Source organism: Allocoprobacillus halotolerans (genome assembly GCF_024399475.1).
In the GTDB taxonomy this organism is placed as follows: domain Bacteria; phylum Bacillota_I; class Bacilli_A; order Erysipelotrichales; family Coprobacillaceae; genus Allocoprobacillus; species Allocoprobacillus halotolerans.
In genome coordinates, this window is the sequence record NZ_CP101620.1 from 1152093 (window position 1) to 1208920 (window position 56828).

Here is a 56828-nt window from a genome sequence, read left to right on the forward strand (position 1 = left end):
TTTCCACTTTCATATAATTCATCAAAGGCTTCAGCAACTTCTTTTGGATCACATAAAGCATCAGGACGATGCAATAATAAAATATCAATATATTCAGTTTGTAATCTTTCTAATGAGTCATGTACACTTTGTAAGATATGTTCTTTAGAAAAATCATAACGTTTTCCTGACACTATACCACATTTTGTTTGAATAATCATCTTTTCACGATATTCAGGATGTTTCTTTAATACTTCACCAAATATGGTTTCTGATTTTCCACCACCATAAATATCAGCATGATCAAAAAATTAATGCCTGCATCTAATGCAGTTTGTACTAATTCTTCAACTTCTTCAGTACTTTTGTTGGCAATACGCATACATCCCAAAGCTAAACGAGATGCTTTTAAATTTGTTTTTGCTATTTGAAAATAATCCATAATTATAAACCTCCTATTGTTATTATATAAAATAATGATTATAATGTAAAAGAAAAAGAGGTGTTGGAATGGTTTATCATATTGTAAATATTGCTGTATATATTATTTCTATTGCTCTAGCAATGATTGGTTTAAGTTGTTTTCGTTTTGATCAGTATGTGAGAAAAGGTAAAGAAAGAGAATTTCATATTTTCTTTATTGTCACATCAATAGCTTTAGGATATTTATTTGCATCTTTTATATTAGATTTTGGAAGTTTAAGTTTTCAGTTCTAAAAAGAAGTTTTGACATATATATCAATGATGAGAAAAATATATGTAAAACTTCTTTTTATATGCTCACTTATATTTATTATAGGTTGTTTCCATTATCAGGATGCATTAACTTGGCTAGACTCTTATTATCATGTTCAACAACAAGAGAAAGAAGTACAAGTTCAAATGTCTGATAAGGTCGTTTCAATTCCACTTGAAGAATATCTTGTTGGCGTTATTGCTGGGGAAATGCCAGTTAGTTTTGAAAAGGAGGCACTTAAGGCACAGGCAGTCGCAAGTCGTACATTTGTTTTATCAAGACATTTAAAAGTGGATAATACAACCAATTCACAAGTGTATTTGGATGATCAACAAATGAAAAAGAATTGGGGAAAGCAATATGAACAAAATAAAAAGAAAGTAGAAGAAGCTATCCAAGAAACAAAAGGGGAAGTGATGACTTATCAGGGTGAATATATTTCAGCATTGTTTTTTTCAAGCTGTAATGGTAAGACTGTTAATAGTGAAGATTATTTTACAGGAGAAGTGGCTTATTTAAAAGCAGTAGATAGCCATTGGGATACAAGTGTTGATCCAAAAAATACCAGAAAAAAACTTTTACGAAGGAACAATTAGCTAGTATTTTCCAAACTGTTCCACAAAAATCCAAGTGACATCACATACATCAAGTGGCTATGTTGATAAAGTCACAATTAATCAAAAAACATATACAGGTAGAGAAGTGAGAGAAAAATTATCTTTACCATCTTCATGCTTTCAAATTCAATTTTCATCAAAAGGTTATACTTTTATAACACAAGGAAATGGTCATGGAGTAGGAATGAGTCAGTATGGTGCACAAGGTATGGCTTTAGAAAATAAGGATTATCAAGATATTTTACATCATTATTATCAAAATATTGAAATTGAAAGTATAGACTCTTAACTTTTGTTCATACTTAAGTTGAGGTGAAAACATGAAGAAAAGATCTTTTCATTATAAGAAAGTATTAGGAATCTCACTAGCTTTGGCTTTATTTTTAGGTGGTATTGGAGTTGTACAAAATATCTTAGATGAACGTACAAAGAATTTTGAAGATGAAACTGTTGTTAAAGTAGATGAAAACAAGAAACAAGAAACAAAAACAGAAGAAAAGAAAATTGAAACTTTAAAATCACCAGTAAAAGATGGTATTGGCATTGTGAGATATTTCTATGATAAAGATGATGATAGTTCAAAACAGGAACAATCTTTGATTTTGTTTGAAGAAGTTTATCGTCCTAATCAAGGTGTTGACTATGCCAATAAGAATGAAACTTTTGATGTGATGGCAGCAATTAGTGGAACAGTCACAAAGAAAACAAACGATCCAGTTTTAGGATGGGTTGTCACAATTACCAATAGTGATAAGATTTCTACAACTTATGAATCGTTATCAAAAGTTTCAGTAGAGCTTAATCAAGAAGTCAAGCAAGGAGATGTCATTGGTCAAAGTGGAGAGAATGTTTATGAAGCTGATTTGAAAAATCATTTACATTTTATTCTTCAAAAAGAAGATCAGTTATATAATCCAGAAAAGTTTATTGGACAGACATTAGATATGATTAAATAAAATTTAGGTTCTTAGGAATCTAAATTTTTTTAAAATATTCACATAAATTTCATACATTTATTATATTATCATATGCGAAAAGTTATAGATTGATAAAAGATAAAAATTATGTTGATATAGTAATAATTTTTTCTTGTAATTAATAGGAAAAATGATACAATAGAAATGCTTATAGGAGGAATGTTCAATGAAATTATCAAAGGAAATTGGTATTGACTTAGGAACAGCTAACATTCTTATTTATGTAAAAGGTGAAGGAATTGTTGTTAATGAACCTTCTGTTGTGACTATCAATACTGAAACAAATAAGCCTATCGCAGTTGGAGAAGAAGCAAGAGATATGCTTGGAAAAACACCAGGTAAATTTCAAGCTATTCGTCCTTTAAAAGATGGGGTTATCGCAGATTTTCAAATTACTGAAATATTATTAACTCACTTTATTAATAAATTAAATTTAAAAGGAGTTTTCTCAAGACCAACAATCTTAATTTGTTGTCCATCAAATATCACTTCAATTGAAAAAAGTGCTATTCAAGATGTGGCTTTAAGATGTGGGGCTAAACGTGTTTATATTGAAGAAGAACCAAAAGTAGCAGCTATTGGTGCTGGTTTAGATATTTCTAAACCGTCAGGAAATATGGTTGTTGATATTGGTGGGGGAACAACTGATATTGCTGTTCTTTCATTAGGAGATATTGTCACAAGTACATCTTTAAAAATTGCTGGTGATAAAATGGATGCTGAATTAATTAAATATGTTAAAGATAAATATAAATTATTAATTGGGGATCGTACAGCAGAAGAAATCAAGATGACAATTGGTAGTGCTTATGAAGCCGATCCAAAAGATGTTATGGATGTTAGAGGTAGAGACTTAGTGACTGGATTACCTCATACAATTCAATTAAATGCGAAAGAAACACAAGAAGCATTAGAAGAATGTTGTATGACAATTTTACGTTCTACAAAACAAGTTCTTGAACAAACACCACCAGAACTTTCAGCTGATATTGTTAATAAAGGTGTATTCTTAACAGGTGGAGGAGCATTACTTCATAACTTAGATAAATTCTTAGAAGAAGGTTTAGGTGTTCCTGTATTTGTTGCTGAAAACGCACTTGACTGTGTTGCTGAAGGATGCGGTGTGATGTTAGAAAACACACAGTATTTACAGTAGTAAAGTAAGTATCATCTTTTGAGGTGATACTTTTTCTTATCTTGTAAAAAAGATGGATTTTTGAATAATTTTGATAAAATAGGGGACGAGGTGAATAAAGATGGGTCAAAAAAAGTATTTTTTCTTTGATATTGATGGTACTTTAGCAGTAGGAACACCTGGAGATCAATACGTTCCAGAATCTGCCAAAAGAACAATTAAAGAACTTGAAGCAAAGGGACATTTTGTAGCTATTGCGACAGGAAGAAGTTATGCGATGGCGGTGAATCATATGAAGGAATTGGGATTTAAAAATATGGTGAGTGATGGAGGTAATGGTATCACTATCAACAATAAGTTAATAGAAATTAAACCGTTAGACTATGAAAAATGTTTAGCTTTAATAGATGAATGCCAACAAAAGGGTTTTATATGGGCAATTTCACCTGATAATGAAACAAGACGTTTAGCACCGGATCATCGTTTTTATGATTTTACACATGATATTTATATGGATACAGTTGTTGAAGAGGGATTGGATCCAAGAAACTATGATCAGATATACAAAGTTTATATTGCATGTTTTTCTCCAGAAGAAGAAAAACTTGAGACATTAAAGGAACTTCCTTGGTGTCGTTTCCATAAAGAATATCTCTTTGTTGAACCAGGAGATAAATCAGTTGGAATTAAAGCTATCGTAGATTATTTTGGTGGCAGTTATGAAGATGTTGTGGTATTTGGTGATGAAAAGAATGATTTAAGTATGTTTAGAGATGAATGGACTTCTATTGCAATGGGAAATGCGATTGAACCTTTAAAAGCAAAAGCAACTTATATAACAGATAATGCTGAAGATGATGGGATTTATAAAGCTTGTCAGCATTTTGGATGGGTGGATTAAATGGAAAAAAGATTATATTTTTTGATATAGATGGAACATTGTTTTGTCCTGAATTAGGTGGTATTACTCATGAAGTGAAAACAGCGATTAAAAATGTTCAACAACAAGGACATTTATGTTTTATTGCGAGTGGTAGACCTTATGGTTTTATTGCCCAAAATGTTAAAGATATTGGTTTTGATGGATATGTACTTGCTAATGGAGCCAACGTCAAATACCAAAATCAAGATTTAGAAGTCAGATATATGAATCCTCAAAAAGTCAAACAACTTTGTAAACAACTAAAAGCTAAAAATATTGAATATATTTTACAAACATCTTCGCTATGTTATATGAGTCAAACAAATGAGAATCTTTTAAACTTTTATTCTCATTGTAATATTGATTTTCATAATTTATGTTATGAATATGATGAAAATGAAGTAGCTCAAAGAACTGTAAAAATCGAGGCATGGACAAAGACTCAAGAAGAAATAGATTATCTTGTATCATGTTTATCAACATTTTCATATGAACTGCATCCAGATAATCATAGTTTAGAAATTTATGCCAGTGATGTATCTAAGGCAACTGGTATCATGGATGTTATCAATGAATTTCAATTAAGCGTGGATGATAGTTATTGTTTTGGGGATGGACCTAATGATATTGAAATGTTTGAAACCGTAGGACATCCTATAGCTATGGGTAACGCTATTGAGAATATAAAAAAGAGAGCAGAAATAATTTGTCCAAGTGTTATGGAAAATGGTGTCGCTGTGCAATTGAAGAAAATATTTTTGTAAAAGACTAGCTTATTAATAGGCTAGTTTTTCAATTATGAGAAAGTGAGGGTACCCCTCATTTTTTGTGAAGGTAAAGTAAAAAGAGTAGGATGAGCTACTCTTTTTGTCATTTACAACTTTATAAAATGAAAAGTTATGGTTCTAATAGTCTAATATACACATTAATAACATGATAAACATAAAAAGTAATGAGAAACTAGCAACAAGTAAAGCGAAGTTAAAACCAGTCTTGTTTTGAACTTCATTTTTAATGCCAAAGGCTAAAGAAAAGACAAAAATAAAAGGATAAATGAACCATGTTAAATAAAAGAAGGTTTGAAAAGCATCGTTATAAAATAATTCTGCAAGCATTATTATTCCTCCTTGTCTTGATTAAGATAATCATTGAGAATTTGATCAAGTTCAGGCAAATGTTTCTTTAAAATAATAGGTCTACCATCTTTGTTTAAAAAACAATGTAGACTTTTTCAATAGAAACAATTTCACCTTTGACTTTCATGATATATTCAATTTCTAATCTTGTACCTTTATAAGCAGATATTCTTGTTTCAATAGTAATAATATCTGGAAATGTTGTACTTTTTTATAATCACATTGAATGCTAATGACAGGAGAAGAAACATCAAGTTTTTCCATTTTATCATAGCCAAAACCAATTTGTTGTAAAAAGTTAACACGTGCTTCTTCCATAAAACGAATGTAATTGGAATGATGTGTAATTTGCATTTTATCTGTTTCATAATATTGAATTTGATGTATGTATAATGAACTCCTTTATATTCTTTTCGCTATTTCAGATGTGAGAAGATCAATATATATAAAGAAAATAATCTGATTTTCAAGATATTGATCTAAGCTTTGATTCGTAGAAGAAGGTAACCAAATATAATGATTACATAATTTTTTTATAGAAAGTTTATCATTCATTGTGACTAAGGCTAATTGAAAATCAATTTCTTGTTTTAAATCTTTTAACATTGATTTAAGTTGAATCAAACCACTTCCTTTATTTGTAAAGAAAATAAAAATATCATTTTTATGAATAATCTGTGATAATTCATGTAATTCATCATTTTGTAGAACTAATGATTTTTTATTTAATTTAAATAAATTATATTGAAGCATTTTGGCAGGTAAAGAACTTTTATGAAATCCTGAAATATAAATAGATTCAGCATGGATAATAGCTTCAGCAAGCTGTTCCATCTTTTCATAATCCATAGATTGTTTCATAATGTGAATTAAATGAATATACAAGTCTAAAGAATTGTTGTTTTGTAAACTAGAATCAGTTCCTTGTTTTTGATAGCGAAAGACATCAAACTTAAATTCATTAAAACCATCATAACCAAGTTTTTGACAAAAACGTGTAATTGTTGCTTGAGAAACATGATAGTTCTTAGATAAATCAGTAGCTGAACTTCTTAAAATAATTTCTAAATCATTATGTAAAAGATCATATATAATCATTTCTTTTTTTGTAAAGGTTTCTTTTTTTAATTCCATTTTCTCAAAAGGATTCATTTTATCATCTCCTAAGACTTATTATAATAAAAAAAGACTATTTCGCAAAATGAAATAGTCTACTTACATAATTCTTTTGCACATAAGATAGTATGGTCAATAAAATCATCAGCATTTCCTTTTTCCAAACGAGAAATATATGTTTCAAAGTATAAACCATAATCTTCTTCACAAACAAAATAATTTGAATAGTTTTCACAATATCCCATGATAATAACGATTTTATCTTGAAAAGCTTCTCTTATACGTTTTGCAAAAACAGCTGTAATATCACCTGGTAATGTAATAAACATAAGTCCACCTAAATCAATGATATGACTATATAATGATAAAGTCATAGGACTTTTTTCATGTTTAAATTTCAAATTATTTAATAATTGTTGTTTGTAAGGAATATCATTGTTTTCAGGATGAGATTGGACATATTGTTCAAGTTGTGGAATGGTTTGTGTTATAAAATCGTCTTTTCCAGTATAAACATAGTTGGCTTGATAAGATGAGAATTGTAAATTTGAAATAGATACATTGATGTCTTTGGCTTCTATGAGCTGGGAAAAAATGAGATCAGCGACACGATATAATTCTTCTTCACCGCTTTTTCTCTGTAAAAACGTGTTGATACATCTCCACAACATCCATTAACTATCATACAAGGTTGTTTATGAGTATCTTGATAACGTAAACGAATTTGTCCTAATAAATCAGCTGATAATTTTTGATTTGTCTGATTTAATAGGGTTGGATGACATGCTAGAGAAATCAAAGAAAATAGTAGCTCTTTTGAATGAGTATTCATAAATTCTAAAATATAAGCATTTTTATCTGACTGTCCATTCAATATATTTCTGTTTCCATAAATACCGTCAATAACCGTATGTTTGATAGATAATGATACTTCTACCATTGAATCTATTGCTTTTTGAATAGATTCAATAAATTGTGTAATGAGTTGTTCTTGGAGTTGCGTTTCTACCGTTGTCTTTTCAAAAAAAGGTTTAAAATACGCGGTGCTGAATGCGTATGAATACATCCAATAACAACTTGATCTTGTGAAATATTATAAAGCTCACAAATCTTATTTTTTACTGGTTCTATCACACTATTTTCAATAATAATAGAATCTAAAATTGAAATAATGAATAGCTTTTCTTGTGAACATAATGCCATGGTATTGATCTCAATAGGATCTAAAATACCAATAGATTGATAAGGACGATTATAACCTGCCATATAGACAGGATTTTTAGGCGTAATATCTAATTTATTATAACCTGCTTTCATAATTTCCACCTCCAAGAAGAGTATAACATAAATTTTTATAAAATGAAAGAGTATTCAAAAAATAAAATTTTATATTGCAAAACCATTCACTATGTGGTACGCTATATTTGTCAAATGAAACCGGTTAACAAAATGACATATTTAAAAGGAGGAAATCAATATTATGAATTCAACACAAAATGGATTTATGGCTAAGTTCCAAGCATTATTAGAAAAATATGTTGTTCCAGTAGCAACAAAGATTTCACAACAAAAACATCTTGCTGCTGTACGTGATGGTTTAACAGTATTAGTTCCAGTAACGATTATTGGAGGGTTTGCTATATTGCTAGCGCAACCTCCAGTTAGTGCAAGTATGCAACCAACAAATATATTATTTCAATTCTTATGTACATGGCGTGATTGGGCTGCTGCCAATATTGGTGTTTTGTTAACACCTTATAATCTTACAATAGGTGCAATTGCAGTGTATGTAACATTAGGAGTTGCTTATCAATTATGTAAAACATATAAGATGGATCCAATTTCAAACTTGATTTCTACATTACTTGTTTTTTTATGTGTTTCAGGTGTTCCTCAAGGATTTGTAAGTGGCGAAGCAACTGTTAATGCTATCCCTTTAACAAATTTAGGAGCAAGTGGAATGTTTACAGCAATATTAGTTGCTATTTCAGTTGTCGAAATTAATCATTTCTTTGTTAAAAAGAATATTGTTATTAAAATGCCAGCATCTGTACCACCAAATGTTGCTGCACCATTTCATTTATTAATTCCAGCAGTTGTTAATGTTGTCTTATTTATTGGCTTAAATATGCTTTCAAGTCAACTCTTTGGAGCAGATATTCCTGGTTTGATTTATGCTTTATTCCAACCATTAATTTCAGCAACAGGTTCACTTCCTTCAATTTTATTAATTAATGTTTTAATGACAACATTCTGGTTCTTTGGGGTTCATGGAGCTAACATGGTAGGAGTTGTTACAGGACCATTAACATTAGTTGGTTTAACAGCAAATGCTACAGCTTATGCTGCTGGAAAAGACTTACCATATATTTTTGCAGGAGCAGTTAACAGTGTTTATGGGGGATGGATTTCATATTTTGCTGTTGTAGTTGTAATCTTATTATTCTGTAAGTCATCACAAGCAAGATCAATTGCAAAAATTGCTTCAGTACCAGCATTCTTTAATATTAATGAACCATTAATTTTTGGTTTACCTACAGTGTTAAATCCATTTACATTAATAACTTTCTTAATTTGCAACAATCTTAACTTTACAATTGTTTACTTTTTAATGGAAAGTAACTTCTTAGGAAAATTCTTTGTATCTATGCCTTTTACAGTACCAGGACCATTACAAGCATGGTTATCTTCTATGGATCCAAAATCAATTCTTGTTTGGGCAGCTTTATTAGTATTGGATGTTATTATTGCACTACCATTTATTAAAGCATATGATAAACAATTATTAGCAACAGAAAATGTAGAAGAAATGAGTGCAGAATAATTTGCACTCTCTTTATTAAAAATGAAAGTTATTATTAATGCAGATGATTTTGGTTATACCAAGGGAGTAACTGAAGGGATTGTAGAAGGTCATAAAAAAGGGATTATTAGATCCACAACAGCTTTATGTAATATGGAATATGTAGAATATGGAAAAGAATTAATAAAGGATTTACCTAATTTAGCAGTTGGAGTACATTTAACACTTACATTGGGGAAGTCATTAACTCAAAATAAGACATTAACTGATGAGAAGGGTTGTTTTTACAAACCTGCACAGTTAATTGATCATACATTTGACATCGATGAAGTCTATCAAGAATTTAAAGCCCAAATAGAAAAATATATAGAAATATTTGGTCATTTACCAAGTCATCTTGATAGTCATCATGGGATGCATGATTTTAAAAATAATTATCTTGCTACAAAGAGATTATCAGAAGAATATGGTATACCAGTTAGAAGATATAGTCATTATCTCTTTGTCAGTGAATTTGTTAAGGACAACATTTCTATTGAAGGATTCATTCGTATTCTTGATAAATACAAAGGTCAAGATATTGAAATCATGACTCACCCAGGTTACTGTGATTTAGAACTTTATCAAAAAAGTTCATATTCATTAGAAAGAGTCAAAGAACTATATGTTTTTTGTCATCCAAAAATAAAAAAATATATTAAAGAAAATAATATAATTTTAACAAATTATATGGAGGTGGAAGAATGAAGACATTGAGAATAGGTTCAGGAGCTGGCTATGCAGGTGATCGTATTGAACCTGCTATTGATTTAATGCAAAGAGGAAATCTTGATTATATCATTTTTGAATGTCTTGCTGAAAGAACAATCTCTTTAGCACAGAAGGAAAAACAAAAAGATCCAACCAAAGGATATAATGATTTATTTGAATATCGTTTCGATAAAATTTTAGATTCTTTGAAATCTCATAAGGTGAAAGTTATTACAAATATGGGAGCGGCTAATCCTCGTTCAGGAGCTTATAAATGTCAAGAAATGGCTAAAGCTAAAGGCTTAACGAATTTAAAAATAGCTTATGTTGAAGGGGATGATATGACAGAAAAATTATCTCAATATATGGATTATCAGGTTATGGAAACAGGTAAAACCTTAAATGATATTGATGGTGAAATCCTATCAGCAAATGGTTATATTGGAATTGCGGGCATTGTAGAAGCGTTAAATCAACAGGCTGATATTGTCATTACTGGTAGAGTCGCTGATCCTTCTCTAGCGTTAGCTCCTTTGGTTTATGAATTTGGTTGGGCAATGGATGATTATGAAAAACTAGGAAAAGGAACATGGATTGGACATTTGCTTGAATGTGCCGGACAAGTGACAGGAGGGTACTATGCTGATCCAGGATATAAAGATGTGTCTGAATTATGGAATCTTGGTTTCCCTATCATTGAAGTCGAAGAAAGTGGCGATGCGATTGTCACAAAGCTTAATCATACGGGTGGTTTAGTCAGCGAACAAACTGTCAAGGAACAGACACTTTATGAAATTCAAGATCCACAAAATTATTTTACACCTGATGTCATTGCTGATTTTTCACATGTGAAAGTGGAACAGGTGGGTAAAGATCGAGTGAAAATTACTGGTGCAACTGGTCATGCGCCTAATGGCTTTTATAAGACAAGCGTTGGTTATCATGACTGTTATATTGGTGAAGGTCAAATCAGTTATGGTGGTTTCAATGCGTTAAATAAAGCAAAACTTGCAAAAGAAATATTGGAACATCGCTTTGAAATGATTGGCTTAAAATATGAAGAAATCAGATATGATTATATGGGTTATAATGCACTATATATGGATTCTATTTCACAAAAATTAAATCAAAATACAATGCATGAAATTCGTTTACGTGTTGCTGCTCGTGTTAAAGACAATGAAAATGCTCAAAAAGTTGGCAATGAAGTTGAAGCGCTATATACGAATGGACCATCAGGTGGTGGTGGAGCAACCAAAAATATTAAGGATATTATCAGTATTGCATCTATTTTAATTCCATCTCAACATTTTAAAATAACTGTAGGATATTTGGAGGTATAAGAAATGAAACTTAAAGAAATTGCTCATTCAAGAACAGGGGACAAAGGAAATATTTCGATTATTTCAGTCATTGCTTATAAACAAGAAGATTATCCGCTTTTAAAAGAAAAAATCACAGTTCAAAAACTTCAAGATTATTTTCAAGATATTGTTCATGGTAAAATCACTAGATATGAAATTGAAAGTATTGGTGCATTGAATTTTGTTATGGAAGATGCATTAGGTGGTGGCGTGACACGTTCACTAGCGATTGATATGCATGGCAAAACACTGGGAAGCGCCTTATTAGAAATGGAGGTGGAATAATGGACGTTCATCATATTGTCATTGCTGGAGCAGGAACAATGGGATATTCGATGGCTCAAATCTTTGTTCAATACAATTATCAAGTGACTATCTATGATTTAAAAGAAGAAGGTTTATTGCATGCTCAAAAACAAATAAAAGAAAATATACAAACTCTTGTTGAACAGCAGGAAATCACATTAAAGAAAGCTAACGACATGATACAATCTTTAACCTATACAACAGATAAAACTTATTTTAAGGATTGTGACTTAGTGATTGAAAGTATCATTGAAAATAAAGATATTAAACAATCTTTTTATCAAGAAATTTCTCATCTCGTCAAAGATGAAACAATACTAGCAACCAATACTTCAGGTATTTCTATCAATGCATTAGCTTCATCAGTCCATCTACCTGAAAGATTTATAGGGATGCACTGGTTTAATCCCTCTCATTTAATATTACTCATTGAAATTATTAAAGGTGATCATACAAGTGATGAAGTCGCACAAACAATTTATCAATTAAGCCTTGATATTCATAAAAAACCAGTAATTGTCCATAAAGATGTTTTAGGTTTTGCAGCCAATCGTATTCAATTTGCAGTATTAAGAGAAGCTTTATCTTTAGTTGAACAAGGTGTTGTTTCTAAAGAAGGGATAGATGATGTGATGAAATATGGACTTGGTTTTCGTTATGCTTGTTTAGGTCCTTTAGAAGTGGCAGATTTTGGTGGTTTAGATACTTTTTATCATATTAGTGAATACTTAATGCCTGATTTATGTGATAGTCATGATATTCCAACATTACTCCAACAACATTATCAAAATGGTGAATATGGTGTCAAAACGCAAGTAGGCTTCTATGATTATCATAATGGCAAAGATTTAACAGTTACAAAACAAAGAGATGATCATCTCTTAAAAATTTATAATGCTTTATATAAGAACTGATTTTCAGTTCTTTTTCTTTGTCTAAAAATTATAAAAGTTTAATATTAATGAACTTTTTATTAAAAATATAAAATTTATTATTGCATTGAAAAGAGAAATATGTATAATATAGTTGTTTGATTTTTTGAATTTTAAGTTTAGTATAGTGATATGGAGGAAATGCTATGGATATTGGAAAGAAACTTAAAGATTTGCGTATAAAAAATGATTTAACTTTGGAGGAATTAGCTTCCAGAAGTGAACTGACAAAAGGTTTTCTTTCACAGGTAGAAAGAAATTTAACCAGTCCAAGTATCTCTACACTAGAAGATTTATTAGAGGCACTAGGCACCAACCTTTCAGAGTTTTTTCAATCTGATCAGGAAGAAAAAATTGTTTTTCATACACAGGATTTTTTTGTTGATGAAAAAGATGAATATACGATTGAATGGGTGATTCCTAATGCTCAAAAAATGAAATGGAACCTATTTTATTAACCATTCATGGACATGAAAGAAGTAAGGAAATGGAATGTCATAATGGTGAAGAATTTGGTTATGTTTTAAAAGGAAACGTGACACTTGTTTGTGGCACTAAGAAATATCGTTTAAAAGCTAAAGAAACGTTTTATATGGATGGTAAAAAGAGTCATTATTTTGTAAATAATGGATCAAGTGATGCCAAAATATTATGGGTGACAACACCTCCAATGTTTTAAATGAAGGGAGTATGATTATGGATAAAAAGAAATTAATACAATTTCGTAATATTGTAAAAGATTTTGATGGACAAATTGTTTTAAAAGGTGTCAACCTTGATATTTATGAAAATGAATTTGTGACTTTATTAGGTCCAAGTGGTTGTGGGAAAACGACATTATTAAGAATTTTAGGTGGTTTCTTAGATGCAACTGAAGGAGAAGTTGTCTTTGATGGTGAAAACATTGAAAAAGTACCACCACATAAAAGAGAATTAAATACAGTTTTTCAAAAATATGCTTTATTTCCTCATATGAGTGTTTATCAAAATATTGCATTTGGTTTAAAAATCAAAAAAATGAGTAAAGACGTTATTGAACAAAAAGTTATGAAAATGTTGAAGTTAATAGGATTAGAAGGTTATGAAAATAAAAACGTAACACTTCTTTCTGGAGGACAACAACAACGTGTGGCTATTGCGAGAGCTTTAGTCAATGAACCAAAAGTTCTATTATTAGATGAACCATTAGGGGCATTGGATTTAAAACTAAGAAAAGAAATGCAATATGAATTAAAACGTATTCAACAAGAAGTTGGGATTACATTTATCTATGTCACTCATGACCAAGAAGAAGCATTAACAATGTCTGATAAGATTGTGGTTATGAAAGATGGGGAAATTCAACAAGTGGGAACACCTCAAGAAATTTATAATGAACCACAAAATAGATATATTGCCAATTTCATTGGAGAAAGTAATATTATCCCAGGGGTGATGTTAGAAGATTATAAAGTGAAATTTGATGATATTGTTTTTGATTGTGTTGATTTTGGTTTTAAAGAAAAACAACCTGTGGATATTGTCATTCGTCCTGAAGATATTGATATTGTCGATGTAGAAAAAGGGAAGATGACAGGGGAAGTGTTAAGTGTTTTATTTAAAGGTGTCCATTATGAAGTGATGGTAGAAACTGTTCCAGGAACAAGTGTGACAGTGAATATGCATGTCATTAGAAATCGTGATGTCACTTCAGAAAATGGTAAAGAAAAAATCAGTGCCAATGATTTCTATGTGGACATTGAAGATGTGAAGGCTTTAGATGATGCTGAAATTATTGCTCGTGCAGACGCTCAGGCATGGCATCCTGAAGCAGATGATTATATTTCAATTAGTAAAATTGAATATGATTTAAAAGAAGAAGTGGGAGAATATCCAGTGGTGTTCTCAACATCTTCAGGAACATCTGTAGAACGTAAGATTATTGTTGTTAATCAACCAGTTGTTAAAAATACGAAAGCGAATGAAGGGGTTATGGCATTTAACTTCTTTAAAACAGTGGATGAACTTGATGAATCAGTAGCTTTAGATACAGATTTAAAAACATGGGCTAATGCTCAAGGATGGAAATTAAATGATGAAGATGAATCTGTTGATATTTATGTTGATTATGATTTTGATCCTGAACATATTGAAGAAGGAACATATAAAGTAACTTTCTCAACTGAAGGTAGAGAATTAAAGATTCATACAACAGATTTTGTGGAAGAAGGTAAAGAGGTCGGTTTAACATTCTTCCCTGAAGATATTCATGTAATGGAGAAAATGGAATTCTAATGAAACGTTTTTCTCAACTTGCATGGCCATATATGATATGGGTTATCTTAATGATTTTATTACCAATGTTATTGATTCTTGTGTATTCACTCACAATACAAGGTAATGATATTGTTAATTTTACCTTTACATTGGCGCATTTTAAAAAATTCTTTACCGACCCAGATTTTTTATTAGTTTTATGGCGCTCACTCACAATTGCAATTAAAACAACAATTATCTGTGTGATTTTAGGTTATCCAGTTGCTTATTTTATCGCAAGAAGTAGTGATCGTGTACGTAATATTTTTGTTTTAGCAATCACTCTACCAATGTGGATTAACATGTTAGTGAGAACTTATGCATGGATTGGGATTCTTTCAGATGGAGGCATTGCGCAAACAATTTTAGGATTTTTGGTTTAAAAGATATGGAACTGCTTTATACAGAAGGTTCAGTGCTCCTTGGAATGGTTTATAACTTTATTCCATTTATGATTTTACAAATTAATACATCTTTATGTAAGATGGATAAATCTTTATTAGAAGCCAGTGCTGATTTAGGAGCAAACAAAGTGCAGACATTCTTACGTGTCACATTCCCATTATCTTTATCAGGAGTTGTTAGTGGGATTACACTTGTATTTTTACCAGCTGTGAGTTCTTTCTTTATTCCTAAGTTACTTGGTGGAGGACAATTCTTCCTCATTGGAAATGTTATTGAAAATCAATTTATTACAGTTGGAGAATGGAACTTTGGTAGTGCTATTTCTATGATTATGGCTGTGATTATGATGGTGTGTATGTACGCTATTAGAAAGATTGATGAACGTAATAGTGGAGGAGGAAGTCAAGAATCATGAAAAAGGATAAAAGAATTTTTGGTAAGATTTTAATGATTTTAACGATTTTGTTCTTCTATTTACCAATTGTATTTATGGTGATTTTCTCATTTAACGAAAGTAAATCATTAACACATTTTACTGGTTTTAGTTTCACATGGTATGAAAAACTCTTTCAAAATAGAGGTATGATGGAATCCTTGTATGTGACAATAACTGTGGCAGTGATTGCGACAGTTGTATCAACTCTAGTAGGAACAATCAGTGCCATTGGGTTATCAAAATCAAGTAAGATTGTTAGAAAAATAATGATGCAGTTAAATGATTTTCCAATTATGAATCCAGAAATTGTGACAGCTATTGGATTGATGTTGTTGTTTATTACTTTCCATCTTGAACGTGGTTTTATGACAATGTTATTGGCACATATTACCTTCTGTATTCCTTATGTGATATTGAGTGTTATGCCTAAGATTCGTTCGCTTGATCCTAATTTAGCTGATGCAGCGATGGATTTAGGAGCAACACCTTGGCAGGCACTTACAAAAGTCTTGGTTCCACAAATTATGCCAGGAATTATTTCAGGAGCTTTAATTGCCTTTACGATGTCATTTGATGATTTTATCATCTCATATTTTGTGACAGGAGGCGGAGTTAAAAACTTAAGTATCATGGTTTATACCATGAGTAAACGTGTGAACCCAACAATCAATGCAATATCTACTCTTGTAGTAGTATTGATAACGATAGTCCTTGTGATTATCAATGTAGTACCGTTAATTAAATCAAGAAGGGAGAAAAAGATGAAAAAGTTATTAACTAGTTTATTAGCAGTCGCTACAATGATGACATTAACTGCCTGTGGAGGAGGAAGTTCTAATGAGGACAAACCTTATGCAGGTCAAGAATTACATCTTTATAACTGGGGAGAATACATGGGAGACAACTTTATCTCTGGTTTTGAAGATTTAACAGGAGCTAAAGTGGTTGTAGATTATTTTGATTCAAATGAAGCCATGTATATTAAAGTGGCTAATGGGGAATCATTTGATGTTTTAGTTCCAAGTGATTACATGATTGAAAGATTAATTCAAGAAGATTTGATTCAAAAATTAGATCAAGATAAATTAGATTGTATGGATGAACTTGTTGATGCTGTAAAGGGTTTACCATATGATGCAAAGAATGAATATTCTATTCCTTATTTCTGGGGAACTGTAGGTATTGTTTATGACAAAACAAAAGTCAGTGAAGCAGATTTAGAAAAAGAAGGTTACAATATTTTCCTTGATACAAAATATAAAGGAGATATTTATTTATATGATTCTGAACGTGATTCATTTATGATGGCTTTAAAAGCTTTAGGTTATTCAATGAATACAAAAAATGATAAAGAATTAAAAGAAGCTTATGATTGGTTAGTTAAATGCGTTGAAACAATGGAACCTGAAATTGTAACTGATGAAATCATTGATAACATGGCTCAAGGAAGAAAAGCTTTAGGATTAATTTATTCAGGTGATGCCACTTATGTTATGGCTGAAAATGAAAACATGGGATTCTATATGCCTGAAACAGGAACAAACTTATGGAGTGACGCTATGGTTATTCCTAAGAACGCTAAAAATGTTGAATTAGCACATGAATTTATTAACTATGCTTGTACTTATGATGCAGCTATGGATAACTCTAGCTTTGTAGGTTATACTTCTGCAAATCAAGAAGTTGTGGATGAATTAGCAAGTGGTGATTTTGAAGGTATCAACGCTTATGTTCCAAGAACTGGAAATGATAATGATGAAGTCTTTGAATATGATGAAGTAACTCGTAAAATCATTTCTGATTACTTCAGTAAAGTCAAAATCGCAGCATCTAATGCTCAATAAAAGAGAGGGAAGATTGGTTTATAATCAATCTTCTTTTTTGTCTAAATGATAATAAAAAAAATGACGATAAGAATATGACATGATATAATCTGAATACATTGAGGTGGATGTATGCGAAAAGTAATTTTATTTATAGCGATGAGTTTGGATGGATATATTGTTGATAGCCAAGGAAAGATAGACTGGTTATCTGGGCAGGATGAAAATATAGAAACGAAAGATATTTATTCTACATTTGTTCAAAATATAGATACTGTGATTATGGGATGGAATACATATAATCAAATTGTGACAGAATTATCACCGGATGTGTGGCCTTATGATTCTTTTCAGAGTTATGTAGTCACACATCATCCAGAAGAATCAACAAACACTATTCAATTTGTTTCACATCAACCAGAAGATTTGATGAAAGAGTTAAAACAAAAAGAAGGAAAGGATATATGGATATGTGGTGGTGCTCAAATGATACAATCTTTAATGCAAACACAATGTATAGATGAGTATCATATTTCTATTATTCCAACCTTATTAGGTTCAGGTATTTTATTATTTAAAGATTGTTTTTCATCAATTCCTTTACAATTAATAAGTTGTCATGAAAATAATGGTATACTTGATACAATTTATAAACCAAGAAAGGTGAGTGATAGAAATGGATGAATTTGTTTCTTATGATTTTTGTAAACCTTATTTAATTCAAGATGAGTATATTTTATGGAGTGGAAAACCTGAAAAAGGACACTTGATGATGAGTAATGATATAGTAGTTTGTTTATTTGGAATTATATGGTTAGGTTTTTGTTTAACATTTATAAAAACACTTCTTTTATCACCATCTATTTTTATGATTATATGGATGATTCCATTTTTATGTGTTGGTTTTCATATGGCTTTTGGAAAGTTGATTCAAAAAGCTTATTTAAGAAATAAAACATTTTATGTCATTACAAATAAAAAGCTGATTATTAAAAGTGGTCGAAAAATAAAAATGTATAATGGTAAAGATTTACCACCTATGGAAATTAAAATTCATAAGAATGGCAATGGAACTATTGTATTTAGTGATACGATTTACAATGGGAGAAGACAATATCGTACATATATTATATTAGAAAACTTAAAGGATGTTGCTCAAGCACAAAATGCAATTGATATGATGGAAGATAGAAATAGATAGGAGCAGTTATGAAAAAGAAATATAAAAAAGAATATTAAAATTAGTTGTTGCATGTGTATTTGCGATTGGAGGCTATATTGGTGTTGAATATTATCAAACTGATATTCCTTATGCTAGTGATTTAGAAGATATTCCTGAATACAATGGACAACCTTATGTGATTGTCAATGATAATCAACCATATTTTGATGAATCAGATTTCACAACAAAATTATTTGAAACATATAGTCCTTTAGATGCTTTAGGTCGTTGTGGTGTAGCTTATGCGAATATTGGTGAGGATTTAATGCCAACAAAAGAACGTGGCAGTATTGGGATGATTAAACCATCAGGTTGGCAGACGGTTAAATATGATTTTGTAGATGGAAAATATTTATATAATCGTTGTCATTTGATTGGATATCAATTAAGTGGTGAAAATGCCAATGAAAGAAATTTAATAACGGGTACAAGATATATGAATACTGAGGGAATGTTACCTTTTGAAAATGAAGTTGCTAATTATGTTCAAGATACTGGCAATCATGTTTTATATCGTGTAACACCTATTTTTGATGGTAATAATTTGGTTGCTGATGGTGTGTTGATGGAAGCTATGTCTGTGGAAGATAGAGGTTTGGATATTGAGTTCAATGTTTTTGTTTATAATGTTCAGCCAAATGTTAAAATTGATTATCTGACAGGAAAAAGTTCAGTTGATAAAAATGTATGATATAATAATAACAAAGGAGGAACAGTTATGTTTACAATTTCTAATTTTACAAATAATAATGATGTGAAGATTATTAATGAAAAAGGGCCTTTTCAAGTCATTGAATATCAACGTGATTTAAGTGTGATGCCTCATCATGCACAAACAGCTTATTTTTGTAATGAGATGAATATTCGCAAAAGACAGATTATTTGTGACATCAGTAAAGCTAATGTAGTTGTACAGTCTGGAGCGATGCAATGGGTGGTTGGTAATGTTTATGCGACAACGGGATTAAAAGGCGTTGGAGATTTATTGTCAAAAGCAGTGAGAGGAAAAGTAACAGGAGAAACAGCCATTAAACCTGAATATACAGGTGATGGTGTCCTTGTTCTAGAACCAACGTATAAACATATTCTATTGCTTGATCTTGATGAATGGAATCATTCAATTGTTTTAGATGATGGTTTGTTTTTAGCGTGTGATGCATCGTTAAAACATAAAACAGTCATGCGTTCTAATTTATCTTCAGCTGCTGCTGGAAATGAAGGATTATTTAATTTGGGAATTGAAGGATCAGGTGTTGTTTGTTTAGAATCTGATTGTCCTCAAGAAGAACTCATTGAAGTGACATTGAAAGATGATGTTTTAAAGATTGATGGCAATATGGCAATTGCTTGGAGTGGCAGTCTTGAATTTAAAGTAGAGCGTTCAGGGAAAACGTTAGCTGGTTCAGCAGCCTCGGGTGAAGGACTTGTCAATGTTTATCGTGGTACAGGAAAAGTTTTGATTGCGCCAATAGAATCAAGAAAGTTACCTTAATCAAAAAGGATTGAAAAGTGAAAAACTTCTCAATCCTTATTTTCTATTTTAAAATTTTAAAATGTTGACCTGGTTTAATAAAATCCAATAACATGAGTTCTTCAGGTTTGACAGTAGCCACTAGGTTACGTTCACCATCATTTGGAATTTCTGTTAAGACGATTTCAAGTTCACCACGATAATGTGCTAAATTATCATTCACAATCAAAATATCTCCACGTGTAAAGACAGGTTTACCTGGATCTCTATATGGAATAGATTGTGATTCAACATTCATTGCAGTTGTTTGAGCAATTGAACCATCTTGAACGCTTTTCTTTTCTTTAAACCAAACTCTAGGCATTGAAGATCTTAACATAAAAGTAGAATGATCATAACGATCCCAATGAGGAGCATATTCATACATAATAGCTTTTTCGTTATCACTAATACCTTCAGCTTCATCAACTTTAATTTCAATAGCTTGTAAATTCACTTTAGATAAAGCCTCTAATTCTTCATCACTAGCAGGATAGTTTCCAATTAAAATATCATCCACATCACCAGTTGCTAGCATATAACGTGCCTGTAAATCAATTGGTAATCCACGCATAATTTCAACTGTTGGTAAACCACAAAATACTTGCCAAGGACCAATTGTATTGTCATTGTTGCTTGAAACAAAAGCAGCAGTTGTTAAGTTTAATTCTTTCCAATAACGGTTATAATCCATAAATAAATCAAAATCTAAACCTGTATAACGTTCTGGGAAGAAGTTGTGGCACATTGTCATTTGATCTTTGTTACCACCTCTATTAATCAATAATTCAACACCCATATCCATACTTGCATTAAATTCAATTTTAATATTATATGGATTACGTGTTAATTGAATATCTCCTTGTGTTCCAAAGTTACCATCCATTCTAATAATATCAAGTCCCAAATCAGCGAATGGTTTTAAGTTATCAGGTGTAGCTCCAATAATTTTAAAGACTTCAGGATTTGTATCAGCAGCAACCTCAAATCCAAGCTCATGAGCCTTTTTCATAAAATCTTTAAATTCTACTAAATAACTTTCTCTTTCTTCATCTGGAATAGATAAAAAACATGTAAAAATTCTACTAAAACCTAATTTTGCAGCCTTTTCCATGTATGCGTATACCTCTTCCATTGGTGTTTTGTCAGGGTATACAGAAATACCTAATTTGTGCATATTCATTTTCCTCCTTATAAAGCCATTATAACACTTTTGGCTATAGATTTTAAGCAAAAAGATAGAAGATCATTATTTTAATACAGACTACAAAATCTAAGCATAAAGAAGTCATGAATCAGCTATCAAATAAAAATATATGCTTGTAAGACTTCGCAAAATCATAGATTTATGATATAACAGAAGATAGAGAATATAAGAAAGGAGCCAAGAATCATGAGTTTAGAGATATGTTTATCATTTGTTGTGACTTTCATATTGAGTTTAATTCTTGTTCCAACGGTAGGAAAAGTATCAAAACAACTTGGGATTATTGCTCATACAAATAAAAGAACAATTCATAAAGGTGTGATTGCTAGAACGGGTGGATATGGCATCTATATGAGTTTTTTAATAGGAACAATGATTTTTTTAAAGACGGATACACAAATTAATGCCATGTTAATTGGTGGATTTATTATGTTTTTAACAGGATTTTATGATGATATTCATGATTTATCCCCTAAATTAAAATTATTAGGTCAAATTATTGCTGCATTGGTTGTCATTATTTATGGAGATATTGTTTTAAAAGGCTTTTCGTTACCTTTTTTACCAGACTCTGTGTCCTATATTTTTGCAATCATGATTACAATATTGTGGATTGTAGGTATTAGTAATGCAATTAATTTAATTGATGGTTTAGATGGTTTATGTGCTGGTATTTCAATTATTGTTTTAGTCACAATATCTTTAACATCATTGACTTATGGCCGTAGTGATATATCATCACTTTCCTTACTTTTAGCTGGTGCCATTGGAGGCTTTCTGGTTTTTAATTTTCATCCAGCATCTATTTTCTTAGGTGATTGTGGTGCTTTGTTTATTGGCTTTATGATTGCAGTTATTTCCTTGCTTGGATTTGGTTATAAGAGTTCTTCTTTCTTTACTTTAGGAGCACCGATTGTTGTTTTAATGGTGCCTATTATGGATACTTTTATTGCGATTATTCGTCGTAAAGTTCATCATAAAAGTTTTAGTGAAGCTGATCGTAATCATCTTCATCATAAATTAATGTTTTCATTAGAACTAGGACAAACCAAAAGTGTCTTGATTTTATATGCTGTGACAGTTTTATTTTCTTTATGTTCATATCTTTATTTATTTGATAAAGTTGGAGCTACCATTCTTTTTATTGCACTGATGCTTTTATTTGAATTATTTGTAGAAGCAACAAATATGATTGATCGTAAGTATAAACCATTTTTAACAATCCTTAATATTTTTATTAAGAGTGAATACTTACCATCTATTAAAGATACAAAACCTTATCAAAAGATTATTCAAAAAGCGAAAAAAGATATGCTGTGATATTAATTATTGTGATTGGAATTGTTTTTTCATTAGTATTTATCTTAAATAATGAAGAAAAAGCTGTACCACAAAAAAAGTTACTATTGAATATGTTGAATTATCAAATGAAACAAGTTTAATGAGTGATATTTATAATCAGTTAGTAACAGCTATTAATCGTGGAGATAAAAAGACGGAAAGACAATTGGTTGCTGCTTATTTTGTAAGTGATTATTATACTTTATCTAATAAAGAAGATGGTAAAATAGGAGGTATAGATTATTTCTATGCTGATAAAAAAGATGATTTTACAGCCTATGCACAAAATGAATATTATAAAAAGAATCAATCATATGTCAGTTTGCCTGAAGTTGTACGTTATGATATTTTATCCAATACGTCATCTTACAAAGCTTTATCTGGTTTAGAGGATTATAGTTATTATGATGTGGAAGTACAGATTACTTTTAAAGAGAATAATCCTATTTTAAATGCAACACAATATATAACAACCGTGACTTTAATTGAAAAAGATCAAAAATTCAGTGTCATAGCCATGGAGAGTGACAATGGATAAATTTTTATGGGTAGGGCTAGGTGGTGCCCTTGGCGCAATCTTAAGATATTCTATAAGTTTATTACCTATGAAAAGTTCCTTTCCTATTTTAACTTTTATTACAAACTTAATAGGTGCTTTTATCATTGGTATGGTGGTGGGATTATTTGAAAAACATTATCTTTCTTCACAACTCAATCTCTTTTTGAAAACAGGAGTATGTGGAGGATTTACAACTTTTTCAACTTTTTCACTAGAAGCTTTAAGTCTTTTCGAAAATGGAAAGTTTATACTTGCAATACTTTATATCTTCATGAGTGTTGGTGGTTGTATAATAGGTGTTTATATAGGAAAAATAGTTGTTGGAATGAGAGCCTTTTAAAAGGTTCTTTTTTTCTTTAAACTCATTTCATATTGGTATATAATGGGAGCGTGAAAGTTTATGAATTTGTTGGTTGGAAATAGAAATATTTCATGAAAATGGAAGCAGGTGTAAATCCTGAGCTGTCCCGCAGCCGTGAAAGGAAGTCAAAGCGAGATACCACTGGGAAACTGGGAAGGTGCTAAGACGTTGAACTTGAGCCGGAATACATGCCAACATCTTGGAATACACTTTACGGAGTATAAAGTCGTTCTAGTATCAATTTAGGGTAATATACCTTATTTTTGTCTAGAGGAATGAGGAGGACAAAATGAAGAAAATTTTTACAAGTTTATTAATCATGTTGATGATGGTGATAGGACAGATTTTTCCTGTATCAGCATTATCATATGACGAAAGTTATACACTTGCAAAATCTTATTTTGAAAGTGTAAAATCATTTCAATCAGTGGATGAAATCATTGCGAGTGAATCTGTTGGAGTCGAATCAGATGATATTGCGATTCCTAAAGGATTGCTTGAAACAGACACAGCATCATTGGTTGCGAAAGCGATTATTGCGTTGACTTTACATGGTGATGATCCAAGAAATTATCAGGGTATGAATTATGTTGAATTGTTAGAATCAGCTATTAATGAAGATGGATCAGTTCGTTTTGACAGTGAAACAAATAGTTTTGGTTCAAACAATCAAATATTTTGTGTGTATGCTTTATACATTGTTGAATCAGATAAACTTGAACTTGCAGCCAATTATTTAGCTTCGATGATTCAAGATAATGGTTCATTTACATATGCTGGTGGTTATGAAGATTTATCAGTTACAGGATGGGCAGTTGAAGCATTGTGTTTAGTTAATAAAACACAATATCAATCAACAATAGAGAAAGCTTTAACAAATATTCTATCTTATCAAAAAGATGATGCTGGGTTTGATATGTATGGATATGGTGCTGATGCGAATACGCAATCATCAGTACTTACTGGATTATTAACATATGATAGTGAAGGTGTTAAAGCTGGAAAATATAATCAAAATGGAAATAATCCTTATGATGTTTTATTGACTTTCCAAAATACTGATGGAAGTTTTTGGTCAGAGTATACAGGAATTGGTCAATATAATTTATTAGCAACTGTACAAGGTGTACAAGCCGTTGGATATTATTATCATGGTTCTGTTTATACAAAAGCAAAAGATGAATATTTTGCTTTAGGTGAAGTCAAAGATACAGAAGAGCCTGAAGTAAAAGTAGATGAAGAAGAAAAAGATGTACCAAAAACAGAATCTCAAAATGAAACAAAACAAGAAACTGTAAAAGAAACATCAAAGAAAGCAGATGTTGTTCAAACCAATGATTCTTCATGGTTATTAGGTTATGGTTTATTATTTATTGGAAGTGGAATACTCTTATTGAAAGGAAGAAAGTATTTTGAATAAAACAAAGAAATATACACTTGTTTTTATTGTTGTATGCTTTGTTTTGATTGGTGGAGCAGGTATTTATCATGCCTGCTTTGCACCAAGTCAAACATCTCAGCCAGTTGTAAAAACACCTGTTGAACAAGAAGTGATTGAACAGGAAGAAAAAACAGAACAAGAAAGTAAACAAGAAACTGAAAAATCTCAACAGACTCCTATATCAAAAGATAAGGAATCAATAACTCAAAAACAAGAATCCCAAACAACACAACAGACAGAAACAACTTCACCAAGTAAAACAGAAACTTCAGAAGAAGAAACAACACCATCTCATTCGACAGAAACAGAGGAAGAAACAGAGATAGAAGAAGTGTCATCTGTTAATGTGACAATTACAGGTGTTGATAGTGTTATGGCTCAAGATTATATCGAATTTGAAGAAGGTATGAGTGCTTACGATGCACTAAAAATATTAGCTGATAATTATGATATGTCAGTAAAAGTTTCTGGAGTTGGTCAAGCTGTTTATGTCAAAGGTATTAATGGACTCAATGAGTTTGATTATGGTGGTCGTTCAGGATGGAAGTATAAAGTCAATGGATCTTATCCAAGTGTTGGAGCAGGTTCATATGTTTTAAAAGATGGTGATCAAGTTGAGTGGATCTATTCAACAAATGGATAAAGTTAAAGAAATAAGTTTAATTGGTATTTTAGCGGCAGTTAATATTGCTTCACGTATTGCTTTACAAGCTTTACCTAATATTAAACCCGTGACTTCCATTATTATTATTTCAGTCATTGTTTTTGGATTAGCGTTTGGTATTAAACTGACACTTGTGACAACACTTGTATCCAATATGTATTTAGGTATGGGAATTTGGACATTTTTTCAAATACTTGCATGGATAGCCATTTGTTTATTGACACAATGTGTTGTAGATATTTATAAAAGAAGAGATAAAAAGCCATCTCTTTTGGTGATGGCTATTTTTTCTATGTTGATGGGTTATGTTTTTGGTTTTGTTGTTTCTTTAGAACAATTTGTTGTAGGGGGTTACCTTTGTTTATTGTTTATTATAGTGCTGGGTTGTTGTTTGATACTTTCCATGCGATAGGGAATTTATTTTTTTATCTCATTGGAGCACCGTTGTTATTTAAAATTTTTCAATATGTGTAATTGGAGTTATCAAAGAGGATAACTCTTTTCTTTATAAAAAAGGTTGTGTGATAAAATATTGTGCGACATTTAAAACACCAGCTAATATCATGACAAAAATAGGATTCATCTTCCATTTTATAAGTAACAGCATACATATAGAAAAAATGATAACCATTTGAATTTTCAGTGTTTCTATAGAAATGCCTAATTCTCCAAAAAATGAAGATACAATAATTGTTAGACCGGCACTGGCAATTAAAGATACAACCGCCGGTCTTAATACATTTAAAACAGATTGTAAAGATTCCATTTTACGATATTTCATGTATAGCCATGCAATGACTGTAACAATAATGCAAGATGGTAAGATACATCCCAAAGTGGAAACAAGAGCACCAGGGAAACCAGCAATTTTTGTTCCTACAAATGTTGCTGAATTAACCGCAATTGGTCCAGGTGTCATTTGTGAAATAGTGACTAAATCAGTAAATTCTGAAATTGTTAGCCAGTGATGTAATTCTACAACTTGATTTTGGATAAGAGGCATAGCAGCATATCCACCACCAAAACTAAATGCTCCAATTTGTAGAAAACTTAAAAAGAGTTGTAAAAGTATCATGATTTCACGCTCCTTTTCAATAAGAAAGTCTTTATAAGTCCAATCAAAATGCAAATAAGAATAATATAAACAACATTGATATTAAAAACGTATGTTAAAATAAATGAGAAAAACATAATAAATAGAGAAAAAATATTATTTTCATGAACTATCCCAGCTGCCATTTCATAAACAACTGCTCCAATCACTGCGCCGACACCAGCTTGCATACCTTCTAACATTAATGAAACTATTAGATTAGTACGAAAGGCTTCATAACAAAATGATAATAAAGAAATGACAACAAATGGGGGAATTATTGTCGCAATGACAGAAATAATGATTCCTAAAATTCCAGCTAATTTGTATCCAACAACAATAGCGCCATTGACAGCGATAGCTCCAGGTGATGATTGTGCAATGGCAATTAAATCTAACATTTCATCTTCATCAATCCAATGATATTCACTTACAAATTTTTTACGCATTAATGTCACAATGACATATCCGCCACCAAAGGTGAAAGCACTCAAATATAAAGTTGAAAGAAATAAAGTTAATAGTTTTTTCTTTTGCATAATGACAACCTCCGTTATTATCATACAAAAACTTGAAAAATATGTAAATCTTATTATTTGATGTTTGAGAGTATTGTGGAAGTGAAAATGATATATTTTGTAAAATATTTGTTAGAACACTATTTTTTTGTTAAAATATAAGCGAATAGAAACAATAAGAAAAGAAAAAATAATTGTATAGAAGAGATAGAAATATGAATCAAAAGGTATTAAAAGATGTGGGTATTGATGTGGAAGATGCATTATCTAGAATGATGGGAAACGAAAATTTATTTAAATGTATGATGTCAAGATTTGTTGATGATCCAACATATCATCAACTATTGAGTGCTATTAAAGATGATAATCAAGAAGAAATCTTTCGTCATGCTCATACATTAAAAGAAATTTGTGCAAATCTATCAATCAAACCACTAGAAGATTTGTTTGTTAGACAAGTTTAATTCATTAGAAATGATGATTTAAAGGTGGCTTTATCATTAATGGGAGAAATTGATAATAAATATAATCAAACAATTCATGCGATTCAAGAAGTTTTTCAAGATTAGTTGTATGAATTGGCTATAGAATATGTTTTGTTTGATGTTCTCTTATTGATGTTGAAGAAAAAGTGTTGTATTTTTATGTTGATTGTGATAGTATTGTTATGCTAATGTATAAAAAGAAAAGGAGGTACGACAATGGTTTTAAATATTTTACTCGTTTTAGTTTCAGTAGCTCTTATTGTTGTATGCCTATTACAAAGTGGAAAATCTGATGGTGTTGTTAATGCTTTGACAGGTCAAAGCTCTAACCTATTTGCCCACCAAAAAGAACGTGGAGCTGATTTGGTTTTAACACGAATAACTATTGGACTTGCAATTGCATTTTTTGTTCTTGCAATCTTAATTAGAATGGGTTAATCATTAGGGCACTTTGATGTGTCCTCTTTTTATTAATTGGATAAACTAAAAGTGAGGTGAAAAAATGAAAGAAGAAATATTAGAGTTATTGGCTGATCGTAATTATACAAGAAGAAAGATTCAAGAATTAGCTGAACATTTTCATATGATGGATACACAGGATTATGTATCGTTTATTAAATTGATTAATGAAATGGAAGATGAAGGACTCATTATTAGAAGTCGTATTAATGACTATTATTTAATTAATCAACTTCAATATTATAAAGGTGTTTTAGAATTAAATAAACGTGGTTTTGGTTTTGTGAAAGTGGATGAAGAAAGAGAATTTTATATTCATGATTCTCAGATGAAAGATGCGCTTAACCATGATACGGTGTTGATAGAAAAAATCAAGTCACATGGACAACGTGAAGAAGGACGTGTTGTACGTGTTCTTAAACGAGGACAGTTAAGATATGTTGGAGAAGTTAAACGAGGACGTAAAGATTATATTGTAAAAACTGATGATCAAAAGTTTGATAAACCAATTATTGTAGATTCAGCACATATGCATGGAGCGATGCCAGGACATAAGGTTGTTGTGGAAATTAAAACTTTTAAACCACAAATCAAAGGTGATATTGTAAAGATTATTGGACATCGTAATGATCCAGGTGTGGATATTTTATCTATTGTTCATGCACATGATGTGGATATTGAATTCCCTAAGGAAGTCTATGAACAGATTGAAGATATTCAAGATGAAATTGATCCAAGTGATATTAAAAATCGTAGAGATTTAAGAACTGAATTAATTGTCACAATTGATGGTGATGATGCAAAAGATTTAGATGATGCTATTTCTTTGAAAAAATTAGAAAATGGACATTATCAATTAGGTGTACATATTGCAGATGTGTCTTATTATGTGTCAGAAAATTCACCATTGGATAAAGAAGCAATTAAAAGAGGAACGTCTATTTATTTAGTTGATCGTGTGATTCCTATGCTACCACATAAGCTATCTAATGGAATTTGTTCATTAAATCCTCGCGCTGATCGTTATACAATTAGTTGTATCATGGAAATTAATAAACATGGTGAAGTAGTTAACCATGAAATTATTCCATCTGTGATTCATTCTTCTTATCGTATGACATATAATAATGTGAATAAGATTTTAGATGGTGACCAAGAGTTACAAAAAGAATATGCACCAGCAGTTCCATTGTTTTTCTTGATGCAGGAACTAGCAACTTTATTAAGAAAAACACGTGATGAACGCGGGGCTATCGACTTTGATGTGGATGAAGCCAAGGTGCTTGTGGATAAAACAGGAACACCTACAGATGTTGTATTAAGAACACGTGGAACTTCTGATAAAATTATTGAAGAATTTATGTTGAAAGCGAATGAAACAGTTGCCGAACATTTTAAATGGATGGATTTACCATTTATTTATCGTGTTCATGAACAACCAAAATTGAAAAAACTTCAACAATTTGCCAATATTGTAAAACCTTTAGGATATACAATTAAAGGTTCATTAGAACATGTTTTTCCTAATGAACTAAATGCAATTATTCAAGCTTCCAAAGGAACTGAAGAACATGTCATTGTCTCAACGTTATTATTAAGATGTATGCAAAAAGCACGTTATGATGCTAAGTGTTTAGGACATTTTGGTTTGGCTGATGAGTATTATACACATTTTACTTCACCAATTCGACGTTATCCGGATTTATTGGTTCATCGTTTAATTCGTACATTCCTATTTAAACAGGATTATAAACAGACTGCTCATTTTGAAGAAGTGATTCCTGAATTGGCTGAACAATCTTCTTTAAGAGAAAAAGAGGCTGTGGATATTGAACGAGAAGTGACTGATATGAAGATGGCTGAGTATATGTCAAAACATATTGGGGAAGAATTTGAAGGAATGATTTCTTCAGTGACTTCTTTTGGTTTCTTTGTTGAATTACAGAATACAATTGATGGTTTGGTTCATATTACTGATTTAACTGATGATTATTATCATTATAATGAAGAACAAATGATCTTGACTGGAGAAAGAACAGGTAAGATATTTAAATTATCTGATAAAGTCAAAGTTAGAGTTGTAGCTTGTGATAAAAAAGAACGTACAATTGATTTTGAAGTTGTAGGAATGGAGTCAAGAAAGAAAAAACGAAGATTGTGAAAATTAATGATAGAAAAGTAAAGACAAAACGAACAAAAAAGGGTAAAATAAATAAGTCTAATAAAAGACAAACAAGAAGACATAGATAGAAAGGATGTGATATGCATGAAGATTGTGACACAAAATAAGAAAGCTTTTCATGATTACTTTATTTTAGAAACATATGAAGCTGGAATAGAATTAAAAGGGACAGAAATTAAATCTGTTCGTTTGGGTCATGTGAATTTAAAAGATGCTTTTATTCGTATGAAAAATGATGAAGCATTTATTGAAAACATGCATATTGCTCCTTATGAACAAGGAAATATCTTTAATCATGAGCCACTTCGTAATAGAAAATTATTGTTGCATAAAAAGCAAATTAAGAAATTACAAAGAGAAGTGAAAGAAAATGGTTTAACGATTGTTCCAACGAAACTTTATTTTAATACGTCTAAATTAAAAGTAGAGATTGCTTTGGCTCGAGGTAAAAAATTGTATGACAAACGTCAGGATTTAAAAGCCAAAGATGCGAAAAGAGATATGGAAAGAGCATTGAAAAATGCTTACTAATGGGGGCGTCTTGGATTCGACAGGGGTCAGTTTGAATGGAACTGCAGCCGTGGGCATACGTTAATTGCAAACAAAAAATATCTGGAAACAGACAACAATTATCTTTCGCTTGCTAGTCGACGTTAGACTTTAGCGAATATCAGCCTATAACATACCTATGGTTATAGAACTGGTAAAATATCTAATAGGTTAAGGGTATAAAGGGTCTGACTTTATATCACGAAAATCAACAGAATCGCTAAGTGAAAGACTGCTTGTGGATCGTAGCTTAGTTAAATTCATTCGACAAGATAAGCTGTAGACGTTTCATATGGGACGGCTTTTGGACAGGGGTTCGATTCCCCTCGCCTCCACCAAATTTAATGTGCAATGTGGATGTCGTTGAAATTGTGTCGATATAATCAACATAATTTCGATTTTTCATTCATTCTTAAAAAGTCTATTTACCGTGTATGTCATCCTAAAATAATGGGATTTCAAGCACTAAAAATAGACCTTTTTTTATTGGAGTTTGTGCAATCTGTATGTCACATTTTTATAAATAAATTGATGTTTATATAGACATTAAATCGTTTTTGTGATGATAATATAAAAGGGTAGAGTCAAAAATCTATGAAAGTTTTACTCTTTGCAACTTTACAAAGTGTACGATGACTCTGGCAGGATGCATTTATTTGAAAATCTTTCTTTGTCTTTTTCCAAAATTTACGGACTGCCATCTTTCCAATAAAAAAGCCCATTTTTGGGCGCAATGAGGGTATCGTTTCTCACGTCATTTTTTTAAAAATGGTGAACTTTCTATGCTGCGTGATATTGTGAGCTGTACTCGATAAGTTGCAGCCATCTGTCAGGCATAAGCATATCCTTTTTGAACAGACCGTCATCAACAGGCGTCTTATAGTTCAGTGCTGAATGCCTTCTTAAGAAATTGAAGAAGCATACAAACAGGACCATATAACTATTTGCACATTCAAGCCTGTCATAGCCATTTGTTCCCTGATAGTTTTGCTTGTATGTCCTGTTGAGGCGCTCCTCAATCTGCTTGAAAGGTCTGTATTTCTGTGATTCCTCATCAAGATTCTTTACACCGATGACCTGATGCAGGTCAAACTTGATTCCATTGATTTCAAAGAAAACCTGTGCTGCATTATAGATTGGATTCCCATCTGTTATAAGAGTCATGTCATCTGGGATTTCACTGTAATGACTTAGACACTCATAAATAGATGTACAGGCACATTTTGTATCTCTTACGGGATAAATTGTGTAAGAAGTGATGATCTTTGTCTTGGGATCAGACCAGAAGAACACGTAATGATTCTTGCCTCTTATCTTAATATAGGTTTCATCGCCGGACAATATGGAGCCAAGCCTGTATGGATACCTGTCAACAAGAGGCTTGACCAGACGTGATACAGTTGTCGCATAGTTGATGACTGTCTGGTGTGATATTTTAAAGCCATGGACTTCCCTGATGATCAGTGCAGTCTTTCTTGAAGAAAGACCATAGTTGACGTAATAGGTCAATGCCAATCCAAGGATTCTGTGATCAAAATGAATTCTTGAAAGATTGACAGGAGTTGTGATGTTTTCTTCAGCCTTTTTAAGACTGTCAAGATTGAACTTGAAGTCACGATAGTGATAGCGAAGCCTGTACTGATTGCTTGAAGTCAGAAGGTGTTCTCCCTTTCCTTCATCGACAAGCTTTTTGTTTTTGATGTAATAGGGGCATTTCATGCTTGGGCATACAAAAACAAGATATCCCTGGCGGTCGTGCTTCATATCAAGCTTTTTGCCACAATGAGGACAGAAGATGCCCGTTTCACCGGAAAGAGAGATCTTCAGGGAGAATGTCTGGCAGCATACCTTGCACATGAACTGACCGCGACCATTGTTGTCATAGATATATTCATGAGGAGCACCACAAAAAGGGCAGACACCCTTAAAGTCAAAATTATTGTTTCTTCTGTTGACAGGCTTGATAGGACGACCATCCTTTAATGCATTTCTAAGAATATCTTCAAAACTCAGCTGAACAGGTGCTTCCTTTTTGAAGACAGGAGGCTCGTCAATTTTAAAGTCGGCATAAGGAATGGTATGATCATTCTTATTGGATTTCTTTAATTTCTTAAACTCTTTTTTAAGAGTGGGATTGATGTGTTTATCAAAGAAATCAATCATCCAGTCGAGATGGATTGTCACCTGCTCAAGGTGATAAATAAAATCAGAGGAATTAAGATGATACTCAACAGAATGAGGGATAGACTTTATCAACTGAAAGAAATCAATATATTTGGAAAACTTAAAGTTAGATTTAGAAAAAGAATTTAAATTATTTAAGATATGTGTTATAGTACCTGACTTTGGTATCCAACATTAAAATATAGTGAGACTTTCATTGAAAAACAGTAGTAATCTTTTAAGTGATTGCTACTGCTTTTTTATATTTTGTACCTGAATATTTGTTTTACTTGCCTTTCTGTCAAGTAATAATTTGTTAACGGTAATTTTGTCATTTGTTCAAAGTCTTTTATGAACTTGCTTGATGTTGTTACGTTGATATATTTACTTTCTCCCTTGACTATCTTAAAACTTTTTACAAATTTCATAATTTCCTGTGTACTATATTTATTGTTCAAGATTTTGAATTGGGATATTCTTTCCAATAATACTGCCAGGTAACATATCAAAAAATGTCCCTTTATACTGTTTTCTTTTTGAAGGAATACTGGTCTGGCATCCAAATCGGATTTCATTATTCTAAATGATTCTTCTATCCTCCATAAATTGTGATAGGTATTGTAGATGTCTGTTGACTTCATATTTGTTTCTGATGTGATCAATAAATTATAACCTGCCAGTTCAAGTTCTTTTTCTATGATGTCTTTATTGATTGCTGCCTTTGCTTTTTCTCCATTTTCATTAGTGAAATTAACGTATTTTCCTAGATCTCCATATTCGGCTCTTTTTGCCTGACTGTAACATAGGCTTCTTGCCTTTTCAACCTGTTTGCTGATTTCATATCTTTTTTTAGATGCAAGCTTTGGATTATAAGTCACTACTCGTTTCTCAGTAAAATATATAGTCTTCTTTTTCCCGTCAATTTCTATATGATAAGGAAATTTGTCAATGCATGACTTATATCTGTATAATAATGTACCATTATCATTTTTTATTTCTTTCCAGTCTTCATTATTCAACAATACCCATATCTTTTCTTTTTCAGGGAGAGTCTTGACAGATTTGGAGAATAAATAGCCATCTCCATTTTCTTTAGAAAAAGCAATGTTTTGAGTGCAGTTCAATCCCTTGTCAGCTACATGTATAGTTTTTCCTGAAATTTGGTTTTTCTTTTTAAGAGCCTGAATCACATCTCTTAAGACTGGCTTTTCACTTTCATTACCAGGAAACAGCTTCATGCCAATAGGGATTTGATTGGCATCAAGCAATAGCCCTAAACTCACAATAGGGTCTTTTCTATTTTCTTTTGATGGACCCTTTCGTCTAAAATTATCTTCTTTATCGATTTCAAAATAGAAATTGGTACAATCAAAATAAGTCCTTGAAGTATTGATATTATAGACTTTCTTCATCTGCTCATTAAAAATCTCGATGAACTTGCCGTAATCATTGCCCATGAATGCAAGACCGTCTAGAAGCTGATTATAAGAAAAATGAGTGGCACCTCTCAATTGAGGAATAACTTCATGAAAAGTTCTGTATTTACTGCAAGGATTCACAAGTCGGGCAAAAATAAGAGAGGAAAGCAATTCGTACAGATCAAATTCAAAAGAATTGGAAATATTGAAATAGTCAACAAACTTTTTGATATTCATTTTATTCAGTAAAGAAACAAAAGGAAAATATCCTAAATAAAGTTCAGGAGATGATTCAGAAATTTTGAGAGCCTGACTGTTAGAAATTTCATCATTAAGAGCATTGACTTCTTTTTGGAAATGAGCGATAGGATCATCAATTCCTTTGGCTTTCCAAGATTCGACAGAAGCGAGGGATTTAAAGGTGCGGTGAGCTCCACAGCGTTTTTGAGGGGAATAGTAACTTTCCACGATAGAAAGGTAGGTACGCCCGTTACGATGAGTTTTTTTAAGAAAATAAGCCATAAATAACCTCCATAATAGATATCACTAGTATCACTATATAAATTATAACATAAAAAAATAAATAAAAAAAGATAAAAAACAAAAAAAGCCGATAAAATCGGCATAATATAATATTTGATAAAAAAGGATTACTAAAAAATATAGTGAGAACTCCTAAAGACGGGTTGTCACCTGCTCAAGGTGATAAATAAAATCAGAGGAATTAAGATGATACTCAACAGAATGAGGGATAGACTTTATCAACTGAAAGAAATCAATATATTTGGAAAACTTAAAGTTAGATTTAGAAAAAGAATTTAAATTATTTAAGATATGTGTTATAGTATTCATGTGAAATATCCTTTCGTTAGATTTTGTGTAAAGAATACTATAACATGGATATTTCACTTTTTTAATACAAATTTTAGAGAAATAGTAAAAAAATAAGAATACAAATTATTATTAAAATAGAACAAATAAAACAAATCAAGAGTAGTGCATTTGTGTTGTCATATAGCAACTTTTGACACTACCTATAAAAGAGTGAGGTGCAATATTATGAAGAACTTAAATAAGCAAGTGAAAATAAAAATCGGTATAGGGTTTAGTCTTATAACATGCATAATCGTTGCATGTAGTATATATTGAATTGGATTATAACAAAAATATCATTTCTTTTGGAAAAACAGGAAGATAATGAGGTGATTATACATGTCATGGAAAGACATTAAAATAGATGATATTGCGGAAATTGAGAAGGTAGTTGCAGAATATGAAATAGGTGAAATAAAAAAAACACCATGGGGGAAATTTCGAGTTAAAGTTTTGGAAAAACAGTCTGGAACTTTTGTTGCTATTACCAATTTAATGTATATTGATAAAACTGGGTTTGAGAACGCAGGATATGGCGAAGGAAGTAGTGAAGAAGAAGCATTGGAAAAAGCAATAAGAGATTTAATGCAATGGTTGCCTGATGATAAAGAATTGTCGGAAAAAGATTTTACAGTATCCGATCCTTATGATTTTTAATGTAAGTTTACTTAGATTGGAAAATAATGTATTTTTAAAAACTAAAGGATGCAAGTATTTTTATAAAAGTTAATCGAATGACTAAATAGATTTATTGTAAATATTGTTTTTGATGGCAATTTGAAATGTAATATATATTATTTGGGATATGTATTCTTATTTTAAGATTATCAAAGTGTGGAAAAAAATAGAAATGTTGTTCATAAATATAAAATAGAGTTAAATAATATATCAATTGATTGTGTAAGAATTTATTTGGTTATCAGAATTAATAATATTTAAAAAGGGTCATTTTGTTATAACATATGACCCTTCTATTTTTGTTTGAGTATAGATTTTTAATTGATGGCAGTACCATTGACGTAGAGTTTGTATCCGTTAAAGTCAATATTACTATTTGTAGAATCACTATTTTCTAATGATGATACATAAGAATCTCCAGTTAATTTGATTTTGGAAGAACTATCTAATGTCAATGTGATATTTTTAGCTTCGTTGTTTTGATTAATTGTTCCTTCATAATAAGAGTTTGTATTCATATTCATATCTAAGGTTGAAATGTAAGCGTCAAATGAAATAGCACTGATATTTATAAAACAAATCATATAAAATGTAACTACCAATTGAAAAGGAGGTTTAGCTACATGAAATATGATTGGAAAAAGATCATTGATGATCAGCTGAACAGTGGACTCACTGTTAATAAATACTGTGATGAACATCATCTTGCTCTCAGCTCTTTCTATAAAAATAAAAGGAAGATTCAAAAGGATTCGGTTTCTACTGATATCTTTCTGCCTGTTGGAGTTATTGATGACATGCCAGCTCTTGTATCGATGAATATTGATGGTCATACTGTTGAATTTGATTCTTCATTGCTTGATAAAGTCATTGGTGCATTAAAATGATCATTAACACCGATGAAATCAAGAATATATATGTTTCAAGCCATTATGTTGATATGCGAAAGTCGATTGATGGTTTGACACAGATCGTGAATCTTCAGTTTCAGATGAATGTTCTTGATCATAGTTTGTTTATCTTTACAAACAAAGCCAGAAACAGGATCAAGATACTCTATTATGAATCCAATGGTTTCTGGCTGTTCATCAAAAGACTTGAACATGGCAGGTTCAAGATTGAAGAACATGATGATTCCAATACAAGAAAAATAACTTCCACTCAGCTCAACTGGCTTTTGGAAGGCCTTGAATTTGAAGAAAAATTCAAAGAAAAACAGCTTCTCATCTAATAATTCATATTGAAGTATGGTACAATACTATTCGTTGAATTATTAAGATATGGAGTGAATTATACAATGGATCTGAGAAATCTAAGTCAGGAAGAACTAATCAAAAAAATCAATATGCTTGAAGAAAGAATCAAAAGACAGGATAACGAGATCAATGTTTTAAGTGAACAGTTAAACTGGTACAGTCAGCAGATCAGACTTCAGCAGAAGAAGCTTTTGGTTCATCATCAGAAAAAACTGTTCTTCCTGACCAGATTTCTCTTTTTGATGAAATTGAAATTGAATCAACTCCAATCAAAGCAGAACCAAAACTTGAAGAAGTGACATATAAACGAAAAAAGAAAAACAATAAACGTGGCATTGATATTTCATCATTACCCGCTGTAACAAAGATTTATGATCTAGAAAACAAGAACTGTCCTGACTGTGGTGAGCCATTAAGAAAGATTGGTGAAAACATCAGAAAAGAACTTGTCTATTATCCTGCAAGGTATGAAGTTATTGAGCATGTTCAATATGTCTATACCTGTGACAGATGTGAGGAAGATTCATTAAAATCAAAAATATTCAAGGCAGATATGAAAGCTTCCGTTATCTATAAGAGTTTTGCATCACCATCACTTTTATCATATATTATTGATAATAAATTCAATAAGGCATTGCCTTTATACAGACAGGAAGTGATGTTCAATCAGATTGGATTGAAACTATCAAGACAGACAATGGCCAACTGGATGATCAAGCTTCATGATGAATATTTCAAAAGAATGACTGATTATATGCATAAGACACTTCTTCAAAGTGAATATCTGCATGCGGATGAAACAACGAATCAGGTTTTGAATGTTCCAGACCAGAAACCAACAACAAAATCCTATATGTGGGTATACAAGACAGGACGAAGTGAAGACAAGCAAATTGTTCATTTCATTTATGAAAACACAAGAGGTCATGAACATGCAAAGAAACATCTTGAAGGATATCATAATATACTTCAGACAGATGGATATCAGGCCTATGACAAACTTGATGATATCAGACACATGGGATGCTGGGCACATTGTCGTCGAAAGTATTTAGAAGCACTTGATGGTGCACCATCTGATACAGATCTAAAAGGTACTGCAAGTTACAGACTTCTTCATAAGATCAATAAGCTTTTTACGCTTGAAAAGAAATTAAAAGGCAAAAGCTATGAAGAGATCAAAGACACAAGGCAAAAAGAAGCAAAGCCAATCATTGATAATTTCTTCAAGGATGTCAAGGAATGTGCAAAAGTAGCAGTTGAAAAGACCAAACTCAGCCAAGCCTTAACATACAGCATCAACCAGGAAGAAAACTTAAGATTATATCTTGAAGATGGTCGTATTGAAATATCCAACAATCGAGCAGAAAATTCAATTCGTCCATTCTGCGTAGGTCGTCGCAACTGGCTGTTTTCAAACACAGTTAAAGGAGCAGAAGCAAGTGCAGCAATCTATTCGCTCCTTGAAACAGCAAAACTTAATAATCTCAAGCCATATGATTATTTTGAATATCTTTTAACAGCATTAACTGAAATAGATATTAATGATGACAAGGAACTAGAAAAGATCATGCCATGGTCAAAATCATTACCAGAAAACATATATCTGACTAAAAAATCGTAGAAATACGATCTTTTAGTCGTTAAATGAAATCCAATAAATAATTACAGTCCTATTATAGTGTTTCTTTATCATTATTTATAGGGCTTTATTATTTGACGCTTACAATGAAATTAAAGAAAATAGGATTAACTGCCATTTCAATGGTTATGCTTTTTTCAACTGCAATGAGTAATCTATCCATTGTTAGTGCAAAACAAATAGATGTCCTTATTAGAGAGTATGAAACAGGATATAAAACAGATAAAGGAACAAATCTGTTAAAATTGCGTATTAAAAGTGATGATATTCCAGACTATGAAACCAAGAAATAAATAGTACAGGTATCATACAGATAGCAGACAACTGAAAAAACGCCCATTTTATCAGTGGTTTAGGCGTATACAACTAGCATACAACCACAGATAAATGGTTAGAATTTTTCCGTAAAAATGCATTTTTTCCGTAAAATGCCGTGAATTTTCCGTGAAAAACATTGAGAATTTGAGCAGGAATTCGAATAAGATTTCCTGTTTTTTTAAATATGAAAAAATATAGAAAGTATGTGTTTTAAATATTATAATGATTTATGTAAATAAATTGGAAATTGTAGGAGGATTAAAGATGAAGATTGATGTCAATAAATTAGAATGGACTAGGGAACCATTGAGTTTTGTTATTTCACCAGAAAAAGTAGAAATTATTACTAAACCACATACAGATTTATGGCAGAGAACATACTATCATTTTTGTAATGACAATGCACCTGTTTTTCAAATGAGTACAGAGAAAAAGTATTTTTCTTTTATAGTTAAGACAGAATTTGAAAGTAAGCATCGTTTTGACCAGTGTGGGGTTGTTGTATATTTAGATAGTGAAAATTGGCTTAAAGGTTCCATAGAATATGAAAACGAAACATTTCAACATTTAGGAAGTGTTGTAACAAATGATGGATATTCTGATTGGGCAACAACGGAAATCAATGCTTCTGTCAAAGCTATGTGGTATAGACTTAGTCGCCGTGAAGATGATTTTTGCATAGAATGTTCTGCTGACGGAAAAATATATCAGCAAATGCGTATTTGTCATTTGTCGAAAGCAGTAAATAAAATTTCTTTTGGAATATACGCATGTAGTCCAGAAAATTCATCTTTTAAAGCTACTTTTAGTAACATGGAAATTACAGAATGTCAATGGTTGGCTCATAACGGGCAAGCACCAGATATAGATTGATATAAATCCCAGTTTAACAACTTTATATAACATTAACAAAACGGTTATTTCATTTTTGATTAACCGTTTTTTCTTTATCAATTTTTATTAATGAAAGGAAGCGATTGATTGAAAGATATATTTACAGAAATGTAGATAAAAATTGGATGCCTTTATGTATCTAATTTGCCTAATTATAAATGTGCAGTTTTGAATGAGATGAAGCATCTTTGTCTGTTTGATTATTCAGAAAAACAACAGTAAGTATGTCATAGCAAGAAGAGGGATGGGATATAGGGAACGATTATCCAAAAGAAAGTATGGAAACATCAATGAACCACTGATGACAAGGTGGAGAAAATACAGTATCATAACAAATCAGTAATTAGAGAAAGCATTCATGATGATAATCATTATGGTTATGATTATTCAAGGGTAGACCATGTGGCTATAGTGAAGGAAGTTATCATCATGATAGATAAAAAAGAGTTATACCCAACCAAATCGAAGAACTTACAGACAATAGAAAATTATCTGATAGACAGGATAAGGAAAGATATAACTCTATTCAGGCTGCAAGAAAAGACCTGAAGCCAACCAAAGTGAAAGGCTGGTGGAATAATCAAGGATTATTCCCTTTCTTGTTACTATAAGGAGAAATTTAATTTTTGAACTAAAATAGAATTAGTGGTTAAATCCACTTTAAGAGTTGAATTTTTTCTCCATCTTGAATATTTTCTTAAAATTCATAGACCTATATATTTTATGCAATCATTTAAATGATTTACAATTATTAAATTCCATTTATGCTTATTGTATTAACTGTTTTGCTTGCTGTTTTCATATAAAAATGAATTAAATATTAAGTAGAATGATAGATATAAAATGGTACAAATGTACTACAAAATCAATGTCTTCTATTTTAAGATTGGCAAGTTTCATAGCCTCTATATAATTTTTTTGATAAGCAACACGATCGTATAAATAAACACAGTGATATAAAATAGTAAGGTATATATCAAATGCTTTTTGTCTGTCTATGTTGAATGTTTTTTCTAAAATATTGAATAAATTTTTTGTATGTTCAAATGTTTTTACTTTGAATTCTGCAAGTTTTTCAATGGTTACATTTGTTTCAATAATAGCATTTAATATTTGGTGATATTTAATAAAGTCTAAATGTTGGTATATTGTTTTGCTCATAACTTCTGATAATAAATCAGGAGTTATTTTTTTATTTATCAATTGCTCAACTATGTCATCTATCATTGCTTTTTCTTTTTGAAGATAAATCATCAAAAAGATTTCCTCTTTTGATATAACATATTTATATAACCCACCTCTTGCAAGACCTACCTCTTTTGCAATGACAGATAGTGTAATTTCATGATATGTTTTTTCATGAAATAAGCGATCTGTAACATCCATAATTTGTTGTAATCTTATAATTTTGTTTTCCTGACTTTTTGCTCGTATAAAGTGTTTATCCATTGTTTTCCCACCTTTTATTGCATTATAACAAAAAATTATTTAAAAATCAATTGACAAGAGGCAAAGTGTCACTTATAATATTTTGTGTAAGAGACACATCGTCTTTAAAATATAAGGAGGGTTACTATGAGAGATTTTGTGTATCAAATGCCAGTAAAAGTTTATTTTGGAGAAAATGGTGTTAAACAGCATTTGAAAAATGAATTGAAACATTATGGAAAGAACATCATGATAGCTTATGGAAAAGGGTCAGTTAAAAAAAATGGAATTTATGATGATGTTGTCAATGTCTTAAATGAGTGTGGAAAGAATATCATTGATTTCCCTGATATTCCAGCAAATCCAACTTATGAGAAAGTTTTAGAAGGAATCAAATTATATAAAGAAAATGATGTTGATTTAATTATTGCTGTTGGTGGCGGATCGGTTGTAGATTGTTGTAAGATCATTTGTGCAGGAACTGAAGTTAATGATGATATTTGGGAACTAGAATTTGAAAAAGGTATTATTCCCGAAAAAATGGGTAATTTCGCAGTCATTTTAACATTATCAGGCGCAGGAGCTGAAATGGACTGTTTAGGTGCTGCAACATATGAAGCAAAACATGAAAAGAAAACTTTAGTAGGACCATATGCTAAATTTGTTATTGAAGATCCTCAATATATTATGAGTGTTCCGTATAAGGTATTTATGCCAGGAGTTTTTGATAGTTTAACACATTGTATGGAAACTTATTTTGGGAAAACTTTCAATGTATCAGATTTGATGAATGAAGGGTTAATGAAAGATATCATTTATAATATGAAAGAATTAATCAATGGTCATGACACAATAGAGGTACGTTCTAATTTAATGTGGGATGCATCATTAATTCAAACTTTCTTATTTAATGTTGGTAAACCAGGTGATTTCCAAGCACATCAAATTGAAAATGCATTAGGTGCATACTCACATGGGACTCATGGTAAACAACTTGCAGTTATTCAACCAGCATATTATCGAGCTGTATATAAAAATGAGATAAGCAAATTTGCAAGATTTGCAAGAAATGTTATGGGTGTTAACGAAAAAGGTGATGATGAAGATATTGCATTAAAAGGAATTGAAGCATTAGAACGTTTAATTAAAGATGCTAATCTAGCAACTACATTTACTGAAATGGGATATGAATTAACAAAAGATGTTGCAAAAGTTGTTTCACAAATTTGTGGAGTGTCTAGCACTGGTCCAAAAGAATTAACTCGTGAAGAAATATATGAATTATTAATGAGGTGTAGATGATTTATTAATAAAGAAAGGATGAAAGAAATATGACTAAACATTTATATTTAATGAGACATGGAGAAACATTATTTAATGAAAGAAGAAAAATTCAAGGATGGTGTGATTCCCCATTAACAAACAAAGGAATAAAACAAGCTGAGGTTGCAAGAGAATGTTTAAAGGATATTCAATTTGATCATTATTATAGTTCTACATCTGAAAGATGTTGTGATACTTTAGAAATAGTAACTGATTATAAGGTTGAATATAAGCGATTAAAACAGTTAAAAGAAAGAAACTTTGGTACTTTTGAGGGTGAAAGTGAAGACTTAAATCCTAAAAGAGATGGTACGTTTGATTATGATGATTTATTCCCTCATTATGGCGGAGAATACTTAGAAGATGTTGTGAAAAGAATGTCTAACACTTTAAAAGAAATTATGGATAAAGAGGATCATAAAAATGTTCTTGTTGTTTCACATGGTGGTGCTTGTTATTCGTTTTTAAGTAGTGTTGTTGATCCAGCTATTGTTGATATGCATGGAGGATTTACTAATTGCTGTATTCTACATTTTGAATATGAAAATGGTCAATTTAAATATATAGAAATTATAAGACCACAAGTTGAAGATAATAACTGAAGAAATTATAAAAATTGAGGGAAGAAGCAGAGCGTTAGATATCATTTATACTAAATGGCATATAAAGTGGAATAGAAAATGTTGCAAATTAAAGATATATAATGCCTCATAAACACTCGAAAAAGCTTGTGTTTTTGTATTGTTCTATACGAAATAGATTTAGATTATATAGAAACATATAGAATATGGTTTACGACTAACAGGTGGAATGGGTATGGGAATTGATAGACTTGTTATGTTATTGACTGATCAAGAAAGTATCCAAGAAGTTATTTTATTCCCACAAATGAAACCTAGAAATAAATAATTGAACCTCATACAGTGTATAGATAACAGGCGTACAATCAAAATTTGTGCGATGTAATCAGCACTATTTAAATCACACAAGTATCATACAGATAGTAGATAAAAGTCATTGATTTTTCCGTGAAAATGCATTTTATGTCGTAGATTCCGTGAAAAAGTCGTGAAAAATAGAGCAGATTTCTAATAAAGATTTCTGCTCTTTTTATGTAAAACAAAGAAAAATTAAGCAAATCTTTATTTCATTGCTAATAAATTTGATTCCTATCAATTAAAACTAAAGTCAGATTTTTAATAAAAATGATTAAAAGTATAGACTTTTTCTCAAATATATGCTGATAATAATGATGAAGGGTGGAGAGATATCATGAAAAGAATATTAATAGGATTACTAGTTTTAATGCTTGTTACTGGTTGCAGTCCAAATAGCAAGTCGTATGTTTTAGAAAAAGATAATCAGGAGACAACAGAAACAATTACTAATAAAGAAAAGACTGATGAACAGCAAGAAACTGATGAGAATAAAGTAAATCAGGAAAAGGGAAAAACGGACACGTCAAAGTCTAATGATTCAAAAGAAGAAAATAAGAAGTTTGATGATAAGAAAACAACATCTAAATCAGATGGAAAGAGTGAAAAAAGGAAGATTCAAAAACGACGACAAGCAAAGAATCTAATAAGAATACAACAACCAATACTCAATCAAAACCATCAAACAGTAGTACTTCATCTTCATCCAGGAGTAGTAGTCAAACCTCAAATTCAAACACTCAGAACTCATCAAGTTCACAGAATAAACCATCTGATAATTCATCATCACAGCAAAATGAGATAAAGCCAAAACCTAGTTATCCAATGATGGTTGCTGAAATAAAGGCTTATGCAAAAAGTTATATACAACAAAAAGGATATATTTATGATGAAAGTGGTATTGGATATAATAAGTTCTGAAGTATCCGAGTGAAGGATACGGAAGAACTCAATGGGCATTTCACGCAGCTTGCTGCGTAATGCCGAACGAAGTATGATATAATAAATTGTGTAAAACAATTTATTATCGAAATCACAGAGTGATTTCGCAATCATACGAGAGTGAGGGCGATGCTAATGGGAAATAGTCAATTTATACATCTATCACATAATGCGAGTAATCTTGTTTACCACATTGTCTGTCCGGCAAAATATCGTCGCGTAGTATTTGATGATTCTGTTGAAGAATATCTGAAGCAAATTTGCCTTGGGATAGAACTGAGATATGATTATATACATTTTCTTGAAATAGGGGCAGACAAAGATCATATGCATTTTCTTGTTCAAAGTACATCTGAGTATGCTCCTTCAAAATTGGTAAAAATCATAAAAAGTATAACTGCAAGTCAAATATTTGCTGGGTGTCCGCAGGTCAAAAAACAACTATGGGGAGGACAATTCTGGAGCGACGGATATTTTATCGCATCCGTCGGTAAAAATCAAAACGAAAAAGTAATCAGAGAATATGTGAAAGAACAGGGCAAACAAGATACGGAATATAAGCAGTTGTATTTGAGTATATGACAGCATCGCATAAGCGAAGCGTGAAGATTCCCGGGTCAAGACCCGGGGAATCTTCATTCAATATGGATGGTTTTAGATATTGTTATTATGATGAATGAAATTAATATGGGAAATTATATATAGAAAAAATATATTTTTATACAAATATGTTGGTGATTGTAGTTATATTTGTATTATCAATAATAGTGTAGAAAAGAATAAAAATATGATAATAAATAATATTTTTACAAGAAAAGAGTAATCTTTTGATAAATATCTAAATAAACAAGCAGAAAAAAACATTGATGGAAAGGGGGTAAAAAGGAAAAGTTAAAAAAAGATAAAAAAAGACTTGCAAAGGGGAGATAGAGATGGTATTATAGATGGGCACTCGAGAGAGGGCGACAGGGACATTGAAAACTGAACAGTAAACACGTCAATAGAAGATAAAGAAAAGAAAGAAGAGTCAAGAAGACAGGAAGTTGTCTTTAGATAGAGACAATGGAGAGTTTGATCCTGGCTCAGGATGAACGCTGGCGGCGTGCCTAATACATGCAAGTCGGACGCAGTGCCAAGAGCACTGAGTGGCGAACGGGTGAGTAAGACATAAGCAACCTGCCCCTGTGAGGGGGATAACTGCTGGAAACGGCAGCTAAGACCGCATAGGCATCGAGGTCGCATGACCATGATGTTAAATGTCCCACGGGACAGCACGGGGATGGGCTTATGACGCATTAGCTAGTTGGCGGGGCAGCGGCCCACCAAGGCGACGATGCGTAGCCGGCCTGAGAGGGTGGACGGCCACACTGGGACTGAGACACGGCCCAGACTCCTACGGGAGGCAGCAGTAGGGAATTTTCGGCAATGGGCGAAAGCCTGACCGAGCAACGCCGCGTGAAGGAAGAAGTCATTCGTGATGTAAACTTCTGTTATGAAGGAAGAACGCTGGATGGAGGGAATGCCATGCAGGTGACGGTACTTCATGAGGAAGCCACGGCTAACTACGTGCCAGCAGTAGCGGTAATACGTAGGTGGCGAGCGTTATCCGGAATCATTGGGCGTAAAGAGGGAGCAGGCGGCAGTGCAGGTCTGCGGTGAAAGACCGGAGCTAAACTTCGGTAAGCCGTGGAAACCGCACAGCTAGAGAGCATCAGAGGATCGCGGAATTCCATGTGTAGCGGTGAAATGCGTAGATATATGGAGGAACACCAGTGGCGAAGGCGGCGGTCTGGGGTGCAGCTGACGCTCAGTCCCGAAAGCGTGGGGAGCAAATAGGATTAGATACCCTAGTAGTCCACGCCGTAAACGATGAGTGCTAAGTGTTGGGGGTCAGACCTCAGTGCTGGAGTTAACGCAATAAGCACTCGCCTGAGTAGTACGTTCGCAAGAATGAAACTCAAAGGAATTGACGGGGGCCGCACAAGCGGTGGAGCATGTGGTTTAATTCGAAGCAACGCGAAGAACCTTACCAGGTCTTGACATGCCGTCAAAGGCTCCAGAGATGGAGAGATAGTCATGGCGGACACAGGTGGTGCATGGTTGTCGTCAGCTCGTGTCGTGAGATGTTGGGTTAAGTCCCGCAACGAGCGCAACCCCTGTTGCCAGTTGCCAGCATTAGGTTGGGGACTCTGGCGAGACTGCCTCTGCAAGGAGGAGGAAGGCGGGGATGACGTCAAATCATCATGCCCCTTATGACCTGGGCTACACACGTGCTACAATGGACGGATCAGAGGGCAGCGAAGCCGCGAGGCGGAGCGAAACCCAGAAACCCGTTCACAGTTCGGACTGCAGTCTGCAACTCGACTGCACGAAGCTGGAATCGCTAGTAATCGCGAATCAGCATGTCGCGGTGAATACGTTCTCGGGCCTTGTACACACCGCCCGTCACACCATGAGAGTTGGTAACACCCGAAGCCGGTGGCCCAACCGCAAGGAGGGAGCTGTCTAAGGTGGGACTGATGATTGGGGTGAAGTCGTAACAAGGTATCCCTACGGGAACGTGGGGATGGATCACCTCCTTTCTAGGGAGAAGAGAGAAGATGTGGATACTGTTTGGTTTTGAGTGTATCTGTAAAGATGCATTCAAGGCAGGAACATTGAAAACTGAACAGCAAACTTTCTACAAAGAAAGCGAAGAAACGAAAGATGAAAGAGATCAGGAAAGAAAAGAAGAAGGTCGAAATCATCTAGTTGCAAACTAAGAAAGCACGAAAGAGAACTTGAACACTTTAGGTTAAGCGAAGAAGAGCGTATGGCGGATGCCTGGCCACCAGGAGGCGAAGAAGGACGCAGCAAACGGCGAAACGCGACGGCGAGCAGTAAGCATGCTAAGACCCGTCGATATCCGAATGGGGGAACCCGTCATCCAAGGGGATGACATCGACAGAAGTCGAGGCGATACGCAGGGAACTGAAACATCTCAGTACCTGCAGGAAAGGAAAGTAAGAACGATTCCGTGAGTAGTGGCGAGCGAAAGCGGAGGAGCCCAAACCATCAGATGATGGGGTTATAGGGGTGCCGATAAAGCCAATGTGACATGACAGGAGAAGCGCAGGGGAAGGCGCAGCGAAGAGGGTGAAACTCCCGTATCCGAAGTCGTGGAGCGAGGCGAGGCAGGCCCTGAGTACGTCGGGACACGAGGAATCCTGACGGAAGGATCGAGGACCATCTCGAAAGGCTAAATACTCCCTGGTGAGCGATAGTGGACCAGTACCGTGAGGGAAAGGTGAAAAGAACCCCGGGAGGGGAGTGAAAGAGAACCTGAAACCATATGCTTACAAGAAGTCAGAGCCCGTTAAGGGGTGATGGCGTGCCTTTTGTAGAATGAGCCGGCGAGTTATGATATGGAGCGAGGTTAAGCAGGAGATGCGGAGCCGAAGCGAAAGCGAGTCTGAAGAGGGCGACAGTTGCATGTCATAGACCCGAAACCGGGTGATCTAGCCATGATCAGGTTGAAGTCGGGGTAAGACCCGATGGAGGACCGAACCGACCCCCGTTGAAACGTTGGCGGATGAATTGTGGCTAGGGGTGAAATTCCAAACGAACCCGGAGATAGCTGGTTCTCCCCGAAATAGCTTTAGGGCTAGCGTCGCGAGGAAGTCGCATGAAGGTAGAGCACTGAATATGTGATGGCCTCATCTCGAGGTACTGAGCATAATCAAACTCCGAATGTCATGAGGACATGCGCGGCAGTCAGACCATGGGTGATAAGGTCCATGGTCAAGAGGGAAACAGCCCAGACCATCAGCTAAGGTCCCCAAATGCATGCTAAGTGGAAAAGGATGTGGAGATGTACAGACAACCAGGAGGTTGGCTCAGAAGCAGCCATCCTTGAAAGAGTGCGTAACAGCTCACTGGTCGAATGACTCTGCGCCGAAAATTTACCGGGGCTAAGCATGATACCGAAGCTATGGATTTACGGAAGTAAGTGGTAGGGGAGCGTTCCAGACAGCGATGAAGCGGCATCGGAAGGAGCCGTGGAGCGTGTGGAAGAGAGAATGCCGGTGTGAGTAGCGGCACGTGGGTGAGAATCCCACGCACCGGAGACCCAAGGTTTCCAGAGGAAGGTTCGTCCGCTCTGGGTAAGTCGGGACCTAAGGCGAGGCCGAAAGGCGTAGTCGATGGACAACGGGTGGAGAGTCCCGTACCGGAGTGCAGGCGAGGGAGTGACGGAGACGGCTAGGCTGACCAGCTGCTGGAAAAGCTGGGGCAAGCGAGGTAGGGGCCATCCAGGCAAATCCGGATGGCATAACCCGAAGGCGTGATGCGGATGGAACATTGCGATAAGTACAGAAGATGCCAAAGCCGGCTTCCAAGAAAAGCTTCTAGCATAACTGCACTCTGCCCGTACCGAAAATGGACACACATGGGTAAGGAGAGAATCCTAAGGTGAGCGAGAGAACTATAGCCAAGGAACTCTGCAAAATGACTCCGTAACCTAGGGAGAAGGAGTGCTCAGTGAAAGCTGAGCCGCAGTAAAACGGCCCAAGCGACTGTTTACCAAAAACACAGCTCTCTGCGAAGACGCAAGTCGAAGTATAGGGGGTGACGCCTGCCCGGTGCTGGAAGGTTAAGGGGAGTGGTCAGCGCAAGCGAAGCCATGAACCGAAGCCCCAGTAAACGGCGGCCGTAACTATAACGGTCCTAAGGTAGCGAAATTCCTTGTCAGGTAAGTTCTGACCCGCACGAAAGGCGTAACGATTTGGGCGCTGTCTCGGCTGTAGACTCGGTGAAGTCTTAGTACCTGTGAAGATGCAGGTTACCCGCGACTAGACGGAAAGACCCCATGGAGCTTTACTGTAGCCTGATATTGGACTCTGATGCATGATGTACAGGATAGGTAGGAGGCTAAGAGACGGATACGCCAGTATTCGAGGAGCCGACGTTGGGATACTACCCTTGATGCATTGGAGTTCTAACCGGGCCTCATGGAGCTGAGGACGGGACAGTGTCAGGTGGGCAGTTTGACTGGGGCGGTCGCCTCCCAAAGAGTAACGGAGGCGCCCAAAGATACCCTCAGCATGGATGGAAACCATGCGCAGAGTGCAAAGGCAAAAGGGTGTTTGACTGCGAGACAGACGAGTCGAGCAGGGACGAAAGTCGGGCTTAGTGATCCGGCGGCACCGAATGGAAGGGCCGTCGCTCAACGGATAAAAGCTACCCTGGGGATAACAGGCTGATCTCCCCCAAGAGTTCACATCGACGGGGAGGTTTGGCACCTCGATGTCGGCTCATCGCATCCTGGAGCTGAAGTCGGTTCCAAGGGTTGGGCTGTTCGCCCATTAAAGCGGTACGCGAGCTGGGTTCAGAACGTCGTGAGACAGTTCGGTCCCTATCTGTCGTGGGCGCAGGAAGTTTGAGGAGAGCTGCCCTCAGTACGAGAGGACCGGGGTGGACGGACCGATGGTGCACCAGTTGTCACGCCAGTGGCACAGCTGGGTAGCCAAGTCCGGAAGGGATAAACGCTGAAGGCATCTAAGCGTGAAGCCCCTCCAAGATGAGACTTCCCATTCGTAAGAAGGAAGGTCCCTCCAAGACGAGGAGGTAGATAGGTCATGGGTGCAAGCATGGCGACATGCTGAGCTGAATGATACTAATAGACCGAGAGCTTAGCCAGGGAAGTGTGAAAGGAAAAGCTGTTCAGTTTTGAGCGTTCGTGCTCTAGGGGGATCTGGTGGCGAAGGCATGATGGACACACCTGTAACCATGCCGAACACAGAAGTTAAGCATCATAGCGGCGAAGATAGTGGGCAACTGCGACAATAGCACGCTGCCAGTCCATTCGGGAAGGTTCAGTTCTTCTGTTTCCTTCCCTTTTTTTATTCTCTTTTTATCCCTTTTGTAGTAAAATAATGTTTATCTTTTATGAAGAGGAGGGCTAAAAAGTGATTTTTGAAACAAATCGTTTATATTTAAGAGAATTAACACAAGATGATTATTTTGATTTAGTTCAAATTTTACAGAATCCTAATGTTATGTATGCCTATGAACATGACTTTACAAACGAAGATGTTCAAATATGGCTCAATCGTCAATTCAGTCGTTATAAAAAATATCATTTTGGTTTATGGGCAGTTATTTTAAAATCTACTAATGAAATGATTGGGCAGGCTGGACTTTCTATGCAACCTTACCATGATGATGAAATACTTGAGATTGGCTATTTGTTTAAAGAAGAGTTTTGGCATCAAGGATACGCAAGTGAAGTTGCACAAGCATGTAAAAATTATGCTTTTTCTCAACTCAAAGCTAAAAAAGTCTTTGCTATTATTAAGTCAGATAATGTTAGTTCTATAGCTGTTGCTAAAAGAATAGGTATGAAAAAAGTGGATGAGTTTAATGTTCGCTATTACAATGATGAAAGGTTACATTATTTATATGCTGTAGAAAATCTTTGTAATTTAATATGATTTTCTATATTTCCAAGGAAATTCAATATTTTTTAAATACAATAAAATTAAGATAAATTTAAAATATTTTATCAAAATATTTACAAAGCACTTATTTAAGTGCTTTTCTTTTTACAATTCTTAACATATTCATGCTTTTTTATATAAATTTATAAATGCTATACTTTACTCGCTAAGGAGGAAGTATAAAAAATGAAAAATAAGTTTTTTAAATTGGGGATGAGTGCTCTTGTAGCTGCAACATTTTTAACAGGATGTTCAGAAGAAAGTGCTCAAACAAAAGTTGATTTAAATGCAATGACAATTGAGGAAATTACAGAAAAAGCCAAAGAAGATGGTGAAATTAATTCAGTGGGGATGCCTGATACTTGGGCAAACTGGGTTGAAACATGGGATGAAATCAATGAAAAATATGGAATTAAACATACAGATACTGACATGTCAAGTGCTGAAGAAATTACGATTTTTGCAAATGAAGCAAATGATGCTACAAAAGATATTGGGGATGTCGGTCAATCATTTGGCCCAGTTGCTGAAAAGCAAGGTGTCACATTACCTTATAAAACATCTTATTGGGATTCCATTCCTGATTGGGCAAAAGATGATAATGGAGATTGGATTATAGGTTATTATGGAACAATTACATTTATCACAAATACAGATCTTGTAGACAAAGCACCAACAAGTTGGCAAGATGTTTTAGATGGTGATTATACATTAACAGTGGGAGATGTTTCTGTTGCGACTCAAGCACAAAGTGCTTTATTAAGTGCATCTATTGCTTTTGGTGGTAATGAAAGTAACATCCAACCAGGATTGGATTTCTTTAAAAAATTAGCTGAAGACGATCGTTTAGACATGGGTGATACAAGTGTAGCTCGTTTAGAAAAAGGTGAAATCGAAGTTGCTGTATTATGGGATTATAACTCACTAGGGTATCGTTCACAAATTCAACAAAATAATGCAAATGCCCATTTTGAAGTATCTGTCCCAACAGATGGCGCAATTCAAAGTGGTTATTGTACAATTATTAATGCCTATACAAAAAGACCATATGCTGCAGCACTTGCAAGAGAATACATCTTATCTGATGAAGGACAAATCAATTTAGCCAAGGGATATGCACGTCCAGTACGAGATGATGTAGAGTTACCAGAAGATGTTAAAGCGATGCTTTTACCAGATGAACAATATACGAATGCACGATTTGTTGAAGATCAAGAAGCTTGGGATCAAACAGTTTCTGAGTTATCAACAACTTGGCAGGAAGAAGTTGTCGCTTATGCACAATAAAAAAGTAATCTTCGTTTTATTGGACGGTTTACAAAGTCATTATGCCAAAGAACATTTAGGTTATTTAGAACATTTATGTGAATATAAAAAAGCAGCAAAATATGAAGTACTAGGTGAATTACCTAGTGCTTCACGTCCAATGTATGAAACAATTTTTACGGGTGTACCAGTCTATGAACATGGTATTAGTAATAATGGCGTTTGTCGCTTATCAAATCAGGAACATCTTTTCCATTTATTAAAACAAAACAATAAAAAAGTTTAGCTCTTGCTTACTATTGGATAAGTGAATTATATTTATCGGCACCTTTTTGTAAAGAAAGAGATATTTATCATCATGATATGGCTTCAAATATCAATCAAGGATTTTTCTATTATGAAGATACATATCCTGATAATCATCTCTATGATTTATCATCTTGTTTGATGAATAAAGAAGATTATGATTTTGTATTTATTCACCCAATGAATATAGATGATGCGGGACATAAATATGGTGCTGGATCAAAAGAATATGCACATGCAGTTATTCAAAATGATAAGTTATTATCAACATATATCCCACAATGGATTGAAGCAGGGTATAGTGTTGTCGTAGGGGCAGATCATGGTATGAGTGAAAATGGTTATCATGGTGGTGAAAGTTTAGAACAACGACAAACTGCTTTATATATTGTTGATTCATGTGTTGTTGGAGGTTATCATTCAAAACAACTGACAACATTGGAATTTGCCCCTTGCTATGTTATTTATTAGGGATTCAACCAACACAAAAAATGAAATCTTTGGAGGTGACATTCAATAATGAAAGCAAAGAAAAATTATAAATTCTATCTACTAGCATTAATACCATTTTTCACGATTGTTATATTATTTGAAATCTTACCTCTTATAAATATTGTAATTGAAAGTTTTTCAAAACAAGGTGGTGGTGGTTTCACTTTAGAACATTTTACTCGTATTTTTACAACACGTTTATATCAACAATCCATCTATAACAGTTTATGGATTTCACTTTTTTCAGCAGTTGCTGGTATTTTAATTGCCTTCATTGGGGCAAAAGCAGCTTATAATGCTAGTTCCAAAATACGTAGTGCATTTACATCAGTATTAAACATTACAAGTAACTTTGCTGGGGTACCACTTGCCTTTGCCTTTATGATTCTATTAGGTAATGTTGGAATCTTAACATTAATTGGAAGGAACTATGGCATAGACTTTTTAGCAAGCTATGACCTCTATACAATTAATGGTTTACTCTTAACTTATGTTTATTTCCAGATACCATTAGGAACATTACTGATGTTACCAATCTTTGCAGGATTAAGAAAAGAATGGAAAGAAGCGGTTGGATTACTAGGTGGGAATAGTTTTCATTATTGGTTTAAGGTCGCTATTCCATCATTGTTACCGAGCATATTAGGAACATTCTCAGTATTGTTTGCTAATGCATTAGCTGCTTATGGAACAGCATATGCCTTGTTAAGCAACAATATTTCTATCTTGCCAATACGTATCTCACAACAATTTGTGGGAGAAGTTGTCCAAAATCAAGAATTTGGTTGTGCCCTTTCATTAGTTATGATGGCATTGATGGTTATTTCTATTTTAATTACAAATAAATTACAGAAAAAATCGGGAGGGGCCCAATGAAACTAAAAACACATTTATGGGATGGTTTAATTCTCTTTATTATTGCAGCATTTTTAGTTGTCCCACTTGCATTAACCTTCCTATATTCCATCTTTACAGCATGGACGGATATATTACCAACTGGTTTTACATTAAGTTTTTATACACGTATCTTTACCGATGGATCATTTATCAATTCATTATTAAGATCATTAATTATCTCTTTTGTACCAGTTTGTATTTGCAGTTTTTCCATATTACTTGTGTTATATGTCATGACACTGTATATGCCAAAACTTGAAAAATACATCGAAATCCTTTGTAATATTCCTTATGCTATACAAGGTGTTATTCTAGCAGTTGGAATTATTTCACTCTATTCAGGAAAGCCAGGATTTTTATCCAATCGTCTTTTCCTGCTTGTAGGAGCTTATTGTATTATCATCTTGCCATATACATTTCGTGGTTTAAAAAACACTATTAGTGCATTAAATGTCAAATGTGTAGTAGAAGCAGCTCAAGTTTTGGGATGTTCACAACTTCATGCTTTCTTTACTATAATTATTCCACAAATGAAAAATGGGATTATCTCAACCATGATGTTAGCATTCACAATGTTATTTGCCGACTTCGTTGTTGTTAATATGATTGCAGGAAGTGCCTTTAGAACAGCAGGAATTTACTTATATCAAACAATGTCAAAATCAGGACAATTATCAAGTGCAATAATCGTTATATTATTTATCACAACATTCGTTATTTCAACATTTACATTAATGATTCAAAACAAAGCAATCGCAAAGAGGAGGAAAGATTAATGGCTTATATAGAATTTAAAGATATATGTAAAAGCTATGATGGAAAAAATCAAATCTTAAAAAATATACATTTAGATATTGAAGAAGGAGAACTTGTCACATTATTAGGACCAAGTGGTTGTGGAAAATCAACATTATTACGTTCACTTGCTGGATTAGAACAAATTGATTCAGGAAGAATTATCTTAGATGGTCAAGATATTACAGATGTTCCTGTTCAAAAACGTGGAATTGGTATGGTCTTTCAACAATATTCATTATTTCAAAATATGAATGTTGAAGATAATATTGCTTTTGGATTAAAGATAGCGAAAATGGATAAAAATCAGATTGCTCAAAAAGTACAACGTGCTATTAAAATGGTTGATTTAGTAGGCAAAGAAAAAGTTATCCAAGTGAGTTGTCTGGTGGACAACAACAGCGTGTTGCGATAGCTAGAGCCATTGTTATGGAACCAAAAGTCTTATTATTAGATGAACCATTAAGTGCTATTGATGCAAAACTTAGACGTGAACTCCAAGAAAAAATCAAACGTGTTCAAAAAGAATTAAAAATTACAACAATCTTCGTTACCCATGATCAAGATGAAGCGATGATTATGTCAGATAAAATTCATTTAATGAAAAATGGTATTATTGAACAAAGTGGAAATCCAGTACAATTATACACACACCCTGTATCAAAATTTGCTGCTGAATTTATAGGTCATTATAATATCTTAGATAATCAACAATTACAAACACTTTTACCTCAACATCGTTTTGATAATCATTATTATGCGATTAGACCAGAAACAATATTATTACAAAGTGAACCTATTCAAGATAGTCAAATGTATGTTTTTGAAGCTGTTGTGAATCATTATATATCAAGAGGAAACGTATTACGATATACATTAAGTTGTCAGGATGTTGTTTTAAAATCAGAAGCTTTATTTAGAAGTTTTACGTTGTTTGATGAAGGACAAAAAGTCTATGTTGGTATTGAACCACATAATATATTAGAAATTAGGGATTAAAAAGACTGTTGAGCAGACAGTCTTTTTGGATAGAAAAAATAAAAAGAAAAAGATATAATGAAAAAGGGGATGATAAAAATGATAAAACAGAATTTACATACACATTCTATCTATTGTGATGGAAAAAATACAATTGAAGAAATGACTTTAGAAGCTATTCAAAAAGGATTTCAAGTTTTAGGTTTTTCTGGACATGGGAATTGTCGAAATATTGATAATTATTCAATGGATGAAGAGAATACTCAAAAATATATACAAGATGTTTTGACAATGAAAGAAAAATATAAAGATCAAATACAAATCTTTTTAGGTGTTGAAGAAGATGTTTTAGGACAAAGATTTATAAAACATCAACCTTATGATTATATTATAGGAAGTGTACATTTTGTAAAAGTTGGTGAACA

Annotated in this window: 66 protein-coding genes, 3 rRNA genes, 1 other RNA gene, 3 pseudogenes and 1 riboswitch (2 of these 74 cut by a window edge); of the genes and pseudogenes, 58 read left to right on the plus strand and 15 right to left on the minus strand. The window is 33.0% G+C overall.

Going from position 1 to position 56828, the window contains the following annotated elements; all coding sequences use genetic code 11:
* On the minus strand, window positions 1-272 hold the beginning of the coding sequence (locus NMU03_RS06815) for an aldo/keto reductase (protein WP_435372948.1). The gene continues 499 nt to the left of window position 1, outside the view; the window shows 272 of its 771 coding nt (coding positions 1-272); it begins with the start codon at window positions 270-272; its stop codon lies off the left edge, out of view.
* Entirely contained in the window at window positions 227-421 is a 195-nt protein-coding gene (locus NMU03_RS18015; protein ID WP_435372936.1) for a hypothetical protein, read from the minus strand. The genes NMU03_RS06815 and NMU03_RS18015 overlap by 46 nt, the downstream gene beginning before the upstream one ends.
* A 68-nt stretch (window positions 422-489) precedes the next feature.
* Here NMU03_RS18015 and NMU03_RS06820 point away from each other — a divergent pair, with 68 nt between their 5' ends.
* From NMU03_RS06820 to NMU03_RS06850, 7 genes are all read left to right on the plus strand, one after another.
* Window positions 490-696: a DUF1146 family protein gene (locus NMU03_RS06820; protein ID WP_290141891.1), complete on the plus strand. Its 207-nt coding sequence runs from the start codon at window positions 490-492 to the stop codon at window positions 694-696.
* Window positions 697-705: 9 nt separating this feature from the next.
* Window positions 706-1311 carry a SpoIID/LytB domain-containing protein gene (locus tag NMU03_RS06825; RefSeq protein WP_290141892.1) on the plus strand — a complete coding sequence of 202 codons (606 nt, stop codon included), beginning with the start codon at window positions 706-708 and terminating at the stop codon, window positions 1309-1311.
* 34 nt (window positions 1312-1345) lie between these two features.
* A complete protein-coding gene (locus tag NMU03_RS06830) occupies window positions 1346-1621 on the plus strand; it encodes a hypothetical protein (protein WP_290141893.1) in 276 nt (91 codons plus the stop codon).
* A gap of 31 nt (window positions 1622-1652) precedes the next feature.
* Complete coding sequence (locus tag NMU03_RS06835; protein ID WP_290141894.1) at window positions 1653-2288, plus strand: M23 family metallopeptidase; 636 nt, start codon at window positions 1653-1655, stop codon at window positions 2286-2288.
* A 187-nt stretch (window positions 2289-2475) separates the two neighbouring features.
* A complete protein-coding gene (locus NMU03_RS06840; RefSeq protein ID WP_087356885.1) occupies window positions 2476-3465 on the plus strand; it encodes a rod shape-determining protein in 990 nt (329 codons plus the stop codon).
* 100 nt (window positions 3466-3565) lie between these two features.
* Complete coding sequence (locus NMU03_RS06845) at window positions 3566-4345, plus strand: HAD-IIB family hydrolase (RefSeq protein ID WP_290141895.1); 780 nt, start codon at window positions 3566-3568, stop codon at window positions 4343-4345.
* A complete protein-coding gene (locus tag NMU03_RS06850; protein ID WP_290141896.1) occupies window positions 4318-5130 on the plus strand; it encodes an HAD family hydrolase in 813 nt (270 codons plus the stop codon). The genes NMU03_RS06845 and NMU03_RS06850 overlap by 28 nt, the downstream gene beginning before the upstream one ends.
* 141 nt (window positions 5131-5271) lie before the next feature.
* Here NMU03_RS06850 and NMU03_RS06855 read toward each other — a convergent pair whose 3' ends face one another.
* The 6 genes from NMU03_RS06855 to NMU03_RS06880 all read right to left on the minus strand — a co-directional run bounded on the left by NMU03_RS06855 (window position 5272) and on the right by NMU03_RS06880 (window position 7935).
* A complete protein-coding gene (locus tag NMU03_RS06855; protein WP_290141897.1) occupies window positions 5272-5481 on the minus strand; it encodes a hypothetical protein in 210 nt (69 codons plus the stop codon).
* Between the two features lie 162 nt (window positions 5482-5643).
* Window positions 5644-5889 (minus strand): acyl-CoA thioesterase, encoded by a 246-nt coding sequence (locus tag NMU03_RS06860; RefSeq protein WP_435372949.1) that lies wholly within the window; start codon window positions 5887-5889, stop codon window positions 5644-5646.
* A gap of 15 nt (window positions 5890-5904) precedes the next feature.
* Entirely contained in the window at window positions 5905-6654 is a 750-nt protein-coding gene (locus NMU03_RS06865) for a MurR/RpiR family transcriptional regulator (protein WP_290141899.1), read from the minus strand.
* Window positions 6655-6713: 59 nt separating this feature from the next.
* Window positions 6714-7289 (minus strand): hypothetical protein, encoded by a 576-nt coding sequence (locus NMU03_RS06870; protein ID WP_290141900.1) that lies wholly within the window; start codon window positions 7287-7289, stop codon window positions 6714-6716.
* A complete protein-coding gene (locus NMU03_RS06875; protein ID WP_290141901.1) occupies window positions 7196-7684 on the minus strand; it encodes a hypothetical protein in 489 nt (162 codons plus the stop codon). The genes NMU03_RS06870 and NMU03_RS06875 overlap by 94 nt, the downstream gene beginning before the upstream one ends.
* Window positions 7624-7935 carry a hypothetical protein gene (locus tag NMU03_RS06880; protein ID WP_290141902.1) on the minus strand — a complete coding sequence of 104 codons (312 nt, stop codon included), beginning with the start codon at window positions 7933-7935 and terminating at the stop codon, window positions 7624-7626. The genes NMU03_RS06875 and NMU03_RS06880 overlap by 61 nt, the downstream gene beginning before the upstream one ends.
* Before the next feature lie 163 nt (window positions 7936-8098).
* Here NMU03_RS06880 and NMU03_RS06885 point away from each other — a divergent pair, with 163 nt between their 5' ends.
* The 13 genes and pseudogenes from NMU03_RS06885 (at window position 8099) to NMU03_RS06945 (ending at window position 20446) form a co-directional block, all read left to right on the plus strand.
* Window positions 8099-9442, plus strand: coding sequence for a PTS sugar transporter subunit IIC (locus NMU03_RS06885; RefSeq protein WP_290141903.1), 1344 nt, complete (start codon window positions 8099-8101; stop codon window positions 9440-9442).
* A 21-nt stretch (window positions 9443-9463) separates the two neighbouring features.
* Window positions 9464-10168 carry a carbohydrate deacetylase gene (locus NMU03_RS06890; protein WP_290141904.1) on the plus strand — a complete coding sequence of 235 codons (705 nt, stop codon included), beginning with the start codon at window positions 9464-9466 and terminating at the stop codon, window positions 10166-10168.
* Window positions 10165-11514 (plus strand): acyclic terpene utilization AtuA family protein, encoded by a 1350-nt coding sequence (locus tag NMU03_RS06895; RefSeq protein WP_290141905.1) that lies wholly within the window; start codon window positions 10165-10167, stop codon window positions 11512-11514. Before NMU03_RS06890 ends, NMU03_RS06895 begins: the two co-directional genes overlap by 4 nt.
* Before the next feature lie 3 nt (window positions 11515-11517).
* Entirely contained in the window at window positions 11518-11820 is a 303-nt protein-coding gene (locus NMU03_RS06900; protein ID WP_290141906.1) for an AtuA-related protein, read from the plus strand.
* Complete coding sequence (locus NMU03_RS06905; protein WP_290141907.1) at window positions 11820-12755, plus strand: 3-hydroxyacyl-CoA dehydrogenase family protein; 936 nt, start codon at window positions 11820-11822, stop codon at window positions 12753-12755. Before NMU03_RS06900 ends, NMU03_RS06905 begins: the two co-directional genes overlap by 1 nt.
* A 164-nt stretch (window positions 12756-12919) precedes the next feature.
* Window positions 12920-13452: pseudogene (locus NMU03_RS06910) on the plus strand (helix-turn-helix domain-containing protein).
* A 17-nt stretch (window positions 13453-13469) separates the two neighbouring features.
* Window positions 13470-15047, plus strand: coding sequence for an ABC transporter ATP-binding protein (locus tag NMU03_RS06915; protein ID WP_290141908.1), 1578 nt, complete (start codon window positions 13470-13472; stop codon window positions 15045-15047).
* A pseudogene (locus NMU03_RS06920) lies at window positions 15047-15888 on the plus strand (ABC transporter permease). Before NMU03_RS06915 ends, NMU03_RS06920 begins: the two are co-directional and overlap by 1 nt.
* Window positions 15885-17753 carry an extracellular solute-binding protein gene (locus NMU03_RS06925; protein ID WP_290141909.1) on the plus strand — a complete coding sequence of 623 codons (1869 nt, stop codon included), beginning with the start codon at window positions 15885-15887 and terminating at the stop codon, window positions 17751-17753. The pseudogene NMU03_RS06920 and the gene NMU03_RS06925 overlap by 4 nt, the downstream one beginning before the upstream one ends.
* Window positions 17754-17864: 111 nt before the next feature.
* A complete protein-coding gene (locus tag NMU03_RS06930; protein WP_290141910.1) occupies window positions 17865-18416 on the plus strand; it encodes a dihydrofolate reductase family protein in 552 nt (183 codons plus the stop codon).
* Window positions 18409-18933 (plus strand): hypothetical protein, encoded by a 525-nt coding sequence (locus tag NMU03_RS06935; RefSeq protein ID WP_290141911.1) that lies wholly within the window; start codon window positions 18409-18411, stop codon window positions 18931-18933. Before NMU03_RS06930 ends, NMU03_RS06935 begins: the two co-directional genes overlap by 8 nt.
* A 157-nt stretch (window positions 18934-19090) precedes the next feature.
* Window positions 19091-19645: a DNA/RNA non-specific endonuclease gene (locus NMU03_RS06940; RefSeq protein ID WP_353956666.1), complete on the plus strand. Its 555-nt coding sequence runs from the start codon at window positions 19091-19093 to the stop codon at window positions 19643-19645.
* Window positions 19646-19672: 27 nt separating this feature from the next.
* A complete protein-coding gene (locus tag NMU03_RS06945; RefSeq protein WP_290141912.1) occupies window positions 19673-20446 on the plus strand; it encodes an AIM24 family protein in 774 nt (257 codons plus the stop codon).
* A gap of 43 nt (window positions 20447-20489) precedes the next feature.
* Here the strand turns inward: NMU03_RS06945 and NMU03_RS06950 are convergent, their stop codons facing one another.
* Window positions 20490-21641, minus strand: a complete 1152-nt coding sequence (locus NMU03_RS06950; RefSeq protein WP_290141913.1) for a DUF871 domain-containing protein — start codon at window positions 21639-21641, stop codon at window positions 20490-20492.
* Between the two features lie 216 nt (window positions 21642-21857).
* Between NMU03_RS06950 and NMU03_RS06955 the strand changes: the two genes are divergently transcribed.
* From NMU03_RS06955 to NMU03_RS06985, 7 genes are all read left to right on the plus strand, one after another.
* Complete coding sequence (locus NMU03_RS06955; RefSeq protein WP_290141914.1) at window positions 21858-22991, plus strand: MraY family glycosyltransferase; 1134 nt, start codon at window positions 21858-21860, stop codon at window positions 22989-22991.
* Window positions 22988-23113 (plus strand): hypothetical protein, encoded by a 126-nt coding sequence (locus NMU03_RS06960; RefSeq protein WP_290141915.1) that lies wholly within the window; start codon window positions 22988-22990, stop codon window positions 23111-23113. Before NMU03_RS06955 ends, NMU03_RS06960 begins: the two co-directional genes overlap by 4 nt.
* Window positions 23113-23550, plus strand: coding sequence for a hypothetical protein (locus NMU03_RS06965; protein WP_290141916.1), 438 nt, complete (start codon window positions 23113-23115; stop codon window positions 23548-23550). Before NMU03_RS06960 ends, NMU03_RS06965 begins: the two co-directional genes overlap by 1 nt.
* Window positions 23543-23911: a fluoride efflux transporter CrcB gene (gene crcB / locus NMU03_RS06970; RefSeq protein ID WP_290141917.1), complete on the plus strand. Its 369-nt coding sequence runs from the start codon at window positions 23543-23545 to the stop codon at window positions 23909-23911. Before NMU03_RS06965 ends, crcB begins: the two co-directional genes overlap by 8 nt.
* A 53-nt stretch (window positions 23912-23964) precedes the next feature.
* Window positions 23965-24142: riboswitch (cobalamin riboswitch) on the plus strand.
* 79 nt (window positions 24143-24221) lie between these two features.
* Entirely contained in the window at window positions 24222-25352 is a 1131-nt protein-coding gene (locus NMU03_RS06975) for a sortase B protein-sorting domain-containing protein (RefSeq protein ID WP_290141918.1), read from the plus strand.
* The gene (locus NMU03_RS06980; protein ID WP_290141920.1) at window positions 25345-26016 is read left to right on the plus strand and encodes a DUF4430 domain-containing protein; all 672 of its coding nucleotides are present in this window, start codon (window positions 25345-25347) and stop codon (window positions 26014-26016) included. The genes NMU03_RS06975 and NMU03_RS06980 overlap by 8 nt, the downstream gene beginning before the upstream one ends.
* The gene (locus NMU03_RS06985; RefSeq protein WP_290141921.1) at window positions 25988-26449 is read left to right on the plus strand and encodes a hypothetical protein; all 462 of its coding nucleotides are present in this window, start codon (window positions 25988-25990) and stop codon (window positions 26447-26449) included. Before NMU03_RS06980 ends, NMU03_RS06985 begins: the two co-directional genes overlap by 29 nt.
* A 93-nt stretch (window positions 26450-26542) precedes the next feature.
* On the opposite strand, the gene NMU03_RS06990 is transcribed toward NMU03_RS06985, so the two are convergent.
* Window positions 26543-27112, minus strand: a complete 570-nt coding sequence (locus NMU03_RS06990) for a chromate transporter (protein WP_290141922.1) — start codon at window positions 27110-27112, stop codon at window positions 26543-26545.
* Window positions 27109-27669, minus strand: coding sequence for a chromate transporter (locus NMU03_RS06995; protein ID WP_290141924.1), 561 nt, complete (start codon window positions 27667-27669; stop codon window positions 27109-27111). Before NMU03_RS06995 ends, NMU03_RS06990 begins: the two co-directional genes overlap by 4 nt.
* Before the next feature lie 194 nt (window positions 27670-27863).
* Here NMU03_RS06995 and NMU03_RS07000 point away from each other — a divergent pair, with 194 nt between their 5' ends.
* From NMU03_RS07000 to ssrA, 5 genes are all read left to right on the plus strand, one after another.
* The gene (locus NMU03_RS07000; RefSeq protein WP_290141925.1) at window positions 27864-28112 is read left to right on the plus strand and encodes a hypothetical protein; all 249 of its coding nucleotides are present in this window, start codon (window positions 27864-27866) and stop codon (window positions 28110-28112) included.
* Window positions 28113-28349: 237 nt separating this feature from the next.
* Complete coding sequence (gene secG, locus NMU03_RS07005; protein WP_290141926.1) at window positions 28350-28571, plus strand: preprotein translocase subunit SecG; 222 nt, start codon at window positions 28350-28352, stop codon at window positions 28569-28571.
* 64 nt (window positions 28572-28635) lie between these two features.
* Entirely contained in the window at window positions 28636-30753 is a 2118-nt protein-coding gene (gene rnr / locus NMU03_RS07010; protein WP_290141927.1) for a ribonuclease R, read from the plus strand.
* A gap of 105 nt (window positions 30754-30858) precedes the next feature.
* Window positions 30859-31305, plus strand: a complete 447-nt coding sequence (gene smpB, locus NMU03_RS07015; RefSeq protein WP_290141929.1) for an SsrA-binding protein SmpB — start codon at window positions 30859-30861, stop codon at window positions 31303-31305.
* A 1-nt stretch (window position 31306) separates the two neighbouring features.
* Window positions 31307-31661, plus strand: a transfer-messenger RNA (tmRNA) gene (gene ssrA, locus NMU03_RS07020).
* A gap of 442 nt (window positions 31662-32103) precedes the next feature.
* Here the strand turns inward: ssrA and NMU03_RS07025 are convergent.
* Both NMU03_RS07025 and NMU03_RS07030 read right to left on the minus strand, forming a co-directional pair.
* Window positions 32104-33579 carry a DDE-type integrase/transposase/recombinase gene (locus NMU03_RS07025; protein ID WP_290141930.1) on the minus strand — a complete coding sequence of 492 codons (1476 nt, stop codon included), beginning with the start codon at window positions 33577-33579 and terminating at the stop codon, window positions 32104-32106.
* A 167-nt stretch (window positions 33580-33746) separates the two neighbouring features.
* Window positions 33747-35426, minus strand: a complete 1680-nt coding sequence (locus tag NMU03_RS07030; protein ID WP_290141931.1) for an IS1634 family transposase — start codon at window positions 35424-35426, stop codon at window positions 33747-33749.
* A 690-nt stretch (window positions 35427-36116) separates the two neighbouring features.
* On the opposite strand from NMU03_RS07030, the gene NMU03_RS07035 reads away from it, so the two are divergent.
* Window positions 36117-36434: a hypothetical protein gene (locus NMU03_RS07035; RefSeq protein WP_290141932.1), complete on the plus strand. Its 318-nt coding sequence runs from the start codon at window positions 36117-36119 to the stop codon at window positions 36432-36434.
* Window positions 36435-36772: 338 nt separating this feature from the next.
* Here NMU03_RS07035 and NMU03_RS07040 read toward each other — a convergent pair whose 3' ends face one another.
* Window positions 36773-37039, minus strand: a complete 267-nt coding sequence (locus NMU03_RS07040) for a hypothetical protein (protein ID WP_290141933.1) — start codon at window positions 37037-37039, stop codon at window positions 36773-36775.
* A 39-nt stretch (window positions 37040-37078) separates the two neighbouring features.
* On the opposite strand from NMU03_RS07040, the gene tnpA (NMU03_RS07045) reads away from it, so the two are divergent.
* The 7 genes from tnpA (NMU03_RS07045) (at window position 37079) to NMU03_RS07075 (ending at window position 41114) form a co-directional block, all read left to right on the plus strand.
* On the plus strand, window positions 37079-37342 hold the full coding sequence (gene tnpA / locus NMU03_RS07045; protein ID WP_290138208.1) for an IS66 family insertion sequence element accessory protein TnpA: 264 nt from the start codon (window positions 37079-37081) through the stop codon (window positions 37340-37342).
* A complete protein-coding gene (gene tnpB, locus NMU03_RS07050; RefSeq protein WP_290140619.1) occupies window positions 37339-37686 on the plus strand; it encodes an IS66 family insertion sequence element accessory protein TnpB in 348 nt (115 codons plus the stop codon). The genes tnpA (NMU03_RS07045) and tnpB overlap by 4 nt, the downstream gene beginning before the upstream one ends.
* Before the next feature lie 66 nt (window positions 37687-37752).
* Complete coding sequence (locus tag NMU03_RS07055; RefSeq protein WP_290138210.1) at window positions 37753-38010, plus strand: hypothetical protein; 258 nt, start codon at window positions 37753-37755, stop codon at window positions 38008-38010.
* On the plus strand, window positions 38007-39335 hold the full coding sequence (tnpC, locus tag NMU03_RS07060; protein ID WP_290141934.1) for an IS66 family transposase: 1329 nt from the start codon (window positions 38007-38009) through the stop codon (window positions 39333-39335). The genes NMU03_RS07055 and tnpC overlap by 4 nt, the downstream gene beginning before the upstream one ends.
* 104 nt (window positions 39336-39439) lie before the next feature.
* Window positions 39440-39646, plus strand: coding sequence for a hypothetical protein (locus tag NMU03_RS07065; protein ID WP_290141936.1), 207 nt, complete (start codon window positions 39440-39442; stop codon window positions 39644-39646).
* 289 nt (window positions 39647-39935) lie between these two features.
* Window positions 39936-40544 (plus strand): DUF1349 domain-containing protein, encoded by a 609-nt coding sequence (locus NMU03_RS07070; protein ID WP_290141937.1) that lies wholly within the window; start codon window positions 39936-39938, stop codon window positions 40542-40544.
* A 330-nt stretch (window positions 40545-40874) separates the two neighbouring features.
* Complete coding sequence (locus NMU03_RS07075) at window positions 40875-41114, plus strand: hypothetical protein (protein WP_290141938.1); 240 nt, start codon at window positions 40875-40877, stop codon at window positions 41112-41114.
* 264 nt (window positions 41115-41378) lie between these two features.
* Here NMU03_RS07075 and NMU03_RS07080 read toward each other — a convergent pair whose 3' ends face one another.
* The gene (locus NMU03_RS07080) at window positions 41379-42014 is read right to left on the minus strand and encodes a TetR/AcrR family transcriptional regulator (RefSeq protein WP_290141939.1); all 636 of its coding nucleotides are present in this window, start codon (window positions 42012-42014) and stop codon (window positions 41379-41381) included.
* 126 nt (window positions 42015-42140) lie between these two features.
* Here NMU03_RS07080 and NMU03_RS07085 point away from each other — a divergent pair, with 126 nt between their 5' ends.
* From NMU03_RS07085 to NMU03_RS07170, 18 genes and pseudogenes are all read left to right on the plus strand, one after another.
* The gene (locus NMU03_RS07085) at window positions 42141-43295 is read left to right on the plus strand and encodes an iron-containing alcohol dehydrogenase (protein WP_290141940.1); all 1155 of its coding nucleotides are present in this window, start codon (window positions 42141-42143) and stop codon (window positions 43293-43295) included.
* 29 nt (window positions 43296-43324) lie between these two features.
* The gene (locus NMU03_RS07090; RefSeq protein ID WP_290141941.1) at window positions 43325-43918 is read left to right on the plus strand and encodes a histidine phosphatase family protein; all 594 of its coding nucleotides are present in this window, start codon (window positions 43325-43327) and stop codon (window positions 43916-43918) included.
* A 150-nt stretch (window positions 43919-44068) separates the two neighbouring features.
* A pseudogene (locus tag NMU03_RS07095) lies at window positions 44069-44225 on the plus strand (amino acid--tRNA ligase-related protein); the annotation flags it as partial.
* 363 nt (window positions 44226-44588) lie between these two features.
* Entirely contained in the window at window positions 44589-45056 is a 468-nt protein-coding gene (locus tag NMU03_RS07100; protein WP_290141942.1) for a hypothetical protein, read from the plus strand.
* A 272-nt stretch (window positions 45057-45328) separates the two neighbouring features.
* On the plus strand, window positions 45329-45775 hold the full coding sequence (gene tnpA, locus NMU03_RS07105) for an IS200/IS605 family transposase (protein WP_290141943.1): 447 nt from the start codon (window positions 45329-45331) through the stop codon (window positions 45773-45775).
* 477 nt (window positions 45776-46252) lie between these two features.
* Window positions 46253-47775, plus strand: a 16S ribosomal RNA gene (locus NMU03_RS07110).
* Window positions 47776-47793: 18 nt separating this feature from the next.
* Window positions 47794-47955, plus strand: a complete 162-nt coding sequence (locus NMU03_RS07115; RefSeq protein WP_290137913.1) for a hypothetical protein — start codon at window positions 47794-47796, stop codon at window positions 47953-47955.
* A gap of 30 nt (window positions 47956-47985) precedes the next feature.
* Window positions 47986-50870: ribosomal RNA gene (locus NMU03_RS07120) — 23S ribosomal RNA — on the plus strand.
* 53 nt (window positions 50871-50923) lie between these two features.
* Window positions 50924-51032: ribosomal RNA gene (rrf, locus tag NMU03_RS07125) — 5S ribosomal RNA — on the plus strand.
* Together the 16S, 23S and 5S rRNA genes form the textbook arrangement of a ribosomal RNA operon.
* A gap of 106 nt (window positions 51033-51138) precedes the next feature.
* A complete protein-coding gene (locus NMU03_RS07130) occupies window positions 51139-51663 on the plus strand; it encodes a GNAT family N-acetyltransferase (protein ID WP_290141944.1) in 525 nt (174 codons plus the stop codon).
* A gap of 192 nt (window positions 51664-51855) precedes the next feature.
* Complete coding sequence (locus NMU03_RS07135) at window positions 51856-52956, plus strand: ABC transporter substrate-binding protein (protein ID WP_290141945.1); 1101 nt, start codon at window positions 51856-51858, stop codon at window positions 52954-52956.
* Entirely contained in the window at window positions 52946-53221 is a 276-nt protein-coding gene (locus tag NMU03_RS07140) for an alkaline phosphatase family protein (RefSeq protein WP_290141946.1), read from the plus strand. Before NMU03_RS07135 ends, NMU03_RS07140 begins: the two co-directional genes overlap by 11 nt.
* Before the next feature lie 77 nt (window positions 53222-53298).
* The gene (locus NMU03_RS07145) at window positions 53299-53712 is read left to right on the plus strand and encodes an alkaline phosphatase family protein (protein WP_290141948.1); all 414 of its coding nucleotides are present in this window, start codon (window positions 53299-53301) and stop codon (window positions 53710-53712) included.
* Window positions 53713-53760: 48 nt separating this feature from the next.
* Window positions 53761-54609, plus strand: coding sequence for an ABC transporter permease (locus NMU03_RS07150; protein WP_290141949.1), 849 nt, complete (start codon window positions 53761-53763; stop codon window positions 54607-54609).
* Entirely contained in the window at window positions 54606-55406 is an 801-nt protein-coding gene (locus NMU03_RS07155) for an ABC transporter permease (RefSeq protein WP_290141950.1), read from the plus strand. Before NMU03_RS07150 ends, NMU03_RS07155 begins: the two co-directional genes overlap by 4 nt.
* On the plus strand, window positions 55406-55840 hold the full coding sequence (locus NMU03_RS07160; RefSeq protein ID WP_435372937.1) for an ABC transporter ATP-binding protein: 435 nt from the start codon (window positions 55406-55408) through the stop codon (window positions 55838-55840). Before NMU03_RS07155 ends, NMU03_RS07160 begins: the two co-directional genes overlap by 1 nt.
* The gene (locus tag NMU03_RS18020; protein WP_435372938.1) at window positions 55807-56424 is read left to right on the plus strand and encodes an ABC transporter ATP-binding protein; all 618 of its coding nucleotides are present in this window, start codon (window positions 55807-55809) and stop codon (window positions 56422-56424) included. The genes NMU03_RS07160 and NMU03_RS18020 overlap by 34 nt, the downstream gene beginning before the upstream one ends.
* A 78-nt stretch (window positions 56425-56502) precedes the next feature.
* Window positions 56503-56828 carry the beginning of a histidinol-phosphatase HisJ family protein gene (locus NMU03_RS07170; RefSeq protein WP_290141951.1) on the plus strand. The gene runs 499 nt beyond the window's last position, so only the first 326 of its 825 coding nucleotides appear in the window; it begins with the start codon at window positions 56503-56505; its stop codon lies beyond the right edge, outside the window.

Coding starts and splice junctions, on each gene's coding strand:
- NMU03_RS07000 (WP_290141925.1), top strand. CDS start 27,864: ATGAATCAAAAGGTATTAAAAGATGTGGGTATTGATGTGGAAGATGCA.
- tnpA (WP_290138208.1), top strand. CDS start 37,079: ATGAAATATGATTGGAAAAAGATCATTGATGATCAGCTGAACAGTGGA.
- NMU03_RS07145 (WP_290141948.1), top strand. CDS start 53,299: ATGGCTTCAAATATCAATCAAGGATTTTTCTATTATGAAGATACATAT.
- NMU03_RS06915 (WP_290141908.1), top strand. CDS start 13,470: ATGGATAAAAAGAAATTAATACAATTTCGTAATATTGTAAAAGATTTT.
- NMU03_RS06995 (WP_290141924.1), bottom strand. CDS start 27,669: ATGCAAAAGAAAAAACTATTAACTTTATTTCTTTCAACTTTATATTTG.
- NMU03_RS06845 (WP_290141895.1), top strand. CDS start 3,566: ATGGGTCAAAAAAAGTATTTTTTCTTTGATATTGATGGTACTTTAGCA.
- NMU03_RS06875 (WP_290141901.1), bottom strand. CDS start 7,684: ATGTATTCATACGCATTCAGCACCGCGTATTTTAAACCTTTTTTTGAA.
- NMU03_RS07140 (WP_290141946.1), top strand. CDS start 52,946: ATGCACAATAAAAAAGTAATCTTCGTTTTATTGGACGGTTTACAAAGT.
- NMU03_RS07150 (WP_290141949.1), top strand. CDS start 53,761: ATGAAAGCAAAGAAAAATTATAAATTCTATCTACTAGCATTAATACCA.
- NMU03_RS06880 (WP_290141902.1), bottom strand. CDS start 7,935: ATGAAAGCAGGTTATAATAAATTAGATATTACGCCTAAAAATCCTGTC.
- NMU03_RS07040 (WP_290141933.1), bottom strand. CDS start 37,039: ATGATTTGTTTTATAAATATCAGTGCTATTTCATTTGACGCTTACATT.
- NMU03_RS06975 (WP_290141918.1), top strand. CDS start 24,222: ATGAAGAAAATTTTTACAAGTTTATTAATCATGTTGATGATGGTGATA.
- NMU03_RS06900 (WP_290141906.1), top strand. CDS start 11,518: ATGAAACTTAAAGAAATTGCTCATTCAAGAACAGGGGACAAAGGAAAT.
- NMU03_RS07085 (WP_290141940.1), top strand. CDS start 42,141: ATGAGAGATTTTGTGTATCAAATGCCAGTAAAAGTTTATTTTGGAGAA.
- NMU03_RS07100 (WP_290141942.1), top strand. CDS start 44,589: ATGAAAAGAATATTAATAGGATTACTAGTTTTAATGCTTGTTACTGGT.
- NMU03_RS06990 (WP_290141922.1), bottom strand. CDS start 27,112: ATGATACTTTTACAACTCTTTTTAAGTTTTCTACAAATTGGAGCATTT.
- NMU03_RS06820 (WP_290141891.1), top strand. CDS start 490: ATGGTTTATCATATTGTAAATATTGCTGTATATATTATTTCTATTGCT.
- NMU03_RS07030 (WP_290141931.1), bottom strand. CDS start 35,426: ATGGCTTATTTTCTTAAAAAAACTCATCGTAACGGGCGTACCTACCTT.
- NMU03_RS06945 (WP_290141912.1), top strand. CDS start 19,673: ATGTTTACAATTTCTAATTTTACAAATAATAATGATGTGAAGATTATT.
- NMU03_RS07090 (WP_290141941.1), top strand. CDS start 43,325: ATGACTAAACATTTATATTTAATGAGACATGGAGAAACATTATTTAAT.
- NMU03_RS06965 (WP_290141916.1), top strand. CDS start 23,113: ATGAGTGATATTTATAATCAGTTAGTAACAGCTATTAATCGTGGAGAT.
- NMU03_RS06930 (WP_290141910.1), top strand. CDS start 17,865: ATGCGAAAAGTAATTTTATTTATAGCGATGAGTTTGGATGGATATATT.
- NMU03_RS06835 (WP_290141894.1), top strand. CDS start 1,653: ATGAAGAAAAGATCTTTTCATTATAAGAAAGTATTAGGAATCTCACTA.
- NMU03_RS07070 (WP_290141937.1), top strand. CDS start 39,936: ATGAAGATTGATGTCAATAAATTAGAATGGACTAGGGAACCATTGAGT.
- NMU03_RS07080 (WP_290141939.1), bottom strand. CDS start 42,014: ATGGATAAACACTTTATACGAGCAAAAAGTCAGGAAAACAAAATTATA.
- NMU03_RS07065 (WP_290141936.1), top strand. CDS start 39,440: ATGAAATTAAAGAAAATAGGATTAACTGCCATTTCAATGGTTATGCTT.
- secG (WP_290141926.1), top strand. CDS start 28,350: ATGGTTTTAAATATTTTACTCGTTTTAGTTTCAGTAGCTCTTATTGTT.
- NMU03_RS06905 (WP_290141907.1), top strand. CDS start 11,820: ATGGACGTTCATCATATTGTCATTGCTGGAGCAGGAACAATGGGATAT.
- smpB (WP_290141929.1), top strand. CDS start 30,859: ATGAAGATTGTGACACAAAATAAGAAAGCTTTTCATGATTACTTTATT.
- NMU03_RS06890 (WP_290141904.1), top strand. CDS start 9,464: ATGAAAGTTATTATTAATGCAGATGATTTTGGTTATACCAAGGGAGTA.
- tnpB (WP_290140619.1), top strand. CDS start 37,339: ATGATCATTAACACCGATGAAATCAAGAATATATATGTTTCAAGCCAT.
- NMU03_RS06955 (WP_290141914.1), top strand. CDS start 21,858: ATGAGTTTAGAGATATGTTTATCATTTGTTGTGACTTTCATATTGAGT.
- rnr (WP_290141927.1), top strand. CDS start 28,636: ATGAAAGAAGAAATATTAGAGTTATTGGCTGATCGTAATTATACAAGA.
- NMU03_RS07115 (WP_290137913.1), top strand. CDS start 47,794: ATGTGGATACTGTTTGGTTTTGAGTGTATCTGTAAAGATGCATTCAAG.
- NMU03_RS06925 (WP_290141909.1), top strand. CDS start 15,885: ATGAAAAAGGATAAAAGAATTTTTGGTAAGATTTTAATGATTTTAACG.
- NMU03_RS18015 (WP_435372936.1), bottom strand. CDS start 421: ATGGATTATTTTCAAATAGCAAAAACAAATTTAAAAGCATCTCGTTTA.
- NMU03_RS06885 (WP_290141903.1), top strand. CDS start 8,099: ATGAATTCAACACAAAATGGATTTATGGCTAAGTTCCAAGCATTATTA.
- NMU03_RS06855 (WP_290141897.1), bottom strand. CDS start 5,481: ATGCTTGCAGAATTATTTTATAACGATGCTTTTCAAACCTTCTTTTAT.
- NMU03_RS06935 (WP_290141911.1), top strand. CDS start 18,409: ATGGATGAATTTGTTTCTTATGATTTTTGTAAACCTTATTTAATTCAA.
- NMU03_RS07135 (WP_290141945.1), top strand. CDS start 51,856: ATGAAAAATAAGTTTTTTAAATTGGGGATGAGTGCTCTTGTAGCTGCA.
- NMU03_RS07035 (WP_290141932.1), top strand. CDS start 36,117: ATGTCATGGAAAGACATTAAAATAGATGATATTGCGGAAATTGAGAAG.
- NMU03_RS06865 (WP_290141899.1), bottom strand. CDS start 6,654: ATGAATCCTTTTGAGAAAATGGAATTAAAAAAAGAAACCTTTACAAAA.
- tnpA (WP_290141943.1), top strand. CDS start 45,329: ATGGGAAATAGTCAATTTATACATCTATCACATAATGCGAGTAATCTT.
- NMU03_RS07055 (WP_290138210.1), top strand. CDS start 37,753: ATGGATCTGAGAAATCTAAGTCAGGAAGAACTAATCAAAAAAATCAAT.
- crcB (WP_290141917.1), top strand. CDS start 23,543: ATGGATAAATTTTTATGGGTAGGGCTAGGTGGTGCCCTTGGCGCAATC.
- NMU03_RS06895 (WP_290141905.1), top strand. CDS start 10,165: ATGAAGACATTGAGAATAGGTTCAGGAGCTGGCTATGCAGGTGATCGT.
- NMU03_RS06870 (WP_290141900.1), bottom strand. CDS start 7,289: ATGTTGTGGAGATGTATCAACACGTTTTTACAGAGAAAAAGCGGTGAA.
- NMU03_RS07160 (WP_435372937.1), top strand. CDS start 55,406: ATGGCTTATATAGAATTTAAAGATATATGTAAAAGCTATGATGGAAAA.
- NMU03_RS06950 (WP_290141913.1), bottom strand. CDS start 21,641: ATGCACAAATTAGGTATTTCTGTATACCCTGACAAAACACCAATGGAA.
- NMU03_RS07155 (WP_290141950.1), top strand. CDS start 54,606: ATGAAACTAAAAACACATTTATGGGATGGTTTAATTCTCTTTATTATT.
- NMU03_RS06840 (WP_087356885.1), top strand. CDS start 2,476: ATGAAATTATCAAAGGAAATTGGTATTGACTTAGGAACAGCTAACATT.